Source organism: Pseudomonas sp. TE50-2, from assembly GCF_040813665.1.
Taxonomy (GTDB): Bacteria; Pseudomonadota; Gammaproteobacteria; order Pseudomonadales; family Pseudomonadaceae; genus Aquipseudomonas; species Aquipseudomonas soli.
Window position 1 is genome coordinate 287548 of record NZ_JBFNXN010000001.1, and the last position, 56534, is coordinate 344081.

Genomic DNA, 56534 nt, shown 5'->3' on the forward strand with positions numbered 1-56534 from the left:
GCGCTTCGCCGCCAGCCACTCGACCATCCTGATCACCGGCGAGAGCGGCACCGGCAAGGAACTGCTGGCCCAGGGCATCCATAATGCAAGCCCGCGCCGGCAAGGCCCTTTCGTCGCCATCAACTGCGCGGCATTTCCCGAAACACTGCTGGAGAGTGAACTGTTCGGCTACGAGGAAGGCGCCTTCAGCGGTTCGCGCAAGGGCGGCAAGCCCGGGCTGTTCGAGGCCGCGCACCGCGGCACGCTGTTCCTCGATGAGATCGGTGACATGCCGGTGTCGTTGCAGACCCGCCTGCTGCGGGTGCTGCAGGAGCGCGAAGTGCTGCGCCTGGGCAGCACCGAACCGATCGCCATCGACGTGCGGATCATCGCCGCGACCCACCAGGACCTGGGCACGGCCATCGACCAGGGCAGGTTCCGCACCGACTTGTACTACCGGCTGAACATCCTGCGGCTGCAAACCACGCCCCTGCGCGAACGCCCCGAGGACATCGCCCTGATCTGCCGGAGCATCGGCCAGCGCCTGCTGGTCCAGGGGCAGCCACCAGGCGCCGCACAGGTGGTGACGACGCTACTGCCCTACCTGGTGCGCCATGCCTGGCCGGGTAATGTCCGCGAACTGGAGAACGTGATCGAGCGGGCGATGCTGTCGGCCCGCGAACTGCTGCGCGACGAGGGGCTGGACGAGCAGTACCTGGCGCGGGTGCTGCCCGAGCTGTGCCAGGGCCAGTTGCCATCCCGGCGCGCCAAGGCGCCGCAAGCGTCCGACCTGCAAACGGTGGGCAAGGCCGCGCAACTGCGCCATGTGCGGGAAACCCTGGACAGTTGCCAGGGCAACCTCGACGAAGCCGCGCGCCGCCTCGGCATCAGCCGCACCACCTTGTGGCGACGCCTGCGGGCTGCGCGTTGAGCCTCGCCATCCGCCAACGGCCAGCGCTGGCCGGGGCGGATGAGGGACAGATCAGAAATCGCGCTTGTAGAAGATATCCAGCGAGCTGGCCAGGCCGCTGGCGGCTTCCAGGTAGACCTTCTTGCTGAGCTTGTAGCGCAAGGCGATGGTGTTGGCCGGCTCGAACACGCCCACGCCGTAGCGCAGGCTCAGGCGCTCGGTGAGATTGCCGCTGGCCACCACGCTGGTCTTGTTGCCCGTACCCTGGGTGTCGAGCTGGAAGTCGTCGATACCCAGGTTCGAAGCCAGGCCGCCAGTCAGGCCGGCGCTACCCATCAACCCCAGCCCCAGCGCCGCCTCGGCAAGCATGTTGTTGTCCTCGCCGGAGCTGTTCAGCGGCCGGCCCAGCACCAGGTAGGACAACGCCTGCTCCTGGCTCATCGCCGGCTCCGAGAACACCTTGGTGGTCGGCTGCTCGGCGCTGCCGCTCAGGCGAATGCCGGCGATCACGTCGTCGACCTTGCGGATCGCCTCGATGTCCAGGTACGGCTGGTCGATGGGCCCGGCGAACAGCAGCCGCGCGCGGCGAATGGTCAGACTCTGCCCATACTGCCGATAGCGTCCGTCGGCCAGGCTCAGTTCGCCACGGGTGTCAAGGTTGTCGCCGATATGCACGTGCCCCAGCAGGTTGGCGGTCAGGCCGAAGCCCTTGAACGACAGTTTTTCGCTGCCGACATCGACATCGATATCCATCGCCACCGCAATCGGCGGCTTGCCCTGCTCGGTCTGGTGGCCGACGATCACCGTGTCGTCCGAGACCTTGACCGTCGACGGCGGCAGCTCGCGCACGGTGATCTTGCCCTTGGGCACCTGCACCTTGCCGGTCACCGCCAGTTTGTCGTCCACCAGGCGAATGCTCAGGTCGGGCGCCACTTCCAGCGCCGCGTAGGGCTCGACGCTGACCGGCAGTTGCTGGCCTTGCAGGCGCAGGTCCATGCCCAGCGCCTGGCCCCAGGTCATATGCCCGGTCAGTTGCCCACGCCCTGCCGCGCCACTGCGCCAGTTGCCGTTCAGTTGCACCTGTTCACCGGCGATCAGCGCCTGCAGCGACAGGTCCTCCAGGCTCACCGGCAACTCCGCGCCGCTGACCTCGCCACCACTCAAGGCCAGGCTGCCATTGACCTGGGGCGCAATCAGGCTGCCGGACAGACGCCCGCTGCCGTTGAGCTGGCCAGCCAGGCGCTCGACCATCGGCAGGAACGGCCGGATGACCGACAGCTCAAGCCCGGCCAGGCGGAAATCACCGGACAAGGGCTTGTTGCGGCCCAGCGGATCAAGGCGGGTGTTCACATTCAACTCGCCCAGGCGCTCGCCCCGGAAGTCCAGGCGGGTGTCGACCCGGCGTGGCGCCAGGGTGCTGTCCAGGCGCAGCACCTGATAGGGGAAGTCGACCCAGCGGTCCTTGTCGCGTACCCGCAAGGTGCCGCCGCCGGCATCGACGCGGATGCTGCCCTTGGGGCCACTGGCCGGGATGTCGAGGTTGATGTCGGCGTTGAGCAGGCCCTGCCAGGCGAAGTCCTTGGGCAGCCACTGCGCCAGGCTGTCCAGCGGGAACTGCTTGAGGTTGTAGCGCAGGCGCGGCTCCGGCGCCAGGCGCTGGTCCTCGCCGCACAGGCTGGCCTGGCCGGAACGCCAGCAATGGGCGCCGAAATCGAGCTGACCGCTGGCCAGGCGCTGCAGGCGCGCCGGGGCCTGCAACTGCCAGTCCTGGCCGCCGGCCTGGATGCGCCCGCTGGCCAGACGACCGCGCCAGTCGCCCTTGGCCAGGGCGCCATCCAGCGCCAGGTCGAGCTTGAGTTGCGGGCCATCGAGGGCCAGGGTGGCGGCCTGCTGGCGAAGATCACCCTTGCCTTGCACATCAAGGCTGCCCAGGGCGGTATCACCCACCCGGATACCGCCGGCCTTGAGCGTCACCTGGCCGCGCTGGGCATTGTCCAGCCGGGCATCCAGGTCCAGCCGCTGCACGCGGTTGTCGGCCTGGCCCAGCTGTTGCCCCTGCAGGGTCAGGGTGCCTTGCGGCGCGGCCAGGGTGCCGGCCAGGTCCAGACGGCCCTTGGCCTGCCCTTGCAGCTGCGGCCAGAGCTGGCCCAGGCGCGGCAGGTCGAGGTCGACACGCCCGGCCAGGCGCTGCTGTACGCTGGCGCTGCCATTGATGCGGTTGTCGCCCAGCTGCACCGCCAGGCTGCCCAGGGTCCAACGCTCGCCCGCGCCTTCGGCGTCGACCTTGACCAGCGCCGGCTGGCCGCGCAGGCGCCCTTTGAGGTCCAGCTGAGCCTTGAGCGTCAGTTGCTCGTGCTTCAATTCGCCCTGGCTGCGCAGCGGGCCGGCCAGGGTGCCGGGCAGCTCCGCCAGCCAGTAGGCCGGGTCCAGGGCCGACAGTTGCAGGTCGACATCCCAGGCCAGGGTGTCGGCAAACCGCAGGGCGACACTGCCGGCGGCCTTGCCCTGCCCGGCGCTGAGCAGCAACTGCGGCAGGCGTACCTGGCCGAGGTCGCCGTCGAACGGGCTGGCCAGGCTGAAGGCGCCGGCCGGGCCATCCAGGTCGCCGTTGAACACCCCCTTGTAGCTGCCGTCGCGGTACTGCACCTGGGCGTTGAAGCGCTTGAGCGTGACCTGCGGCGCCGTCTCCAGCGGGTACAGGCGCAACCAGGGGAAGTCCAGCCAGTCGAGACTGGCATCAGCGCTCAGGCCCTGCTGCCAGTCGGCGCTGGCCTGCAGCTTGAGGCGCTGCTGGTCGCTGGCGTTCAGGTCCAGGGCGTCGAGCCGGGCGCCCTTGGCATCGACCTTGCCGGCCAGCACCAGGCCGATCGGCCCTTGCTCGGCGGGCAGCGTGGCCGAGCCGGACAGTCGATAACCCTTGAGCAAGTCACCCTGGGCATCGAGCCGCAGCTGGTCGAGTTGCAGGGTGTCGGGCAGCTCGGCGGCCGGTTTGAAGCTGTCCGCGCGAATGCTCAGGTGGGCCGGCAGGTGCTCGGCCAGAGCCTGCAGCTCGCCGCTCAGGCGTGCGTCCAGGTAGCCACTGCTGGTGGCGTCGATGGCAAGGGACTTCTGCAACTCGCCCTTGGCGCTCAAGGCCAGTTGCCAGGGCTTGCCATCGACCGCCGGCAGTTGCAGCGTGCCTTGCAGCTGCAGCGGCCAGTCGCCCTGGGGTACCAGGTCGCCCTGAACGTCCAGGCGCAGGTCGTCGCGGCGCAGTTGTAAACTGTCCACGCGCAGGCCGCTCGCGGTCCAGTGCGCGGCCAGGCTAAGGTCGCCCAGCAGGTCGCTGCCATCCAGGCGCAGCTGGCCCAGCTTGACCTCGCCCAGCTCGATGGCCAACGGCAGATTCAGCGCCGGCAGTTGCAGCGGGCCGCTATCGGGCTTGTCCTCGCCCGGGGCGAAGGCCATGTCGATACGCTCGGCCTGCAGGCGCTCGACGCACAAGGTGGCGCGCAGCAGGCAGGTTGGCGACCAGTCCAGTTGCGGGGCCTGCACCTCGACACGGTCTTCGCCCGCCGTCCAGCGCAGTTGGCTGGCCTGCCAACTGCCGCCGAGGCGTCCGGAGAAATCGCTGACTTGCAGCCCCGGCACCAGGCCCAGTACCCAGCGGCTGCCGCCCTGGGTACCCAGCACCAGACCCAGCGCCAGGACGATCAGCAACAGCAGGCCCAGCAGTGCCAGCAGGATGGGTTTGACTACACGCGTCACAGCTCAGGCCCCATGGAGAAGTGCAAACGAAAACCACCGTCGTCATCCAGGGCGCGGGCCAGGTCCAGGCGCAGCGGCCCCACCGGCGACACCCAGCGCACGCCGATACCGACGCCGGTCTTGAGGCTGGGCAGTTCCAGCGAGTTGAACGAATTGCCCTGGTCGATGAAGGTCGCCAGCCGCCATTTCTCGGCAATCGAGTACTGGTACTCGGCGCTGCCGGCCACCAGGTAGCGCCCACCGATGCGGTCGCCCTGGTTGTTCTTCGGCGACAGCGACTGGTAGTCGTAACCGCGCACGCTCTGGTCGCCACCGGCGAAGAAGCGCAGTGACGGCGGGATATTCTGCTGGTAGCCATTGGTGGCACTGCCGCCGAACTGCACACGACCAAGGAAGCGATGGTTCTGGCCCAGGGTGGTCAGGCCCTTGAGCAGCACGTTGCCGTGGATCAGGTTGGTGTCCGAGCCCAAGCCTTCCTTGGCCGCCTGCAGGTCGAACTGCAGGCGGTAGCCATTGTGCGGGTCGATGCGGTTGTCGCTGCGCAGGTAGGAGAAGCTGACGCCCGGCATCAGCAGGTTGCTCAGCCCCGAGTCGTCGCCCAGGCGATACTCCTCGCGCTGGTACTTGAGCGAGATCACCCGCTGCCAGCCGCTGGGCAGCTTGCTGTGCCACTCCGGGCCGACCGTCAGCAGCTTGCTCAGGGTGTCGGTACCGGCGATCTCCTCGTTCTGGTAGCCGCCGGCGAAGCGCAGCTTGTCGGTGAGCGGCGGATCCAGCGGGATGTCGTACCACAAACCGACGTTCTGCCGTGGCGCCGACAGCTCGGTTTCCCAGCCATAGCTGTGCCCTTGCGGGTTGACCCAGTGGCGGGTCCAGTTGGCCTTGCCGCGCGGGCCGACGTCGGTGGAGAAACCCAGGCCCAGGCCAAGGGTGCGTGGCTTGCGGGTGTCGAGGTGGACGTCCACCGGGATGTCCTCGCCCACTGCGGCGGTGGGCGCGGCGTCCACGCGCACGCTGTCGAAGTAGCCGCTGGACTGCAGGTCGTTGTTGAGTTCGGCGATCAGTTCCGAGTCGTACGGGGTGCCGGGCTTGAACCCCACCATGCGCTGCAGCAGGTCGTTGTCCAACGGCGCGTCGCCACCGAAGCTCACCGCGCCAAGGCGGTAGCGCGGGCCGCTCTGGTAGACCAGCTCGATGTCGGCCACACCAGCCTGCGGATCGACCGCCAGGCGCTGGCGCTCGAAGCGCCCGGCGAAGAAGCCGTAGCGCGAGGCTTGGTTCTGGATCAGCCGCTTGGCGTCCTCGTAGGTGCCATGGTTGAGCTGCTCGCCCGGGCGCAGCGCCTTGCTGTCGGGAATGCGGAACACCCTGAGCTCGCGGGCCGGCCCTTCGATACGCACGGTCACGTTGCGCAGGCGAATCGGTTCGCCGGGCTCGACCTGGATGATCAGTTGCGGTGGTTTGTCTTTTTCGGCCGGCGCCTTGACCTCGGTCTCGACCCGCGCCTGGTAATAGCCCAGGGCCTGGGCCGCCTTGCGCGCCTGCTCCTCGGCGCCCCGGCTGAAGCGCAGCAAGGCCTCTTCGTCGCGATCGCCCAGGCTGCCGATATACCCTTCGATATTGGACTTGAGCGCCTTGTTGGCGGGTTTGACCCGCACCAGCAATTCGCTCTGCGCCCATGCCATGGAGCTGGCGGCCAGCAACAGCAGGCCCCAGCCAAGTCTTCCTGAATACGTCATGCGCGGCATGCTACCAGAGCGCAACGGCCAAGGGGCTTTCAGAAAACGCCTGTCACAGGTTCGCTACCCTCGACGAGCGCGGGTTGGGGTGGAAGAACACCCGCTCACGGATCGGCCCTACGGCGATCTCGCCGATCTCTTCATAACCCTGGCGCTGGTAGAACGCCAGGTAGTGCGCATTGCCGGTGTCCAGCACCACGCCGTCGGTACCTGCGTCCTCGGCGCACCAGTCGTGCACGGCCTGCAGCAGTTGCTCGCCGTAGTGCTTGCCCTGGAACTGCGGGTGCACGCCTAACAGCGGCAGCACATGCACTTTGTCCCCCGGCAGACACCCAGCCAGCGCGGCCTGGTAATCCAGGTAGCGGCGGGTGCAGCGCAGGCCAGTGCCGAGGATCATGCGCAGGCGCCAGGCCCAGCTGTCGGCCACGCCAAGCCGGCGCAACGGCGGCACGATCAGCGCCAGGCCGATCAGGCGATCCTCCAGCAACAGGCCGATTGCCGGCAATTGCAGATAAAAGTGCTGGCGCACCCACTCGCGCACCATCACCCGCAGGCGGCGCTCGTACCCGGGGCGCTGGGCCTCGAACAGCCAGGCGAAGGTCGGTTCGTGGCGGTAGGCATGGTAGAGCAGCGAACGCGCCTCGCGGGCGTAGCCGGCGTCGAGCAGGCAGATCCGGGCCGGGGCGGCGATGTCGTCGGGCATTGCGGGCAGTCCTCCTGGAATGGGTGTACAGGGCCTTGGAACCAGATTCCGGCGCTGGGTTCACCTCCTCCAGCACGTTAGCAGCGCCCGTCGCGCGGCGCCATGCTGGCCGTAGCCGGCGATGTCGGCTAGCATCCGTGGCTTTTACCAGGATCGTCTTTCCATGAAGATCGTCTCGTTCAACATCAACGGCCTGCGCGCCCGCCCGCACCAGCTGGCGGCGCTGATCGACAAACACCAGCCGGACGTGATCGGCCTGCAGGAAACCAAGGTCAGCGACGATCAGTTCCCGTTGGCCGACGTCGAGGCACTCGGCTACCACGTGCACTACCACGGCCAGAAGGGCCACTATGGCGTCGCCCTGCTCTCGCGGGAAAAACCGCTGTCGCTGTCCAAGGGCTTCGCCAGTGACGAGGAGGACGCCCAGCGCCGCTTCATCTGGGGCACCTTCGCCGATGCCGACGGCACGCCGATCACCATCATGAACGGCTACTTCCCCCAAGGTGAAAGCCGCGACCACCCCACCAAGTTCCCGGCCAAGCAGCGCTTCTACAGCGACCTGCAGGCCCTGCTCGAAGGGCAGTTCAAGAACGACCAGCCTGTGGTGGTGATGGGCGACCTGAACATCTCGCCCCAGGACTGCGATATCGGCATCGGCCCGGACAACGCCAAGCGCTGGCTGAAGACCGGCAAGTGCAGCTTCCTGCCCGAAGAGCGCGAATGGATGGAGCGTCTCAAGGGCTGGGGCCTGGTCGACAGCTTCCGCCACCTGTACCCGGACGTGGCCGACCGCTTCAGCTGGTTCGACTACCGCAGCCGTGGTTTCGAGGACGAGCCCAAGCGCGGCCTGCGCATCGACCTGATCATGGCCTCCCATGGGCTGCTGCCGCGGGTCAGGGCCGCCGGGGTCGACTATGAACTGCGCGGGATGGAAAAGCCTTCGGATCATGCGCCGATCTGGCTTGAACTGAGTTGATTGCGTACGGGCTGCGCGCTCACAGGCGCAGCCCTACCACACCTGGATACAAATCCCCCTTAAACATCGCCTCGTTCAGTTCGTCCAACAGCACGAACTCTCGCTGTCTGCCCAGCAACCCTGAACAAGGCTTTCCCATGACCGCACCCCTGAACCGCCTCACCCTGGCCGCCCTGCTGGTCGCCTGCAGCCTGCCGGCCCTGGCCGCGGCGCCCGCGCACAAACCTGGCAGCGTGTTCCGCGACTGCGCCAAGACCTGCCCGGAAATGGTGGTGCTGCCCGCCGGCAGCTTCATGATGGGCACCCCGGATGACGAAAAGGGCCGCCAGGACGACGAAGGCCCGCTGCACGAGGTAACGTTCAAGAAAGCCTTTGCCGTCAGCCAGTACCAGATCACCAACGGGGAGTGGAAGGCCTACCTCAAGGCCACCGGCTACAAGGTCCCCAACGGCGATACCCGCCCAGGCCGCGAGTGCATCGCCGGCGTGCCGCGCTACCAGCAAGGCGACCGCCAGCCCGCCGTGTGCCTGAACTTCCACGAAGCCGAGGCCTATGCCGGCTGGCTGTCGAAGAAGACCGGCAAGGTCTACAAGGTGCTCAGCGAATCCCAGCGCGAGTACGCCGTGCGTGGCGGCAGCACCGGGCCGTTCCCCTTCCCGCTCGATGACAACGACGAGCAGAAGTACCAGATCTCCAAGCACGCCAATACCTACGGCCCTACCGACGGTTTCTCCTTCACCTCGCCGGTCGGCAGCTTCCCGCCCAACGCTTTCGGCGTCTACGACGGCCACGGCAACGTCTACGAGTGGACCCGCGACTGCTACGTCGACAGCTACGCCAGCGCCCCCACCGACGGCAGCCCGCAGACAAACAGCAGCGAATGCGAGGATCGCCGGGTGATCCGCGGCAACGATTACACCGAGGCGCCGATCTTCTCGCGCTCGGGCAACCGCAACGAGCGCAGCTCCACCCTGCGCGGCGACTGGATCGGTTTCCGCGTCGCCCGCGAACTGTAAGCCCTGCCCCGCCCCGGCGCCCTCGGCGCCGGGCGACTAAATCCGCGCAAAACCCTCTCGTCTACCAAGATCAGGACCTGCTCCTGCCCGGCGCCAACGAATACTCACGAGATGCCCCCATGACGCTCAAGACACCCAGCCTCGCCCAGGAAACCCTGCGCATACTCAAGCCGTTCTGGATGCTGGTCGCGCTTTCGGCGGCCCTTGGCGTGGTCAGCGGCCTGAGCGTCACCGCCCTGCTGGCCACCATCAACAGCGCGATGAATGCCGCCGGCGGGCCGGACACCCATACCGCCCTGCTGTTCGGCGGCCTGTGCGTGCTGACCCTGGCCTGCTCCACCGGCTCGAATTTGCTGACCAACTACGTGGGCCAGAAGGTGGTGGCGCGGCTGCGCCGCGAATTGTCCGCCAAGGTGCTGGTGGCGCCGATCGCGCAACTGGAGCGCTACCGTGCCCACCGCCTGATCCCGGTGCTGCTCAACGATGTCAGCACCATCAGCGCCTTCGCCCTGTCCGTGGCACCGATGGTCATCGCCTTCACCGTCACCTTGGGCTGCCTCGCCTACCTGGCGCTGCTGTCCTGGCAGATCCTGCTGATCACCGCCCTGACCGTGGTGATCGGCACTGGCGCGCAGTTCCTCGCCCACCGCTTCGGCATGAAGAACATCCTCACCGCCCGCAACGGCGAGGACGAGCTGCAGAAGCACTACCAGGCCCTCTCCGGCGGCGCCAAGGAGCTGCGTATCCAGCGCAAGCGCCGCCAGCACATGCATGACCAGCTGATCCACGGCGCCACCGAGCGCATCTGCAAGGCCAACATCCGCGCGGCGAACATCTTCGTCAGCGCCGAGACCTTCGGTTCGATGCTGTTCTTCGCCGTCATCGGCGTGGCCATCGCCTTCCAGGCGCTGTGGCCAAGCACCGACCGCACCGTGCTTGGTGGTTTCGTGCTGGTGATGCTGTACATGAAGGGGCCGCTGGAGCAGTTGATCACCAACCTGCCGAGCATCAGCCGCGCGCAGATCGCCCTGCGCCGCATCGCCGAGCTGTCGGCGCGCTTCTCGTCGCCCGAGCCGCACCTGCTGGTGAGCGACCGCGCCCCGGCCGTGTCCAGCGTCGAGTCCATCGAGCTGCGCCAGCTGCGCTATGACTACCCGCAGGTCGAGGGCAGCCAGCCGTTCCACCTGGGGCCGGTGAACCTGAGCATCCGCCAGGGCGACATCGTCTTCATCGTCGGCGAGAACGGCTGCGGCAAGACCACCCTGATCAAGCTGCTGCTGGGCCTGTACAGCCCGCAACAGGGCGAAGTGCGGCTCAATGGCGAAACGGTCACCCCGCAGCGCCTGGACGACTACCGCCAGCTGTTCACCACCATCTTCGCCGACTACTACCTGTTCGACGAGCCGCTGCCCGGCCAGGCCGAACTGCCGCCCGAGGCCGGAAAGTACCTCGAACGCCTGGATATCGCCCACAAGGTGAGCATCCGCGACGGCAGCTTCACCACCACCGACCTGTCCACCGGCCAGCGCAAGCGCCTGGCGCTGATCAATGCCTGGCTCGACCAGCGCCCGGTGCTGGTGTTCGACGAATGGGCCGCCGACCAGGACCCGGCCTTCCGCCGCGTGTTCTACACCGAGCTGCTGCCGGAGCTGAAACAGCAGGGCAAGACCATCATCGTCATCTCCCACGACGACCGCTACTTCCCGGTGGCCGACCAACTGGTGCGCATGCACGGCGGCCAGATCGTCGTCGAGCGCAACCAGGAACCCGCCCTGCCCGCCTGACCCCGCCTCACGGGCGGTGGCTCCTCGCCACCGCCCGCACTTTGTAAATTCCCCGCCGCATCGCTCGTTCCCCTATTGCCGCACGCTGAATCAACCCTGCCCACAGGGAAGTCGCAGGTCAGGCCTCTGCCAACCGAAAATATTTTTCCGGTTTTGGCATGCGCATGCGTCCTACTCGCAACGGAATAATTTTCATTTACTTTGCGTACCTTGAGCCAGAGCATAAAAATGCCAATACCAGCCAACACACTGACCCCTTTGAGCAAGGCGCTGATGCTGCGCCGGATGCTGCGTTCCTCGCCGGCCATGGCCACCCTCGGCCTCGCCCTGTCCCTGCCGCTCGCAGCGCAAGTGCAGGCCCAGGAGCAAGACTTCGACATCCCGGCACAATCGCTGAGCAGCGCGCTGCAAGAGCTGGGTCGCCAGGGCAACCTGCAGGTGCTGTTCAGCCCCGAGACCGTACAGGGCCTGCGCAGCAGCCCGGTCAAGGGTCGCTTCTCGCCAACCCAGGCAGCTGGGGAGCTGCTGAAGAACAGCGGGATTCGCTACAGCGTGCAGGACAACACCCTGATCATCAGCGGCGCGGCTGAATCCGGTTCGGCCATGACCCTCGACGCCACCACCATCAATGGCCAGGTGCTGGGTGCCACCACCGAGGGCAGCAACTCCTACACCACTGGCGCGGTGACCATCGGCAAGACCGCGCAATCGCTGCGTGAGACCCCACAGTCGGTCACCGTGGTCACCCGCAAGCTGATGGACGACAAGAACCTGGTCTCGCTGGACCAGGTGATGGCCCAGACCACCGGTATCACCCGCGCCAACCGCGGCTACGGCAACCACCACTTCAGCTCCCGTGGCTTCGACCTCACCGATGAAAGCTACATGGTCGACGGCGTGCCCGGTCAAGCCTACGCCTACACCGGCTGGATGACCCCGGACATGGCGATCTTCGACCGCGTCGAAGTGCTGCGCGGCGCCTCCGGCCTGCTGGTGGGCGCGGGCAACCCGGGCGGCGCGGTGAACCTGGTGCGCAAGCGCCCGACCGCCGACCCGCGTTTCTCCGTCATCACCCGCGCCGGCTCCTGGGACAACTACCGCCTGGACCTGGATGCCAGCGGTCGCCTCAACCCCCAGGGCACCCTGCGCGGGCGCATGGTCGCCTCCTATGAGGACCGTGGCTACTTCACCGATGTCACCAAGTCCAAGCGACCGCTGCTGTACGGCATCGTCGAGGCCGACCTCAACGATGCCACCACCGTCGCCCTCGGCCTGCGCCGCCAGACCTCGCGCATCGATGGCTACAGTGTGCTGGGTATCCCCAACAACCCCGACGGCAGCAACCCGCACCTGAAGCGCTCGACCTACCTCGGGCAGGACTGGACCAAGTTGCAGACCAACATGGACGAGGTGTTCGCCGACCTCACCCATCGATTCAACGACAACTGGACCGGCAAGCTGGCGCTGTCTCACTCCGAAGGCGGCTACAACCGTAGCGCCATCGAGTGGGGCGTGGATTTCAGAAATAATCCCACGCTGGAATACGGCGCCCCAGGTGGCCCCAGAGTCAACACTGTCAGCTATCACAAGTTTGACGTTACCTCCGACGCCGTCGACGGCCACTTGGACGGCACCTTCGAGGCATTCGGCCTGACCCATCAGGTCACGCTCGGTGCCAACTGGTCCAAGCGCAAAATGAACGACAAGGACAACACCATAGATCTACCTAAATCTATTCCGCTTAATGTATTTGATCCCAACCATAGCAATATCCCTGAGTTGCAGCGTGACGGCTGGAAGTCGATGGATGACACCATCGACACCCGATATGGCACCTACGTGAGCACACGTCTGCACGCAACCGAAGACCTGAGCTTCGTCCTCGGTGGTCGCCTGAGCTGGTACAAGAACGAAGCCTGGAACGGCCCGAAGGTGACGACCAGCCGGCAGGACGAGGAATTCACACCCTTCGTCGGTGCGATCTACGACCTGAACGACCAGTGGTCCTGGTACGCCAGCTATGCCGACATCTTCCTACCGCAGTCCAACTACCGCACCGTCAGCGGCAGCGTGCTGGATCCATCAGTCGGTTCGAACTACGAAACCGGTATAAAGGGTGAGCTTTTCGACAAACGTCTAAACGTGTCCTTCGCAGTGTTCTACATCGAGCAGGAGGACGTAGCCAAGCAAGATCCTGATCCCGCAAACCGTGGCAAGTGCCCAACGGACTCTGCCGGCCGCTGCTGGGTCAACGGCGACGGCATCAACCGCAGCAAGGGCTTCGAAGCCGAGGCCACCGGCGAACTGCTGCCGGGCCTGCAAGTGGCGGCTGGCTACACCTACAACACCACAAGCTCCTCCGAAGGTGGCCCGATCTCGGCGCAGACCCCGAAACACATGGTGCGCGTGAACACCAACTACACCTTCCCGGGCGAGTGGAACCGTCTGAGCGTCGGTGGTGGCGTTTCGGCGCAGAACTCCTACGTCGATGCCTACAACGAGGCGTACAACAGCGGCCGGGCGATCTTCGACGCGCGTGCCGCCTACAAGCTCGACGAGCACTGGACCGTGGGCGTGGACGTCGAGAACCTGTTCGACCGCAAGTACTTCGACTCGATGGGCTACTGGACCCGCGGCACCACCTACGGTACTCCGCGTAGCTACATGTTCACCCTGCGCGGCGACTTCTAAACCCCGCACGGCATCAACCGGCGCCCCCTCTCGAGGGGGCGCTGTGTTTTCAGCGACATCCAACGCCCTGTTGTCTTTCCCCCCGCCCCACCGCACACTCGACCCCGCCAGCCAGGAAGCGGAGTCCGCAGTGCCCACGCCACGCCAATTCAGCAAGAAGACCAGCACCAGCAACATGCTGCGGCTCAAGTCCGGCGACGCCGGCAACCAGCGCCCCTATCGCGTCGACTTCGTCCTGCTCGAGCACTTCTCCATGGCCAGCTTCACCGTGGCGATGGACGTGCTGGTCACCGCCAACCTGCTGCGCGCCGATAGCTTCACCTCCACCCCGCTGTCACTGGGCGGCGATCGGGTGCTCAGCGACCTGGGCCTGGAACTGATCGCCAGCCCGCTTGATCCCCGCAGCCTGCACGACCTCGACCTGCTGGTGGTGTGCGGCGGCCTGCGCACGCCATTGAAATACCCCGACCTCGACCGCCTGCTGGGCGACTGCGCCAGCCACGGCATGACCCTCGGCGGGCTGTGGAACGGCGCCTGGTTCCTCGGCCGCGCCGGGGTGCTCGACGACTACGGCTGCAGCGTGCACCCCGAGCAGCGCGCCAGCCTGGCCGAGATCAGCCCACAGACGCGCATCACCCCGGCCAGCTTCACCCTGGACCGCGACCGCCTGAGCGCCGCCAGCCCCAATGGCGCCATGGAGCTGATGCTCGGCCTGGTACGGCGCCTGTACGGCGATGCCCTGGCCGAAGGCGTGGAAGAGATCCTGTCGTTCTCCGGCGCACGCTATCGCCAGGTCGGGCCCGGGGCGAAGAAGTCCATGAGCCTGCACCTGCGTACCATCGTCGAGCTGATGGAAAACAACCTCGAGGAAACCCTGAGCCTCGACCAGCTGGCCGCCTACTCCGGGCGCTCGCGCCGGCAGATCGACCGCTTGTTCCAGGCCCAGCTGGGCACTTCGCCCAGGCGCTACTACATGGAGCTGCGCATCACCAAGAGCCGGCGGCTATTGCAGTATTCGGACCTGTCGGTGATGGAAGTGGCGGTGGCCTGCGGCTTCGTTTCGGTATCGCATTTCAGCAAGTGCTATGCGGCATACTTCGGCTATCCGCCGTCGCGGGAGCAGCGGCTCGGCGAATGATGCTGCCTGGGCTTGCCCCGCGATAGGGCCGGAGCGGTCAACGGATCAGCCCTGCTCATCGAGCAATGCCTGGATCACCCGCTCCTGCCCCGCATAATCGCCTTCGCCAAAGTGCACATGGCGCACCTGGCCCTTGCGGTCGACGAAGTAGTGCGCCGGCCAGAACTGGTTGCCCCAGGCGTTCCAGATCCGGTAGCCGTTATCGACCGCCACCGGATAGGCAATGCCCAACTGCTGCACCTGCGCCCGCACACTGCCGATGTCATGCTCGTAGTCGTACTCCGGCGTATGCACCCCGACCACCACCAACCCCTGCTCGCCGTAGCGCCGTGCCCAGTCGTTGACATGCGGCAGGCTGCGCCGGCAGTTGATGCAGTCGTAGGTCCAGAAATCCACCAGCACCACCTTGCCCTTGAGGGCCGGGCCGTCCAGCGGCGGCGAGTTGAGCCACTGCGCGGCGCCGGCCAGCGAAGGCATGGGGCCATAGCTGTCGCGAGCCAGCAGGTGGCCGGCCAAGCCCAGCCCGAGCAGGGCCAGGGCCACGCCGCCGGCCTTGAGCAGGCGGCGCTTGCCGCGCGCCTCAGTTGTCATGGCAGCCACTGGTGGCGTAGGAACGGTACTCGACGCTCTGCGGCTTGCCGTGGGAGTCGAGGTAGTCCATGCGGGTGTTGACCACACCGCAGGTGTCACTGCGGTCATCCTTCACCGACAGCACCTTCTTCACATCCAGCTTGTCGCCGTAGCGGTACTGCATCACGCTGGCCTCATTGAGCGAGGTGCTGCTGGCCTGGGCGGTGATGGCGCCGAGGCCGAGGACGGCAAACAGGGCGGCGCTGGCGAGGGTCTTGATAGTCATGGTGGTTCTCCTGATGCGAGGTCTTGGCATTGGGGAGGCGTCGCTCCCCGGTAGAGCCATTTCACTCCCGCCAGGTATCCCACTTGTGTCCGCCCAGGCTGTGACGTGCTTCCTCCTGTATCCATGGCAGTGCCAGATACACTGCAATACAAAGCGTGGCAGGCAAGCCCGGATTCGCTCGGTACACTGCGCCCAACCCTCACTCACAAGGACACCCCGATGGAGCATGTCGATCACATCCTGGTCGTCGACGACGACCGCGAAATCCGCGAACTGGTCGGCAACTACCTGAAGAAGAACGGCCTGCGCACCAGCATCGTCGCCGATGGCCGGCAGATGCGCGCCTTCCTGGAAAACAACACGGTCGACCTGATCGTCCTCGACATCATGATGCCCGGCGACGACGGCCTGCTGCTGTGCCGCGAACTGCGCGCCGGCAAGCACCGCAACACGCCGGTGCTGATGCTGACCGCGCGCAACGACGAGACCGACCGCATCATCGGCCTGGAAATGGGCGCCGACGACTACCTGACCAAGCCGTTCTCCGCCCGCGAGTTGCTGGCGCGGATCAACGCCGTACTGCGCCGCACGCGCATGCTGCCGCCCAACCTGACCATCAGCGAAAGCGGGCGCCTGATCGCCTTCGGCCCCTGGCGCCTGGACACCACCGCGCGCCACCTGCTCGACAGCGAAGGCACCCTGGTGGCGCTGTCCGGTGCCGAGTACCGCCTGCTGCGGGTATTCCTCGACCACCCGCAGCGGGTGCTCAGCCGTGAACAGCTGCTCAACCTCACCCAGGGCCGCGAGGCGGACATCTTCGACCGCTCCATCGACCTGTTGGTCAGCCGCCTGCGCCAGCGCCTGGGCGACGACGCCCGCGAACCCACCTGCATCAAGACCGTGCGCAGCGAAGGCTATGTGTTCTCGCTGCCGGTGCAATTGCTGGAGTCCCCGGCATGAAGTGGCCGCGCACCCTGGCCTCGCGCCTGGCACTGATCTTCTTCACAGGATTGGTGCTGGCCTACGGCCTGTCGTTCAGCCTGCAGGCGTACGAGCGCTATGTCAGCAGTCGCTCGATGATGCTCAGCAACCTGGAGCTGGACGTGTCGACCTCTGTCGCCATCCTCGACCGCCTGCCCGCCGCCGAGCGCCCGGCCTGGCTGTCGCGCCTGGAGCGGCGCACCTATCGCTACCGACTAGACGAGGGGCTGTCCGGCGAAGCCATGCCCAGCGAGAACCCGCCGATGGCCGCCGACTCGATCGTCAAGGCCATCGGCGACCGCTACCGCCTGACCTTCCAGGAAATCCCCGGCCCCAATGCGCATTTCCAGGCCCACCTGCGCCTGGCCGACGGCGCGCCGCTGACCATCGACGTCACCCCGGCGCCAGTACCGGTGGCCACCTGGCTGCCGGTGGTGCTGCTGATCCAGCTGGCGGTGCTGCTGGCCTGCACCTGGCTCGCCGTGCGCCTGGCCATCGGCCCGCTGACCCGGCTGGTCCAGGCCGTGGACGACCTTGACCCGAACAGCCCCGGCGCGCTGCTAGACGAGAGCGGCCCGCGCGAGGTGCGCTACGCCGCCGTGGCCTTCAATGCGTTGCAGGCGCGCATCGCTGCCTACCTCAAGGAACGCATGCAATTGCTGGCCGCCATCTCCCACGACCTGCAGACACCGATCACGCGCATGAAGCTGCGCGTCGAGCAGATGGACGACGGGCTGGAGAAGGACAAGCTGTGGCACGACCTCGACGCCATGGAGCACCTGGTGCGCGAGGGCGTGGCCTATGCCCGCAGCATGGACAGTGGCACCGAGGCGCCGTGCCGGGTAAACCTCGACGCCTTCCTCGACAGCCTGGTATTCGACTACCAGGACAGCGGCGCCCAGGTGAATCGCAGCGGCAGCGCCCAGGCCACCCTGGAAACCCGCCCCCACGCCTTGCGCCGGGTGCTGGTGAACCTGGTGGACAACGCGCTGAAGTTCTCCGGCGCCGCGCAGCTGGAAGTCGGTTGCGAGAACGGCGTGACGCTGATCCGCGTGCTCGATGATGGCCCCGGGATCCCCGAGGCGGAGCTCGACGACGTGCTCAAGCCGTTCTACCGGGTCGAAAGCTCGCGCAACCGCAGTACCGGCGGCACCGGGCTGGGGCTGGCCATCGCCCAGCAACTGACCCAGGCCATGGGCGGCAGCCTGACCTTGCGCAACCGCGCCGAAGGCGGACTGTGCGCGCAGGTCGAGTTGCGTTGAAGTAAAGGGCAAGCCCGCTGCTCAAGTCTGTAGCAGCAGGCTTGCCCTTTGACGCGGCCAGCAAAGGCGACAACAAAGCAAGATCGTTCAAGCCACCCTCAGACCTGTCTGGCATGCTTGTCTGCCCTGTCGATTCGTTGCCGCTTCCATGCCCAGCCCACCCCTCGCCCGCCAAGCGTTCCTCCACGGCGCCATCGCCATCCTGCCGTTGTCCGTGGCCGTTGCCCCCTGGGGCCTGCTCGCAGGCAGCATGGCCATCGAAGCCAACCTCAGCGCCTGGCAAGGCCAGGGCCTGTCGGCCATCGTCTTCGCCGGCGCCGCGCAACTGGTCGCCATCGGCATGCTCAAAAGTGGCGCCAACCTGTTCTCGATCCTGCTCACCACCCTGCTGCTGACCTCCCAGCACCTGCTCTACGGGCTGTCGATGCGCCCGGTGCTGTCGGGGCTGCCGACCCGCTGGCGGTTGGGCCTGGGCTTCCTGCTCACCGATGAGTTCTTCGCCCTCACCAGCCACCACGACCAGCAGCAGTTCAACCGCTGGTACGCCCTAGGCGTGGGCCTGACCTTCTACGTGGCGTGGAACCTGTTCACTCTGGTCGGCATCGTCCTCGGCCAGAACATCCCGCACCTGGACCAGCTGGGCCTGGACTTCTCCATCGTCGCCACCTTCGTCGCACTGATCGCGCCGCTGGTACGCAACCTGCCGACCGTGGTGTGCGTGGCGGTGTCGCTGTTCTGCTCGGTGCTGTTCAGTTACTGGCACTGGGAGACTGCCCTGGTCGCCGCCGGCCTGCTGGGCATGGCCGCCGGTTTCATCTGCCAGAAGTTTTCCGGAGGCCGCCCATGATCTGGCTGCTGATCTTCGCCATGGGCGCGGTGGTGTTCCTCAACCGCTACGCCTTCCTCGAACCGCGCTTGCCCCTGCGCCTGAGCTCCAATGCGCGGCAGTTCCTCGGTTTTGCCGTGCCCGGCATGCTCACCGCGATCTGCGGGCCGATCATCTTCCTGCCCGAGCACCAGCTCGACCTGAGCCCGCTGAACCCCTACCTGCTCGGTTCGCTGGTGGCCATCGCCCTGGTGCTGTTGACCCGCAGCGTATTGCTGAGCATGCTGGCGAGCATGTTGATCTTCTTCCTCCTGCGCAGCTGGCTGGCATGAGCACGCCCCTGCGCGAACAGGCCCACCTGTGGCAGGCGCCCGCCCTGGGCGATGTCGAGATGCTGCACGCCCGCTATATCCAGCAGCGCTTCGCCCCGCATGTGCACGAAGGCTATGTGTTCACCGTGATCGAGTCCGGCGCCCAGCGCTTCTGGCACCGAGGCAGCGAGCACCTGGCGCCGGTGGGCAGCATGGTGCTGATCAACCCCGACGAGCTGCACACCGGCGCCACCGCCCATGAGGCCGGCTGGCGCTACCGTGGCTTCTACCCCGAGCACGAACGGGTCACCGGCGTGCTCGACGAACTGGAGCTGGGCCGCCATGGCCTGCCCCGGTTCAAGGACAGCGTGATCCAGGACCCGGCCCTGGCCGCCACGTTCAGCCACCTGCACCGGCTTTCGGAATCCTGCGCCAGCGCCCTTGAGCAACAGACCGCCTGGCGCCAGGCGGTGCTGGCCCTGGTGCAGCGCCATGGCCATTGTGCCGAGCCCGTCGCCCCCGGCAACGAACCGCTGGCCGTGGCCCGCGCCCGCGAGCTGCTGGAGAGCCAGCTGGCCGATCCGCCGTCGCTGGAAGCCTTGGCGGCCGCGGTGAACCTATCGCCGTTCCACTTCGCCCGGGTATTCCGCCAGGCCACCGGCCTGCCGCCCCATGCCTGGCTCAAGCAGCGCCGCCTGGCCCGCGCCCGGGAACTGCTCAAACGCGGTCAATCCGTCCTCGAAGTCGCCTTTACCCTGGGTTTTGCCGACCAGAGCCATCTGAGCCGGCAGTTCAAGCAGGCCTATGGCGTGCCGCCGGGCGCCTATCGCCAGGCCTGTCTCAACCTGGCGTAGCGGCACGACTCCAGGCGCCCGGCGTCAGTCCGGTCATGCCGCGGAAAAACGCGATGAAGGCGCTATCGCTGGCGAAGCCCAGCTCATCGGCGATCTCCCCCAGCGGCACGTTCAGTGCCAGGCGCTCGACCGCCCGCAGCAACCGCCACTGCTGGCGCCATTGCTGGTAACTCATCCCGGTGTCGCGACGCAGCAGGCGGCCAATGGTCTTTTCACTGGCCCCGGCTTGCCGCGCCAACTCGCCCAGCGCCGGCGGCAAGCGATCGAGGCCGTCCACCAGGCGCGCCAGACGTCGGTCGCGCGGCAGCGGCAGCAGCATGGGCTGGCGCTGCGCGCTCTGCAGTTCGGCACGACACAAGCCCAGCAGATGATGATTGGCCCCATGCCGCCAGTCGCTGTCGAAGGGTGCCTGGGCAATCCGCTCGAGCAGCTCGCGCAGTAATGGATTGACGTCGAGGATGGTCACCTGCTCCGGTAGCCCCTGCGCCGCCGTCGTATCCAGGTACACCGAGCGGTAATCCACCGTCTCGCGCATCCGCGCACGGTGCGCCAGGCCACCCGGTATCCACGCCGCGCGGCTCGGCGGCAACAGGCACAGCAGCCCCGGCGAGTCGATACGCACGCAGCCCTGGCGGGTGAACAGCACCTGGCCTCGGACATGCCAGTGGTTGCCCGAGTCATGGTCGCCCAGGGCCGAGCAGATGCCGATCACCGGTGCTGGGTGTGCGTCCGGGTCAAAGGTGCTATCGGGTGCGAGCCATGCCATTGCAGCTTGTCCTGTTTCATTGATTTTATGGCCTGATCACGATAATGGATCACCACTTGCCAACCCTACCATGGGCCTCCGATCAACTGCAGAGGACAAGCCCATGCAAAATCGTTATTGGCTGGCTTTCGCCACTGCCATGCTCATGTTCCCGCAAATAGCCGAGACCCTGTACAGCCCGGCTTTGGTATCGCTGGCCGAAGGCTTCGCGGTTTCCGCTGCGCACGCCTCGTTGACCCTGTCGTTGTACTTCGTCGCCTTCGCGGTCGGCGTGCTGTTCTGGGGTCGGTTGTGCGATATCAAAGGCCGGCGGCCGACCATGCTCGCGGGCCTTGCCCTGTACGCCCTGGCGGCGCTGGCGGCACTGCTGGCCAGCGATTTCAGCCAGTTGCTGGCGGCGCGGATGGTCGCCGCTTTCGCCGCCGCGGTCGGTTCGGTGGTGACCCAGACCGCATTGCGCGACCGCTACAACGGCGCGGAACTGGCCCGGGTGTTCTCGCTGATCGGCGCATGCCTGGCCATCAGCCCCGCACTGGGCCTGCTCGGTGGCGGCTGGCTGGACCAGGCGTTCGGCTATCGCGGCGTGCTGGCCGCGCAATTGATCCTGGCATCGGCACTGCTGGCCTGGGGCTGGCAGGCGATGCCCGAGACCCAGGCCGCCGCGCCCACGCTGACACCGTTGCGCCAGGTGCTGATGCGCCTGCTGGCGGACCGCCGGGTACTGCTGGCCAGTGCGCTGGTGGCCTTGTTCAATATCGCCGTGTTCGCCTGGTACAGCCTGGCGCCGTTCGTCTTCGAACGCCTGGGGCAGGCACAGTGGATGGGCTATTCGGGCGTGGCCCTGGCCCTCGGCTCGCTGGCTGGCGCCAGGCTCAATGCCCTGCTGCTGGGGCGCGCAGTCGCGGCCGCCACCCTGATGAAGGGTGCCGCGCTGCTGCTCGTGCTCGGCGCGCTGGGCATGACGGCAATCGGTGAATCACCGTGGATCGTCGCGCCAATGGCCCTGGTGATGGTCGCGTTCGCCATGGCCATCCCCTTGCTGCTCGGCTCGGCACTGGTGGCCTACGCCGATTGCCGGGGTACGGCGGCAGCCTTGTTCGGCCTGCTGTATTACCTGCAGATCGGCGCGGGGCTGATGGTAGTCGGCATGCTGCAGATGCTGGCGCCTGGGTTGCTGCTGATCACGCTCGCCATCTGCGCGCTGAGCCTGGGCTATTTGCGCTATCTGCGCGGCTGACACCGTCGGCTGCAGCCGCTGCTACACTCACAAGGCTGAACGGAGGAACCCGCCATGTCCGAACGAGAAATCACCACGCTCCTGTCGCTGATGAGCCAGCGTCAGGCCTGCCTGAGCAGCGCCTGCAAGGAGATCGCCGACTGGATCGACCGCCAGGGCGACGTGCCCGCCGCCGGCAAGATCCGCGCCAGCCTCAAGGCACTCGAGGCCGAAGACGCCCAGGTGCGCAAGACGCTGACCTCGCTGAACATCGAACGGCCGCTGCCACGTTTTCGTAGCTGACCGCTGAAAACCATCGCGGGGGAGCAGGCTCGTCGGAGCGCCGCATCGCCCGCGAAGGGGGCTGCATCAGTGGTTCATGTGCATATGGTCGTGGCCGGCGCCGGCCTCGGCGTTGAGCGCACGCACCGGTGCCTGCACCTGCAGGGTTTCCTTCGCGCCCTTGGCATCCTCGATGGTCAGGGTTAGCGGCACCTGCTCACCCTCCTTCACCTGTTGGTTCAGGCCCATCAGCATCACGTGGAAGCCGTTCGGGTCCAGCTTCACCGCCTTGCCGGCCGGCAACTCGACCGCCTTCACTTCACGCATGCCCATCACGTCGCCGTTCATGGTCATCTCGTGCACCTGCACGGTCTTGGCCACGGGCGAGGCGACACTGACCAGCTTGCTGTCGCTGCTCGCGGTCAGGGTCATGAAGGCCCCGGTGGCGTGCTGGTGCGGCACGCTGGCGCGTACCCAGGCGTCGCTCACGGTGGTCTGGGCCAAGGCCGGCAGGGCCAGGCTCATCAGTGCCAGGGCGGCCAGGCCGCGCTTGATCGGTTGCATCGACATTCAGCAGATCTCCATCAGGGTGACCAGGTCTTCGGCGCATTCCTGGGCGTTCAGGGAATGGCCCAGGCTCAGGCGCAGGGTGCCACGGGTATCGTAGACGTAGCTGGTGGACGAGTGAGAGATGGTGTAGGTATCGCCGGCCGGGACCTTCTCGTAGAACACCTTGAATTCACGGGCCACCGCGTCGATTTCCTCGGGGGTGCCGGTCAGGGCGACGATCGACGGGTCGAAGGCCTTGACGTAGGCATCGAGCACCTCGGGGGTATCGCGCTCCGGGTCCAGGGTGATGAACACCGGCTGGAACAGGTCGCGGTCGCGGCCACGCAGGATCTTGCGGATCTGCGCCACACGCGCCATGGCGGTCGGGCAGACGGCCGGGCACTGGGTGAAGCCGAAGAAGATCATCGGCATCGAGCCGTAGAAGCTCGACAAGGTGCGCTCGTTGCCTTGCGGGTCCTTGAGCTTGAACTTACGCCCGAGGATCTCGTTGCTCATGTTCTTGCCGTACTTGAAGTCCAGGCCCCGGGCCGGGCTGCAGCCCGCCAGCAGGCCAAGCCCCAGTACGCCCATCCCGGCGACAACCGCGCGCCGGGTCAACAGATCATTCATGGAACCATCCTTTACAGGGAAGGTGCCGACCCCTGGGATGGGCCGGCCAGAAAACCGGGGCATTCTGTCACGCCACCCCCGCACCATCTACCCGACATCCGGCTGATCGGGCTGCAGCCCTTTGTTTACGGGGCGCGACCGGTTGTCGCAGGGGTTGAATTGGTAACAGTTTATTGCTACATGCCGATTCAGTTCTGCAACCGGTCCATGCGCCTGGCAATCGTGGGGCAGCCGTTGATGTCGACGGCCTTCTGCCAGAACTCCCGACGCAACGGGCTGCGGCGATTAGCGGCAAAGCCGAGCAGCCGGTAGAGTTCGGCCTGGTAGGACGGCGCGTCACCCCATTGCAACTGGATATCTTTTGGGTCCTGCTTGGCACACTCCAGGGTCACCGACGGCTGCGGATAGTAGCCAGTGAACTGTGAAAAATCGGCAAGCGCCTTGCTCAACGCTGGCGCGTAGGCAGGCCCATCGACATAGCCAATGCATTGGTTGGCGATACGCAAAGCGGCTGGCGCGAAGCCTTGCTCCAGGCTCTTGACCAAAAGCGTGCATTGGTCAGGGTCGTCGAGCACAGGCGCATCCGGCTGATAGGCGAACCGGTAGAGCGCCATTCGATACTGGGCCACGGCATGGCCTGCATCGACTGCGCGCTGCAACTGTTGCAGCGCCGGGCTCCATTCACCGCGCAATTGGCTCAGGCGGGGCTCCAGGTCCTGGGCGGCGGTGCCTTCGGCCAACTGTTGGATCATCCGCATCAGCTGTGGCTCGACCGCATCGAGACTGGCCACGGCCTGGCGGTAGTCGGCCTCGCTGTTGCCTGGGGGCTGGTAGGCCCCCAGGACGTGGGTCGAGAGCATCAGGGCAAACAGCGTGATACAGGAGCGGTTCATACCGAGCGTCCTTGTTCAGTCGAATGAAAGTAACCCAACGCATCGCGGGGCAAGCCCGCTCCCACATCTGGGCAGCAGCTGCATCCAGGCGTGGGAGCGGGCTTGCCCCGCGATGGCGTCACCACTGCGATCAGTAGTACGCGTTTTCCTTCTGGCTGTGGTCGGTCACGTCACGCACGCCCTTGAGCTCGGGAATACGCTCGAGCAGGGTGCGCTCGATGCCTTCCTTCAGGGTCACATCGGCCTGGCCGCAGCCCTGGCAGCCGCCGCCGAACTGCAGCACGGCGATGCCGTCGTCGACCACGTCCACCAGGCTCACGGCGCCGCCGTGGCTGGCCAGGCCCGGGTTGATCTCGGTCTGCAGGTAGTAGTTGATGCGCTCGTTGATCGGGCTGTCTTCGTTGACCATCGGCACCTTGGCGTTCGGCGCCTTGATGGTCAGCTGGCCGCCCATGCGGTCGGTGGCGTAGTCGACCAGCGCGTCCTCCAGGAACGGCACGCTGACCGCATCGAGGTAGGCGGTGAAGCTCTTCAGGCCCACCGGCTGGTCGTCGGGCTTTTCCTCGCCGGGCTTGCAGTAGGCAATGCAGGTCTCGGCGTAGGTAGTGCCCGGCTGGGTGATGAAAATACGGATGCCGATGCCAGGCGTGTTCTGCTTGGAGAGCAGATCGGCCAGGTAATCATGGGCGGCGTCGGTAATGGTTATAGCGCTCATGGAAGTTCCTCACAGACTTGCCGGCAGTGTACGCCAACCCGGCCGGGTAACAAAGTCCTAGCATTTGACTCGGGATAGCGCCAATGCAGGTTCCCGCGCCGCACCGGCGGCTAACCAGCCCTTGAGCCGCCAATACAGGCCACGTTCCAGCCATTGGTAGCTTAGCCACGACATTAGTCCGATTGACGGCACGCACAAGGCAAACACCAGGTAAGGGTTCAGGCGCAACCGCTCGCTGATGAACAGGCCGGCGTACAGCACCAGCACATGCACCAGGTACACCGAATAGGAACAGTCGCCGAGGGCCTTGAGCACCTGGTTGCCCTTGAAGTACGGCTCCAGGGCAATGAACGCCAGCACCACCAGCGCGCTCGGCAGGCCCCAGTGCAGCAGGCGCTGCGAAGCGTCGAGGTGATAGAGCGCGAACCCTGCCAGGCCGAGCAGCCCCAGCGGCAACCACAGGCCTTCGCGGATCAGCCCGCGGCGATAGAGCACGCCCAGGCCGATGCCCAGCAGGAACTCGTAGACGATGTCGTTGTTGTAGAAGCGGCTGAGCACACCCAGGCGCCCCAGCACTTCGCTCACCAGCAGCAATGCCGCCGTCACCAGCAACAGGTGATGACGCTGGCGTACCAGGAAGGCCAGGCCGAACAGCAGGTAGAAGAACATCTCGAAGTTCAGCGTCCAGCCGACGTTGAGCGTTGGATACAGCCCATAGCCACCGGGGTTTTCCGCTGGGATGAACAACAGCGACAGCAGCAGGTGCTGCCATTCGAACACCTGGTGCGGCATCCAGCGGCTGGCCGCCAGCATCAGCACGGCCATCAGCAGGGTGTAGAACCAATAGGCGGGCACGATGCGCAAGGCACGGTTGAGCAGGAACTGCCCGGGGGCGATGACCTTGTCGCGGGTCGACAGGTAGATCACCAGGCCACTGATGACGAAGAAGATGTCCACCCCCACCGCGCCGCGATCAGCGAGCAGTTGGCCGATGGGGCCGGTGGCGTGGAAGTCGAAGAAGATCTGCCGGAAGTGGTGGCAGACCACCAGCCAGGCGGCGAATGCCCGGAGAGCCTGAAGCGAATACAGCATGAAATACCCTGTGATCGGCGGTGCATTGAGGCCCGGCGAGCCGGCTCCCACAGGGTTCGCGCACTTCTGTGGGAGCCGGCTTGCCGGCGATGGGCTGCAGAGCAGCCCAGGGCCTACCTACCGATTCCGACCGCAGGATGCCGGGAAAGTCCCGGCCAACCGATCAGAGGTTCTCGTAGCGGTTCATGTCCAGCACCCCGGCCTCCACCGGCTGGGTCTCCTTGATGTAGCTGTTCAGGTCATGGAAGTAGCGCCAGAACTCAGGATGGCTGCGGCGCACGCCCCAGCGCATGACGATGCGCTCGAACTTGTCGGTGTCGTCACGCGCCGCCTCCATGTCCTCGACGAACTCCGGCACATCGGCCGTCGGGATGTTGAAGATGAAGTTGGGGTAGCTGCTGAGCACGCCCGGATACAAGGTCAGGGTGTCCAGCCCCGGCTGGTAGCGGTAGGCCTCGCCAAGCAGGAACGCCACGTTGCTGTGCGCGCGGTTGCGCAGCAGGCTGTAGACCTGGCGCTGGCCGCCCTGCCCTTCGATGCGCAGCATGCTCGCCTCGGGCAGTTGGCCGATCACCTTGAGCCCCGCCGCCGGGCGCGACACCAGGCGGCTCAGCGATTGCTCGGCGTCACGGAACTCCACGGACAGGCCGGGCCGCGAGCAATAGGCGCCCTGGCAGCGGTTGATCGGGTCCGGCGCCGCGTTCAGGCTGCCGGTGCGTTGCAGCAGCTTGAGGCCGAAGTCGCGCTTGGGATCGTGCTTGTCCAGTTTCAGCGCGCTCGGAGTGCTGGTGTCGATGTCCTCGTAGTCCATCCACATCTTCACCTTGCCGCTGTTCTGGTACCAGTCGCCAAGGATCTCGCCGCGCTTGCCCGCAGGCATCAGGCGCAGGAAGTTGACCTCGGCGCCGTTGCGGATCAGGTCGAAGTACAGCCGCGTCTGCAACTGGTGCGAGACGTTGCCGAACACGTCGAAGTTCACCGCCAGCTGGTAGTAGGTGCGCTCGAACAGCGGATAGTCGAACAGCCACATGGTCAGCGGCACGTCACCGATCAGGCCTTTGGTCACCGAGGCGCTGTCAAAGTGGCGGAAGATGCTCAGCAACGCGTTGTCGTTGCCCGCCCACAGCGTCGACCAGCTTGGCGCCGGCTGTTCGGCATAGGCCTCACGGCGCAGGGCTTCGTACTCGTTGCGCTTGTCACGGTAGGCGTGCCACAGGCTCAGCACGCTGCCCACGTCGTCGATCTGCCCCGGCATGGCCAACAGCGGCGTGGCCTCGCTCCGGTACTGGGCATCGGTGATATACAGGTCGTGGGCCGGCTCCTGGAACAGCGCCCAGAAGTTGTCGCGGATCACGTCGGTGGCGATCTGCCCGCGACACACCGGGCCACGGATGAAGGTACGGACGAAGTACTCGGCGTTGTCCAGCATGAACTGGTAACGGGCCACCGCCGGGATCGCCTCGAAGGTCTCGAACGGGTTGGACCGGTGCCGCGGCCCATAGCCAGGCAGTGCGCTGGCGTGCCAGTCGCCGCTGTAGAACAGCTGCTTGACCCGCTTGAGCTTCTGCGGCCCCATCGGATAGGTGATGTGGGTCTTGTGCACGATCACGCCCTGCACCGGGATCAACCGATAGTAGAAGTCGGTGCCCGGCGGATCGTTGGGGCGGCGGGTGGCGATCAGGTCCACCGGCTGGCCGCTCGGGGTGCGCGAGCGCACCCACTGGAAGAAGTGGCCCTGCTCGCCACCGACGAAATGGATGTGCGCCAGGAACAGGTGCTCGTACAGCCAACGGCCGACCAGCGCCTCGGTCGAGCCGGGGCGATTGAGCAGTTCTTCCCAATCGGCGATCTGCTTCGCCTCTGCCGCGCTGGGCTGGATCGGGGTCTTTTCCACCGGCGCGCCAGCGGCCAGCCAGCGCTGCAGGGTCTGGTACTCCTGGTCGGTCAGCCCGGTGACCGCCAGCGGCATGCCCTCCTTGGGATGGGCGCCGGCATAGGCGTCGAATTCATGCGGCAACGGGCACATGTTGTTGCGGTTGAGCCCCAGCACGATCTCTTCGGGCAGCTTGGCGTTGGGCGTAAGCGGGGTCTTGTGGCCCAGTTCGAGCATGCGCGCCATCAGCGCCGCCTGGCTGCCCTGCTTGTCCAGCACCGAATAGAAGCCCTGCTTGCGCCAGCCCGCTTCGTCGCGGGCATCGTAGAACAGCCGCGTGGTGGGCACCGCCTGGCTGCGCTCGCCCTGGTAGACCGGTACCTTCGAGGCACCCCGCTCGGCGCCCTCGGCGCTGCCCAGGTTGAGCTGGCAGGCAGCGTCGTTGCAGGCGTGGCAGGCCACGCACTTCTCGGTGAAGATCGGTTGGATATCCCGAGTGTATGAGATCGTCGGGCTCGATTGGGGGGCCTGCCCGAACGCCGCGCCACTGATGAGCAAGGCGAAGGCGCTGGCAAGTATGCGATACAGCATGTGCCGAATGTCCTGGTTCTTGAAAGCCATCACGATGTGCCTGGCGGGTCCTGAGGTGTTGGGGGCGTCGCGCTAACATGAGGGAAATTCATGCGAATGGGCGATACGCCTAAAATCCGTGCAGCTTTGTTATTATTCGGCACCTTCTGTTATTTGCCCGACCAGGTAGTCCTATGTCCGACCGCAGCGCTCGTTTACAAGCACTCCAGAACGCACTCAAAGAGCGCATCCTGATCCTCGACGGCGGCATGGGTACTATGATCCAGAGTTACCGCCTCGAGGAACACGACTATCGTGGCACGCGCTTTGCCGATTGGCCAAGCGATGTCAAAGGCAACAACGATCTTTTGCTGCTCAGCCGCCCCGATGTGATCGCCGCGATCGAGAAAGCCTACCTGGACGCCGGCGCCGACATCCTCGAGACCAACACCTTCAACGCCACGCAGATTTCCCAGGCCGACTACGGCATGGAGGCACTGGTCTACGAGCTCAACGTCGAAGGCGCGCGCATCGCCCGCCAGGTGGCCGACGCCAAGACCCTGGAGACCCCGGACAAGCCGCGCTTCGTCGCCGGCGTGCTCGGCCCTACCAGTCGCACCTGCTCGATCTCCCCGGACGTCAACGACCCTGGCTACCGTAACGTCACCTTCGACGAACTGGTGGTGAACTACATCGAGGCCACCCGCGGCCTGATCGAGGGCGGCGCCGACCTGATCCTGATCGAGACCATCTTCGACACCCTCAACGCCAAGGCGGCGATCTTCGCCGTGCAGCAGGTGTTCGAGGACGACGGTATCGAACTGCCGATCATGATCTCCGGCACCATCACCGACGCCTCCGGCCGCACCCTGTCGGGCCAGACCACCGAAGCGTTCTGGAACTCGGTTCGCCACGCCAACCCGATTTCCGTGGGCCTGAACTGCGCCCTCGGCGCCAAGGACCTGCGTCCGTACCTGGAAGAACTGTCTACCAAGGCCGGCACCCACGTCTCCGCGCACCCCAACGCCGGCCTGCCCAACGCCTTCGGCGAATACGACGAGACCCCGGCCGAGATGGCCGCGGTGGTCGAGGAATTTGCCGCCAGCGGTTTCCTCAACATCATCGGCGGCTGCTGCGGCACCACCCCGCCGCACATCCAGGCCATCGCCGAGGCCGTGGCCAAGTACCAGCCTCGGGCGATCCCGGACATCCCCAAGGCCTGCCGCCTGTCGGGCCTCGAGCCGTTCACCATCGATCGCCAGTCGCTGTTCGTCAACGTCGGCGAGCGTACCAACATCACCGGTTCCGCCAAGTTCGCCCGGCTGATCCGCGAGGAAAACTACACCGAGGCGCTGGAAGTCGCCCTGCAGCAGGTCGAGGCCGGCGCCCAGGTGATCGACATCAACATGGACGAAGGGATGCTCGACTCCCAGGCCGCCATGGTCCGCTTCCTCAACCTGATCGCCGGCGAGCCGGACATCTCCCGGGTGCCGATCATGATCGACTCCTCCAAGTGGGAGGTGATCGAGGCGGGCCTGAAGTGCATCCAGGGCAAGGGCATCGTCAACTCGATCTCGATGAAGGAAGGCGTCGAGCAGTTCAAGCACCACGCCCGCCTGTGCAAGCGCTACGGCGCCGCCGTGGTGGTGATGGCCTTCGACGAGGTCGGACAGGCCGACACCGCCGCGCGCAAGCGCGAGATCTGCCAGCGCAGCTACGACATCCTGGTCAACGAAGTCGGCTTCCCGCCGGAAGACATCATCTTCGACCCGAACATCTTCGCCGTCGCCACCGGCATCGAGGAGCACAACAACTACGCCGTCGACTTCATCGAGGCCTGCGCCTACATCCGCGACCACCTGCCCTATGCCCTGACCTCGGGCGGGGTGTCCAACGTGTCGTTCTCGTTCCGCGGCAACAACCCGGTACGCGAGGCGATCCACTCGGTGTTCCTCTACCACGCGATCAAGAATGGCCTGACCATGGGTATCGTCAACGCCGGCCAGCTGGAGATCTACGACGAGATCCCCGCCGCCCTGCGCGAAAAGGTCGAGGACGTGGTGCTCAACCGTACCGCGCATGGCACCGACGCCCTGCTGGCCATCGCCGATGACTACAAGGGTGGCGGCGCCACCAAGGAAGTCGAGAACGAAGAATGGCGCTCGATGCCGGTCGACAAGCGCCTTGAGCATGCGCTGGTCAAGGGCATCACCGCCTACATCGTCGAAGACACCGAAGAGTGCCGCCAGCAGTCGGCGCGCCCCATCGAAGTCATCGAAGGCCCGCTGATGAGCGGCATGAACGTGGTCGGCGACCTGTTCGGCGCCGGCAAGATGTTCCTGCCCCAGGTGGTGAAGTCCGCCCGCGTGATGAAACAGGCCGTGGCCCACCTGATCCCGTTCATCGAAGCCGAGAAAGGCGACAAGCCCGAGGCCAAGGGCAAGATCCTCATGGCCACGGTCAAGGGCGACGTGCACGACATCGGCAAGAACATCGTCGGCGTGGTGCTCGGTTGCAACGGCTATGACATCGTCGACATGGGCGTGATGGTCCCGGCCGAGAAGATCCTGCAGACCGCCCGCGAGCAGAAGTGCGACATCATCGGCCTGTCCGGGCTGATCACCCCGTCGCTGGACGAGATGGTCCATGTCGCCCGCGAGATGCAGCGCCAGGACTTCCACCTGCCGCTGATGATCGGCGGCGCGACCACCTCCAAGGCGCACACGGCGGTGAAGATCGAACCCAAGTACTCCAACGATGCGGTGATCTACGTCACCGACGCCTCGCGCGCGGTGGGCGTGGCCACGCAGCTGCTGTCCAAGGAACTCAAGAGCGGTTTCGTCGAGAAGACCCGCCAGGAATACGTCGAGGTGCGTGAGCGCACCGCCAACCGCAGCGCCCGCACCGAGCGCCTGAGCTACGCCCAGGCCATCGCCGCCAAGCCGCAGTACGACTGGGCCGCCTACCAGGCCGCGGTGCCCGCCTTCACCGGCGTCAAGGTGCTGGAGAACATCGACCTGCGCACCCTGGCCGAGTACATCGACTGGACGCCGTTCTTCATCTCCTGGGACCTGGCCGGCAAGTTCCCGCGCATCCTCACCGACGAAGTGGTCGGCGAGGCCGCCACGGCGCTGTACAAGGACGCCCGCGAGATGCTCGACAAGCTGATCGACGAGCAACTGATCAGCGCCCGCGCGGTGTTCGGCTTCTGGCCGGCCAACCAGGTGGCCGATGACGATATCGAGGTGTATGGCGACGCCGGCCAGACCCTGGCCACCCTGCACCACCTGCGCCAGCAGACCATCAAGCCCGACGGCAAGCCGAACTGGTCGCTGGCCGACTTCGTCGCGCCCAAGGCCAGCGGCGTGACCGACTATGTCGGCGGCTTCATCACCACCGCCGGCATCGGCGCCGAGGAAGTGGCCAAGGCCTACCAGGACAAGGGCGACGACTACAGCTCGATCATGGTCAAGGCCCTGGCCGACCGCCTGGCCGAGGCCTGCGCCGAGTGGCTGCACGAACAGGTGCGCAAGGAGCACTGGGGCTATGCCAAGGACGAGCACCTGGACAACGAGGCGCTGATCAAGGAGCAGTACAGCGGCATCCGCCCGGCGCCTGGCTACCCGGCGTGCCCGGACCACACCGAGAAGGAAACCCTGTTCCGCCTGCTCGACGGCACCGCGATCGGCGAGACCGGCCCCAGCGGCGTGTTCCTCACCGAACACTTCGCCATGTTCCCGGCGGCGGCGGTCAGCGGTTGGTACTTCGCCCACCCGCAGGCGCAGTACTTCGCCGTGGGCAAGGTCGACAAGGACCAGATCGAGCAGTACAGCGCGCGCAAGGGCCAGGACATTGCCGTGAGCGAGCGCTGGCTGGCGCCGAACCTCGGCTACGACGCCTGACCCCACCGGGGCTGCCTTGCGGCCCCGCGTTCCCCCGACACATGCACAAGGACCCCAGCATGTCTCCCCGAATCCTGGTGATCGGCGCCTACGGCAACTTCGGCCGTATCATCTGCCGCCACCTGAACCAGATGCCCGCCGTGCAACTGGTGATCGCCGGCCGCAATGCCGACAGCCTCTCGCAACTGGCCGCACGGTTGAACGGCAGCGAAAGCTGGTGCGGCGATGCGATGGCCCCCGGCTTTGCCGATGCCCTGCGCGCGCTGCGCATCGACTGGGTGATCCACACCGGCGGCCCGTTCCAGGGCCAGCCCTACCGCGTGGCCGAGGCCTGCATCGAAGCCGGCGCGCACTACTGCGACCTGTCCGACTGCCGGCTGTTCGTCAATGGCATCGCCCAACTGGACGAACGTGCCCGCCGGGCCCAGGTCACCCTGCTCAGTGGCTGCAGTTCGGTGCCGAGCCTGTCGTCGGCGATTCTCGACGAGCAGCGCCATCACTTCAGCCGTATCGACCGCATCGAGCACGGCATTTCTTCCTCGGCGAAGATGCCCGGCCTGTCCACCATCGAAGGCGTGCTGGCCTATGCCGGCAGGCCGATCCGCCAGTGGCGCGACGGCCGCCCGTACAGCGTGGACGGCTGGCTCGGCCTGCAGCTGCGCCATCTGCCCGGGCTGGGCTGGCGCCTGCTGAACAACGTCGACGTGCCGGACATGGACATCTTCGCCGCACGCTACGGCGCCCGTGACCTGGCGTTCAAGGCCGGCTCCGGGCTGATGCTCGGCGGTCTGGCCAATGCCGCGCTGGCGTTGCTGGTCAAGTACGGCCTGGTACGCGACCCGCTGCCCTGGGCGCGGCGCCTGCATCGGCTGGGCAGCCGTTTCGAACACTGGGGCGATGGCAAGAGCGCGATGTACCTCGACGTTCGCGGCCTGGACCTGCAAGGCCAGCCACTGCGCCTGCAGGCTCAGGTCAGCGCCAGCGACGACAAGGGCCCGGAGATCCCCAGCTGCGCGGCAGTGGCGCTGATGGCCAGGGTCGTCGAAGGCTACCAGCCTGAACCGGGCGCCCGCCCCTGCGTCGGCGAGATCAGCGTCGAACAGTACCTGGCGGCCATCGGCGAGCCGGACAAGGTGCGCTACAGCGTCAGTTTCCAGCACGGACGAGGCTGAGATGAGCTACCTGCTGCTCAAGTACCTGCACATCATCGCCGCAGTGTTTCTCTTCGGCTTCGGCATGGGCTCGTACCTGTACCTGATCGCCGCGAACCGCAGCCGCGACCCGCGGGTGATTGCGGCGGTGGCACGGATGGTGGTGCGCTTCGACGCCTGGATCACCACCCCGGCGGGCGTGCTGCAGCTGCTGACCGGCTACGCCCTGGTCAGCATGGGCGGCATGCCGTGGTCCGCCGACTGGCTACGGGCCGCGCTGCTGATCTTCTTCGCGGTCGGCGCCCTATGGCTGCCTGTGCTGCTGTTGCAGACGCGCATGCAGCGCCTCGCCGCCCAGGCAGCCGACAACGGCACGGCGCTGGGCGAGGCCTACCAACAGCTGTACCGTCCCTGGCTGTGGATGGGGGTGGCAGGGTTTGCCGGTATGTTCCTGATCGTGCTGGTGATGGTCACCAAACAGGCGCCGTGGCAGTGGCTTTGATACACAAAGAAAATATTTCTACAGATACGCAACCAACGAGTAGAAGTTTTTTTCTGGAAACCCCACATGTTGGCAAAATTGGAAAACATTCATATCGCCATTTCCCTAGCATGAGTCCATGGATGCCGACAGGCGGCGTCCACGCACGGACCCGCCCTTGATCATGCCCAGCACCCCGCTCTACTTCGATTACGCCGCCACCACGCCGGTCGATGACCAGGTCATCGCCGCCATGCTCACCTGCCTGGGCCGTGAGGCGAACTTCGGCAACCCCGCCTCCAGCGGCCATTTCCACGGCCAGGCGGCCCGCGAAGCCGTCGAGCATGCCCGCCACCAGGTGGCCGAGCAGGTCGGCGCGCAGCCCGACGAGCTGGTCTGGACCTCCGGCGCCACCGAATCCAACAACCTCGCGCTCAAGGGCATCGCCCAAGGCTGCGCGCAGCCGGGGCATGTGATCACCAGCCAGATCGAGCACAAGGCCATCCTCGACACCGCCGCCGAGCTGGAGCGCCTGGGCTGGGCGGTGACCCGCCTGGCCCCGGATGCCCGAGGGTTGATCCAGCCGGAAGCGGTCCAGGCCGCGCTGCGCCCGGACACCCGCCTGGTGTCGCTGATGGCGGTGAACAACGAACTGGGCACGGTGACCGACTTTGCCGCTATCGGTGCAATCGTCCGCGAGCACGGTGCGCTTTTGCACGTGGACGCGGCGCAGGCAGTGGGCAAGGTTCGGATCGACCTGGCGCAGCAGGCGGTCGACCTGATGTCGTTCTCGGCGCACAAGGTCTACGGCCCCAAGGGCATCGGTGCCCTTTACGTCGGCCCTCGCGCCCGCCCGGCGATGCGTGCGCAGATGCACGGCGGCGGCCATGAGCGCGGCCTGCGCTCTGGCACCCTGGCCACCCACCAGATCGTCGGCATGGGCAGCGCCTTCGCCCTGGCCGGCCAGCCCGGCGCGGCGGAGTACCAGTGCCTGGAGCAACTCGCCCGGCGCTTGCGCGACGGCCTGCTGGCAATGCCGGGGGTGACGCTCAATGGCTGCGCAGAGCAACGCATTCCCCACACCCTCAACCTGTGCATCGATGCCAAGGGCTTCAACAGCCTGGCCCTGGCGGGCGAGCTGGCGCTGTCGAGCACTTCGGCGTGCAACTCAGCGAGCAATGCGGCGTCCCACGTGCTGCTGGCCCTCGGCCTCGACGAGCGCCAGGCGCGCAACAGCGTGCGCCTGAGCGTCGGGCGCTACACCAGCGAAGCGGACGTGGATACGGCGCTGGCGGTGTTTGGCCGGGTGATCGGCGCGGCGGCAGTAGCGCTCTGGTAAGGCACGCCGCCGGCACAGGCTTCAAAAATCCAGGGTCCCCGAGAACTTCACCAGCCGCGGGTCGCCCTGGGTCAAATACCCCCCATTGGCCGAGGCCCAGTAGTTCTTGTCGGTCAGGTTCTCCACGTTGACCCGCAGGGTCACGGCCTTTTCCTGCACCTTGAAGCGATAGCGCGCGCCGACGTCGAAACGGTTCCAGGTCGGCAGGCTCAGGGTGTTGGCCGGGTTGGCGTACTGCCCGCCGGTGCGCAGCATGCGCGCATTGAGCGCCACGCCTTCCAGCCCCGGCACATCCCAATCGACACTGGCATTGAGCTGGAAGGTCGGCACGCCGACCGCGTGGTTGCCATCGGCCGTGCCGCCCTGGGTGTTCTTCAGCTCGGTATCCATGCGCGTGCCACCGGCCATCAACCGCAGCCCCGGCAGCGGCTCACCGAACACACTGAGCTCAAGCCCCTTGTTGACCTGCTCGCCATCCTGGACGAACACATTGCCGTCGACGAAGCCATCGGTAGGCCGCTCGATGCGGAACACCGCCAGGTTGGCGCCGAAGGTCTGGTAATCGAGCTTGACCCCCGCCTCCACCTGCTTGGTCTTGGCCGGCGGGAACACCTCGCCGACGTTGATCACCTGCCCCGATGCCGTGGCGCCCTGGGCCAGGCCCTCGATGCGGTTGGCATACAGCGAGACCGATGGGTTGAGCTTGTAGACGATACCGTACACCGGCGTGGTGACCGCCTCGTCATAGAAGGCGTTGCGCCCCAGGTCCGGGCCCGGCCCGTCGTAGGCGTAGCCCTCCACGCGCAATTGCTGGCGCCGCACGCCCACGGTGAGCAGCAGGGTGTCATCGAACAGGCCCACGGTGTCGGACAGCGCGATGCTGCGGTTGCGGGTCTTGCCGGTCACGCCGGGGTCGTCCAGCTTGCCGCCGACGAAGGTCGGCGTGGTCGGCTTGGGCAACGGGTCGGTGCGGTAGATATTGGTGGCCTGCGAGTTGTAGAAGACGAAGGCGTTCTCCTGCTGGGTCCAGATGCTCGCCGCGCCGATGTTCAGCTGATGGCTGACCGGCCCTGTCTGGAAGCGGCCATTGATGCCGCCCATGAAGGTGGTGTTGTCCTCGTTGTGGGGGATCTTCGAGCCGCCGATGGTGGCATCGCCGCTGGCCGCATCGGTGAGGATCGGCGTGCCGTAGAAGCCGTTCTCGTGGGTGTGCTTGATGCCCCCGGCCAGGTAGCCGCTCCAGTTGTCGTTGAAGTCGTAGTCGCCGCGGAGCATGCCGAAGGTGTCCTCGGTCTCGGTCCAGGCCCAGTCCTGGCCGTAGTTGTGATCGGCGTCCGGCGCATGGGGGATATCGGTCAGGCCGGCGCCCAGGCGCACTGAGTTGCGCATATGGTTGACCCGCTGCTTCTGGTAGCCGAAATCACCCGACACCCGGAAGTTGTCGCCACGGTAATCGAGCCCGGCGACGAACAGCTTGCTGCGCTGGTCCTGGTCGTCGACCGCCGTCTCGCCCTCGCGCTGCGAGAGGTTCAGGCGCACGCCAAAGCGATTGTCCGCGCCGAAGCGCTGGCCAATGTCCAGATGCTCGCCGATGCGCCCGTCACTGCTGATGTCCTGGGTGTAGCGGCGGGTCGGCGTATCGCCGGCGCGCTTGGGTTGCAGGTTGACGTTGCCGCCCAGGCCCGTGCCGGTCGGGCTGGCGCCGTTGAGAAAGGCATTGGGCCCCTTGAACACCTCGACCCGCTCCACCGCATCGGTGGAAATCATCTGCCGCGGCAACACGCCGTACAGGCCGTTGAACGCCACGTCGTCGCCATTGAGCGGCAGGCCACGGATGACGAAGACCTGGGACTGGTTGCCAAAGCCGAACGACTGGCGCACCGACGGGTCGTTGAGCAGCACGTCGCCGATGTCCTCGGCCTGCTGCTCCTCGATCAGCTGCGCGGTGTAGCTGGTCATGGTGAACGGCACGTCCATCATGTCCTGGTTGCCCAGCACGCCCATCTGCCCGCCACGGGCCACCTGGCCGCCGGCATAGGGTTCGGGCAGTTCGCCGGCAGGCGCCTTGAGCGCCTCGGCGTTGATGGCGGTGGCATCCAGCTCGATGGCGCCATCTGCGCCATGGGCGCTGACGGCAACGGAACAGCACAGCGCAAGGAGGGTCGATTGATACGGGCAGGCACGTGTCATGGAGGGCTCCCGGGGAGGATCAGGGCCGTCCTGGCGGATGAGAAACTTGAAGTGACTGAGTAGTGTTTCTAGCCGATAGTGCGAATTATTACCAAACAACCGCACTTTTTTGCCGACCAGCGGTCTACCCCCTCTTTTGCCGACTGCAAGCGATTGCCAAGGCTTGGTTTTCATAGCGCACAGGGCCGGGCCAAAAGCCTTGCGCTTGTGTAGGATGGGCAGCGCAGATCCAGACGCTGCCAGTTACAGGGAGATCCACATGCGCGTCCCATCCGTTGCCTGCCTCGGCCTGACGCTGGGCCTGCTTGCCGCCACCGGCAGCCAGGCGCATGCCGGCGAAGAAGCGCAACTGATCGATACGATCAACGTCTACCGCAGCCAGGCCCAGCGCTGTGGCGGCGAGGCTTCGCTGGAGCTGCCGCCGCTCAACAGCGACACCCGCCTGGCGCTGTCGCCGGAGGGCACCCGCGACCTGCAGCAGGCCATGACCCGCGCCGCCTACCCGATGGTCAACGTGCAGGCCATCAGCCTGTCCGGCCCACGGGATGCCAAGGCGGCGATGAAAGCCATCGAGGAGAGCTTCTGCCAGGTGGTGCTCGACCCGCAGTTCGTCGATATCGGTGTCAGCCAAGAGGATCGCGACTGGCGCATCGTCCTGGCCCGCCCGCTGCTCAGCGGGCGTCTGGGCGACTGGCAGGCCGAAGGGCAGAAGCTGCTGCAGGAGATCAACGCCGCGCGCAACCTGCCGCGCCAGTGCGGCGGCCAGCCCTACCCCGCTGCCCCGGCGCTGGCCTGGAGCGCGACCCTGGCCGGCGTCGCCGCCAACCACACCCGGGCCATGGCCAACCAGAACTTCTTCGACCATATCGACCGCGATGGCCGCACCCCGGGCGACCGCGCGGAACTGGCCGGCTACCTGTACCGGCAGATCGGCGAGAACATCGCCGCCGGGCGCGATACCGCGCGCAAGGTGGTCGACGGCTGGCTGGCCAGCCCCGGGCACTGCGCCACGCTGATGAACGCGGACTTCCGTGAACTGGGGGCGGCGTATGCGGTGGACCCGAAGAGCGACGCCGGGATCTACTGGACGGGGTTGTTCGGTACGCCACAGTAGAGCGCTTCAGGCGGGCTATTGCCCTGCAGGAACAACTTACTTGTATTGGGGCCGCGCTGCGGCCCATCGCTGGCAAGCCAGCTCCCACAGAAACAGCGCAAGGCTTGAGGTCTGCGCGGCCCCGCGATCTCATGACCTGCGCAGCGCCAGCGCCGTACAACCGAAGCGCCGCCGTACCCACTTGCCCAGGTAACTGGCATCGCCCATGCCCACCTCATCGGCGATCTGCGCCAGGCTGTGGCTGGAGTTGAGCAACCGCCAGCGCGCCTGCTGCAGGCGCAGCTCCTGCCACCAGGCCTTGGCGCTCATGCCATGGCAGGCCTGGAACTGGCGGTCGAGCTGGCGCCGGCTGATCCCCAGCTCCGCCGCCAGCGCCTCCACCGGCAGCCGCGCCGCCAGGTGATGGCGCATCAGCGCCGTGGCCCGTTGCACCTGGCGCCCCTCCCCGGCGCCGGCCTCCAGCGAGCGCAAGGCGTGGCGACTGTCGCGGCTTTCATCCACCAGCATGTCGGCCAGGCCCTTGAGCGCCCGGGCGCGGCCGCTGGCGCGGGCGATCAGCTCCACCGCCAGGTCGATGGCCGCCGTGCCACCGGCGCAGGTGATACGGCTGCCGTCGAAGCAATACAACTGCCCGGTCAGCAGCCGCACACGGGGAAACGCCACGCGAAACTCGGCCTCATGACGCCAGTGCACCACCACCTGATGACCGTCCAACAGGCCACAGGCCGCCAGCAGGAAGGCCGCATTGTCGACGCAGACCAGTTTCAGCCCCGCCTTGGCCGCCTGTTTCAGCAAGGCCCGGTAGCGCGGCGCCAGGGCTGCCGTGGCGCTGGCATTGCGCCCACCGAACAGCACCAGATGGTCGTAGGCGCTCCAGTCGACCTGGGCGGGCGTCGCCTCCACCTGCACCATGGCCCCGCTGCTGGACGGCACAGGCGCCAGGTCGAGGCCGATCACCGTCCAGCGGCAGTAGCGCTGGCGGCTGTAGTCCTCGTCGTCGGCGGAAAAGCGCAGCTTGTCGAGGAAGGCGCCAAAGGGCAGCAAGGCGAATTCCGGCAGCGGCAGGATCAGCAGGCGCAGGTCGGGTGTCATGGTAATGTCCGAATATGACCTTCATTTGTCCGAATACTACCCTGTATTCCCGCAACCCTGCCCTACACTGGCGCCCTCACCACCGACAAGGCATACCCATGGCACTCGACACCTGGCTCATCTACCTGCTCGCCAGCATCGGCCTATCACTGACTCCAGGCCCCAACAGCCTGCTGGCCCTGACCCATGGCGCGCTGTACGGCGCCCGGCGCACACTGTTCACCATCTGCGGCGGGGTGTTCGGTTTCAGCGCCCTGATCGCCCTGACCATGTTCGGCCTGAGCGCCCTGCTGCAGGCCTCGGCCTCGGTGCTGACGGTGCTCAAGTGGGTGGGCGGGGCCTATCTGGTGTGGCTGGGGATCCAGCTGTGGCGCACCCCGGCGCTGCATCTCGAGTTGCCCCGCGGCAGTACCGCGCTGAGCAACGCCGGGCTGTTCCGCCAGGGCTGCCTGTCGGCGCTGGCCAACCCCAAGGTGCTGCTGTTCTATGGCGCGTTCCTGCCGCAATTCATCGACCCGCAGCGCGGCCTGCTGCTGCAGTTCGTGGTGATGGCAGCGACCTTCGCCAGTGTCGAGTGCCTGGTGGAGTACCTGCTGGCGCGCCTGGCATTTCGCATCCGGCCATGGCTGGCCAAGGGTGGCCGGGGGTTCAACCGCGCATGTGGCGGCCTGTTTGCGCTGATCGGCGTGGCCCTGCCGCTGGGACGATAAACACCCGGGATCAGCGCCGGGAAACGATCAGGAACACCACCAGCGCCACCGCCGGCAATCCCGCCCCCAACAGCGCCACCCCATGCCAGCCGAACTGCGCATACACCCCGCTGGCCAGCGCCGAGCCCACGGCGCCGCCGAGGAAGATGCTGGTCATGTACAGCGCATTCAAGCGGCCACGGCTGGCCGGATCCAGCGCGTACACCTCGCGCTGGCCGATGACCAGGTTCATCTGCACGGCAAAATCCAGCAGCACCCCGGTCAGCCCCAGGCCGATCACGCTCATGCCCGCGGCACTCAGGCCGCCGAGCAAGGCCAGCGGCGCCAGGCTCATCGCCAGCAACGAAGCGCGCCGTCCATGTCCGGCATCGGCCAACCGCCCGGCCAAGGGCGCCGCCACCGCGCCCACCGCCCCGACCAGGGCGAACAGCGCGATCTGACTCTGCGACAGGCCATGTTCAGCGGCCAGCGCCAGCGGCACCGCCGTCCAGTACAGGCTGAACGCCGCGAACATCAGCGCCTGGTACAACGCCCGCTGGCGCAACGCCGGATAACGGCGCAACAGCACCAGCAAAGAGGCCATCAACCCGGCATAGTTGGCCTTGTGCTCCGGCACCCGGCGCGGCAGTGTCGACGCCAGCAGCAGGATGATCGCCAGCATCAACCCCGCGGCACCGACGAACACCGCACGCCAGCCGAAATGATCCGCCACCAGGCTTGCCAGTGGACGCGCCAGGAGGATCCCCAGCAGCAACCCACCCATGATGTTGCCGACCACCCTGCCACGCTCGCGCTCCGGCGCCAGATGCGCCGCCAGCGGTATCAGCATCTGCACCGCCACCGAACTGAAGCCGATCAGCAGTGCGTACAGCAGGAACACCTCGCCCTGCCCATGGCCGCTGGTGCCGGCCAGCAACAGGCTGCCGGCGGCCAGCACCGCCGTGGCGACCATCAGCCGGCGGTTCTCCAGCAGGTCGGCCAGCGGCACCAGGAACAACAGGCCCAGGGCGTAGCCGATCTGGGTCAGGGAAACAATCAGGCCGGCCCGCTCGGTGGACAGGCCAACGTCCGGGGCGATCAGGCCGACGATGGGTTGGGCGTAGTAGATGTTGGCGACGATGGCGCCGCAGCAGAAAGCCAGCAACGTCACCAGGGCCCGGCTCAGGCCTGGGACCGCTGGCTGGGCAACGGCGAGGGAGGGATTCATTCGAGGGTACCTCGGCTTGCGAAAGGATGTGCGCGAAGGTTGACGGACATTCGCCCCGGCGAGAATCCATCGCCCGCGCAACAGGCCTTTGCGCGGCACGCAACGCCTCAGTCCGTCAGCAGCCCCTCACAGAAGGCAACGAACGCCATCACCCGTCGCGAACCACGGTGATTGGGCAAGTACAAGGCGTTGATGCTGGCGCTGGCATTGCCCGGACTCACCGTCCAGTCGGCGAACAGCCGTTGCAGGCGCCCGGCCTCGACATCCTCGCGCACCAGCCAGTCGGCCAGCAGCGCCACCCCGCTGCCAGCGATCGCCGCCTCGCGCAGCAGGTCGGCGTTGGCGCTGCGCAGCGGGCCGCTGATATCCAGTTCCAGGCATTGCTCGCCCTGGCTCAGGCGCCAGGGCCGCGCCGACTGGCCGTAACGAAAGCGCAGGCAGGCGTGATCGGCCAGTTGTCGCGGTTCGCCGAGCGGCGGGTGCTGGCGCAGGTACGCCGGGCTTGCCACCAGCCAACGCTCGAAGCGGCCCAGCGGCCGGCACACCAGTTCATCGCCGGGGGCCGGTTCGCCCAGGCGGATGGTCAGGTCGTAGCGCCCGTCGAGCAGGTCGTCGAAGCGGTCGCTGAGGTCGATGTCCAGCTCCAGGGCCGGGTGACGGGCGAGAAACGCCCCCAGGTGCGGGGCAATCACCCGCCGGCCGAACTCCACCGGCAGACACAGGCGCAGCACCCCCACCGGCTCCTCGCCACGGTCGGCGACGCTGGCGTCGGCTTCGGCCAACGCCTCGAGGATCTCGCGGGCGCGCTGGTAGTAGCTGGCACCGGCCTCGGTCAGACTGACCTGGCGGGTGGAGCGGTTGAGCAGGCTGGCCCCGAGCGCCTGTTCGAGGGCATCGACCTGGCGGGTCACCGAAGACGTCGCCACCCCCAGTCGGCGCGCGGCGGCGGAAAAGCCCCCGGTCTCGGCGGTGGCCATGAACACCTTGATCGCCAGCAGCTTGTCCATCGTGGTTTTCCGTGGGGCAAAAGCCGAAACCTTCCTACAATTGCCCCTCTGCAATCAACCTCCCGCGAGCCGTCCCATGCCAGACAACCTGTTCACCGCCCTGCCGCCGCTGGCCCCCGAGGCCGATGAGCAATTCACCGACCTGCTGCGCCGCCCGGGCCTGCGCATCGAACGCATCGTCTCCAGCGGCCAGGCCAGCCCTGAGGGGTTCTGGTACGACCAGGCCGAAGGCGAATGGGTGGTGGTGCTCAGCGGCAGCGCCGGGCTGCGCCTGGAAAACGAGGCGCACACCCGCGTGCTGCGTGCAGGCGACCACCTGGACATCCCGCCCCGCTGCCGCCACCGCGTGGAGTGGACCGAGCCCGGCGTGGCCACGGTGTGGCTGGCCGTGTTCTATCAGGGCTGAACCAGCGCCGCGGTGAGCGGCCTTGCCTGCAGGCGATAGAAACGCCACGGCAGCAGCACCGCCGACACGGCCAGGCCACAGGCGAAGCCCACCCACACACCCACCGGGCCCAGCGCGGAATGGAAGGCCAGCCAGTAGCTCATCGGCAGCGCCAGCAACCAGTAGCTGACCAAGGTCACCCCCACCGGCCAGCGGTAGTCCTGCAGGCCACGCAAGGCGCCCAGCGCGGTGGATTGCAGGCCGTCGGCCACCTGCATCGCCGCGACCACCACGAACATCGGCACGGCGATGGCGATTACCTGCGGGTCGTCGCTCATGGCTTCGGCGATGCGCCGCCCGAACAGCGCCAGCAGCACGGTGGCCACCAGCATCCAGGCGGTGACGCTGGCGAAGGTGGCGCTGCCGATGGCGCGGATGCGCGCCGTCTCACCGCGGCCCTGGGCCTGGCTGATGCGAATGCTCACCGCTGCGGCCATGCCCAGCGGCAGCATGTACAGCAGCGCGCCGATCGACTGCACCACCTGGTTGGCGGCCAGTGCGGCATTACCCAGCCAACCGAGCATCCACGCCGCGATCACCACCGCGCCAGCCTCGGCCAGATAGCCCAGCCCCAGTGGCCAGCCCTCGCCAAGCAGCGTGCGCCAGGACAAGCGCGGCCCCTGTGGCGTCTGGCGATAGCGCGCCAACGACGGCGCCATCCGCCAATAGGCCAGGGCCAGCACCACCGCCAGCGACTCGGCGATCACCCCGGCGATGCCCGCACCCAGCAACCCCAGCGCCGGCAAGCCGAAATGCCCATGGATCAGGCCATAGCTCAGCGGCAGGTTGAACAGCACCGCGCTCATCACCAGCAGTACGGCCACCCAAGGCCGGCCGATGGCCTCCAGCACGTCTTTGAACACCACCGCCAGGCAGTACGGAATCAGGAACACCGCCATGGCCTGCCAGTACGGCGTCAGCAGGGCCACGTCCGGCAGCGGCACGCCCAGCCATTGCACCAGCGGCAACGTGGCCAGCATGGCCAGGCAGCCGAGGATGCCGACCAACAGCCCATAGCCGAGGCCGCCACGCAGCGTGCGCGCCACTTCGCCCGGATCATCGGCGCCGAAGGCGTGGCCGACGCGCACGCTGAGGGTGGCGAGCATGCCGTACAGCCCGGCATGGAAAATCAGCCCGGCACTGCTGGTCAGCGCGACACAGGCCAGCACCAGCGTGCCCAGCGAAGCCAGCAGCACGGTGTCGGTCAGGCTGATCAGCTCGGCCGCCGACAGGCCCAGCACCAGCGGCAGCGCCAGGCGCAGCAGGCCCGGCAGCTCGCCCAGCCAGGCAGTGGGTTTACGCGAAACGAGGGCAGACACGGTGACAATCTCCAATTGACATACGCCGCGTATGCTAATGCCATTTATTGACATACGCAACGTATGCTAATTTGCGCGCATCGCCTTTTTTCATCGGAGCCTCAATGCCCACCCCTCGCCGCAGCCGAGCCGCCATGAGTGCGGACACCACCGAACGGCTGATCGCCGTTGCCCGCCGCCAGTTCGCCGAAAAAGGCTTTGCCGCCGTGGTGATGGACGAGCTGTGCGCTGAAGCCGACCTCACCCGAGGCGCCCTGCACCACCACTTCGGCGGCAAGGCCGGGCTGTTCACCGCCGTGGTGCAACACCTGCTCGACGAGATCAACCAGGCCATCGATGCCCGCTACGCCACCCACGCCGATCCGTGGGAGGGCTATATCGACACCTGCCTGTACTACTACGACCTGCTGCATGAACCAGCACTGCGGCGCATCCTGTTGCAGGATGCCCCCGGCGTGCTCGGCCCGCGCCTGCGCGCGATGGAAGAAGCCAGCTACATCGGCCCCATGGCCCAGGGCCTGGTCGAGCTGCAGCAGGCCGGCAGGTTGCGCGCGTTCGATGCCGTGGCCATGGCCCACCTGCTCAACGGCGCCATGGGCGACAGCGGTATCTGGGTGATTGCCCAGGACGATCCGCAGGCGGCCGCCGAGCGCGTGAAAGGGGCGTTGCGCTGCCTGATGGAAGGGTTGCAGGCCTGAGTTCATTTTGGCGCGTGCCTGCGTGGGAACGGGTGATGAATCGGCTGCTCGACCTGCGACAATCGGTCCCGATTTAAAATGTACTAACTTGTTAATTAGCTTGCTAAGGGATTAAACTGCCGGTATTCCACCTGCGAGATCCCTGGCATGAAAGACTCACCCCGCGCCACTGGCGCCTCAACCTTCATCCTGATCGGCCTGGGCGTTGTCATCGCCCTGCTCGGCCTGCTCCTGGCCGCCGGCGGCGTCAAGCTGGCCGGCCTGGGCGGTTCCTGGTACTTCCTGACCGGCGGCCTGGCCATGGCCCTCGCCGGCCTGCTCATCGCCCGACGCAAGCCCGCTGGCGCCTGGCTGTACGCCTTGTTCCTCGCCGGCACCGCGATCTGGGCAGTGGCCGACAGCGGCCTGGTGTTCTGGCCGCTGTTCTCGCGCCTGTTCATGTTCGCCGCCATCGGCCTGGTGGTCGCGCTGGTTTACCCGCAACTGGTGCGCCGCAAGGCGCGCGGTGCCTATGGCATCGCCGGCGTGCTGGCCGTGGCCCTGGCCATCGCCGCCGGCAACATGTTCGTTGCCCACCCCAGCGTCGCCCCCACCGGCAACGGCCCGGGCCTGACCCCGGTAGAGCCCGGCCAACAGCAGAAGGACTGGGCCCACTACGGCAACACTGAAGGCGGCAGCCGTTTCGCCGCCCTGGACCAGATCAACCGTGGCAACGTCGACAAGCTCAAGGTCGCCTGGACCTACCACACCGGCGACGTCGCCCTCAGCGACGGCAATGGCGCCGAAGACCAGCTCACCCCGCTGCAGGTCGGCGACAAGGTGTTCATCTGCACCCCGCACAACAACCTGATCGCGCTGGACGCCGACACCGGCAAGCAGCTGTGGAAGAACGCCATCAACGCCCAGTCCAAGGTCTGGCAGCGTTGCCGTGGCATGGCCTACTTCGACGCCACCACGCCGATCGCCCAACCGAGCCAGCCGAACAGTTCACCGATCACCCTGGCCAGCGTGCCGGCCGGCGCCAACTGCCAGCGCCGCCTGCTGACCAACACCATCGATGGCCGCCTGATCGCCGTCGACGCCGACACCGGCGCGTTCTGCCAGGGCTTCGGCGACAACGGCCAGGTCGACCTCAAGGCCGGCCTGGGCGATGTCCCGGATTCCTACTACCAGCTGTCCTCGGCACCGCTGATGGCCGGTACCACCGTGGTGGTCGGCGGGCGCGTGGCCGACAACGTGCAGACCGACATGCCCGGCGGCGTCATCCGTGGCTTCGACGTGATCAGCGGGGCCCAGCGCTGGGCCTTCGACCCTGGCAACCCGCAAGACCGCGCCGCCCCCCAGGGCGACGGCACCTACGTGCGCAGCACCCCGAACAGCTGGGCACCGATGTCGTACGATCCGGCGATGAACACCGTGTTCCTGCCGATGGGCTCCTCGTCCACCGATATCTACGGCGTGGAGCGCAACAGGCTCGACCACACCTACGGCGCCTCGGTGCTGGCCCTGGACGCCACTACCGGCAACCAGAAGTGGGTCTACCAGACCGTGCACAACGACCTCTGGGACTTCGACCTGCCGATGCAGCCGAGCCTGATCGATTTCACCAAGGATGACGGCAGCAGCGTGCCAGCCGTGGTGATCGGCACCAAGGCCGGGCAGATCTACGTGCTCGACCGCGCCACCGGCAAGCCACTCACGCAAGTCGATGAAGTGCCGGTCAAGCCAAGCAACATCCCCAACGAGCCGTACTCGCCGACCCAGCCGAAGTCGGTAGGCATGCCGCAGATCGGCGCGCAGACCCTGACCGAGTCGGACATGTGGGGCGCCACGCCCTATGACCAGCTGCTGTGCCGCATCGATTTCAAGAAGATGCGCTACGACGGCCTCTACACCGCGCCCGGCACCGACCTGTCGCTGAGCTTCCCGGGCTCGCTGGGCGGGATGAACTGGGGCAGCATTTCCACCGACCCGGTGCATGGTTTCATCTTCGTCAACGACATGCGCCTGGGCCTGTGGATCCAGATGATCCCGTCGCAGAACAAGGGTGATGCCGCCGCCGGTGGCGAAGCACTGAACACCGGCATGGGCGCGGTGCCGCTCAAGGGCACCCCGTATGCGGTGAACAAGAACCGCTTCCTGTCGGTGGCCGGCATCCCGTGCCAGGCGCCGCCGTTCGGCACCCTGACCGCCATCGACATGAAGACCCGCCAGGTCGCCTGGCAGGTGCCGGTCGGCACCGTCGAGGACACCGGCCCCCTGGGCATCCGCATGCACCTGCCGATCAAGATCGGCCTGCCGACCCTCGGCGGCACCCTGTCCACCCAGGGCGGCCTGGTGTTCATCGCCGGCACCCAGGACTTCTACCTGCGCGCCTACGACAGCAGCAACGGCAGCGAGATCTGGAAAGCCCGCCTGCCGGTCGGCAGCCAGGGCGGCCCGATGACCTATGTGTCGCCCAGGACCGGCAAGCAGTACGTGGTGATCACCGCCGGCGGTGCGCGCCAGTCGACCGACCGCGGTGACTATGTGATGGCGTACGCACTGCCATAAATCGCGTCGCCTGTATCGCCGGCAAGCCGGCTCCCACAGGGTCCGCGCACTCACTGTGGGAGCCGGCTTGCCGGCGATGAGGCCCTTTCAGACCACCCCGAGACTTTGCAATGTCATCCGTTTCACGCCTCACCCCCACCCTGCTTCTTGCCCTTGCCAGCACCACTGCATTCGCCGCCGACAACACCCTGACCGGTGACTGGGGCGGCCTGCGCCGGCAACTCGCGGCAGACGGCATCACCTTCACCGGCGACTACAGCGGCGAGACCGCCTACAACGCCCACGGCGGCCTGCACCGTTCGGCCCGCTATTCGCAGAACCTCAAGCTGGGCGCGCAGTTCGACCTGTCGAAACTGTACGGCCTGGATAACGGCGGCAAGGTCCAGCTGACCATCAACGACCGTCGCGGCAACAGCGCCTCGGAGGACCTGGTGGGCAACCGCCTGCCGATCCAGGAAAACTACGGCGGCCTCTACACCCGCCTCACCGAACTGAGCTACGAGCGCAACCTGTCGCCTGCGCTGAACCTCAAGCTCGGCTACATGGCCATGGGCAACGACCTCGGCGGGCTGGACAGCGGCATCCTGTGCAACTTCATGAACGCCGGCTTCTGCGGCCACCCGCTGAACATGTCCGGCGGCAGCGGCTGGACCAACTACCCCAACGCCCACCTAGGTGCGCGGCTCAAGTACGACCTGGCGCCGGACTGGCAACTGCGCGTGGCGGCGTTCAACGTCGACCCCGAGAGCAACGGCAATTCCAGCCGTGCCTGGCACCTGGGGCCCAAGCACAGTACCGGCACCGTGCTCCCGCTGGAACTGGTGTACAAGCTGCGTGGCGAGCTGCCGGGCGAGTACAAGGTCGGTTACTACTACGACAGCTCAAACGTGCAACGGATCGGCAGCAGCGAGGAAGTCGCCGGTCGCGGTGGCCATTACCTGCTGGTCGACCAGGCCGTGTGGAACGACCCGGCATTACCAGGGCGCAGCCTGCACGCCTTCGGCCAGTACTCGGCCTCGAGCAAGGCCGCCTCGCCATTCACCAAGTGGTACGGTGCCGGCGTGGTGCTGTACCAGCCGTTCGCGGGCCGGCCTCGGGATACCGTGGCGCTGGGTTACGGGCGCGCAGTGCCGAACCCGCGCAGCCGCGACGTACTCGAGGACGCCGCATTCAATGCCGGCCAGCCATTCCCCGATATCGACAGCGCCGAGCAACTGATCGAGCTGAGCTACGGCTACCAGGCCACGCCGTGGCTGAACCTGCGCCCGGACGTGCAGTACATCGTCGAGCCGGGAGCGTTTTCCGGGAAGGACATCGACAACGCGCTGGTGCTCGGCTTGCAGGTCAAGGCGACATTCTGAGCAGCGGGGCCGCCCTGCGGCCCTTTCGCCGGCAAGCCGGCTCCCACACCGACCGCGCAAACCTCAAGCATGAGGGCTGCGCAGCAGGCCCCTACCTGCCCAGCTTTTTCCTCTGCACCAACCACATATTTACTAATTTCCCCGCTGCGTACCCTGTCCCAGTATCTGCGCACTAAAACAACAAAGAGCGGGGAACTGTCATGAGTGCAAGTGCGTCCGTGCTTGCCAGCGTGCAGCACGATCAAGCCGGCTTTCGCCGGGTCCTGGGGCTGGGATCGCTGCTGGCGGTGGCGGTCGGCCTGGTGGTGTCGCAAGGGGTGATGGTGATGATGCTGCAGGGGGTCGGCGCCGCCGGCCTGGGCTTCATCGTGCCCCTGGGGCTGGCCTACCTGCTGGCCCTGAGCTATGCGTTCTCGTTCTCGGAGCTGGCCCTGCTGGTGCCGCGCGCCGGCAGCCTGTCGAGCTACACCGAGGTGGCGCTGGGGCACTTCCCGGCCATCCTCGCGACCTTCTCCGGCTATGTAGTGGTGGCCATGTTCGCGCTGTCGGCCGAGTTGCTGCTGCTCGACCTGATCGTCGGCAAGGTCTACCCCGGGGTGTTCCCGCAGTATTCGGTGGCCTTCGGCGTACTTGCCCTGTTTACCGGCCTCAACCTCATGGGCATCGACATCTTCGCCAAGCTGCAGAGCGCCATGGCCGTGGTCATGGTCATCGTGCTGCTGATCCTCGGGGTTGCCGCGATCAGCGAAGGACATGCCGAGGGTGTCACCACCACCCTGCTGCAGGGCGACTGGAACCCCATGGGCGCCGGGGTGCTGGCCCTGACCGCCATGGCCGTGTGGGGCTTCGTCGGCGCCGAGTTCGTCTGCTCGCTGGTGGAAGAAACCCGCAAGCCCGAGCGCAACATCCCGCGTTCGATGATCATCGGCCTGACCGTGATCTTCGCCACCATCGGCCTGTACGGTCTGGGCGCGCTGTTTTTGGTACCGCGCGAGGCGCTGGGCAGCGATGCCCTGCCCCATTACCTGTTCGCCACCACGGTGTTCGGCAAGACCGGCGAAGTGTTCCTGGTGATCGCCGCGGTCACCGCCACCTGCAGCACCCTCAACACCTCGCTGGCGGCCATCCCGCGCATGCTCTACGGCATGGCCTGCAATGGCCAGGCGTTCCCCCAGTTCAAGCAGCTCAGCCCGCGCGCCCGCACACCGTGGGTCGCGGTGCTGTTCGTGGCGGCGATCACCGGGCTGCCGATCCTGCTGATGGGCCAGGACGCGGCGGCGATCAACCTGTTGCTGCTGGCCGCCGCGCTGGCCTGGCTGCTGGCCTACATCATCGTGCACCTGGACGTGATCGCCCTGCGCCGTCGCTACCCGCACCTGGCGCGACCGTTCCGCACACCGTTCTATCCGTTGCCGCAGCTGTTCGGCATCGGCGGCATGCTGTATGCGATCTGGAACGCATCGCCCAGCCCCGAGATGAGCCTGAAGATCTACGGCACCGCCGGGCTGGTGCTGGCGGTGGTTTCACTGATCGCAATCGTGTGGATCAAAGCGGTGATGAAGAAGCCGTTGTTCAGGCCCGAGCCCTTGCGGCACTGACCGACCATCAAGCCGATGCGCCGCGCCTGGCCCGGTAACTGCCCGGGCTCTGCCCGGTCCACTTCTTGAATGCCCGGTGAAACGCGCTGGGCTCCTGGAAGCCGGTGTGCTCGGCGATCTCGGCGATGCTCAGGTGGCCTTCGCGCAACAGCTCGAAGGCCATTGCCCGGCGTACCTCGTCCTTGATCTGCTGGTAGGAGCGCCCTTCGCGCTCCAGCTGGCGGCGAAAGCTGCTGGCGCTGAGCTTCTGCCGTGCGGCCATGGCATCGAGCGTCGGCCACTGCCCGTAATGCAGGGCGCGCAAATGCCGATAGACCTCCGCCACCCGGCCATTCTGGTTGCGAAAGCGGATCACCAGCCCCTGCGGCGCGCTGCGCAGGAAGCCCTTCAGCGCCGCCAGGTCCTGGACCACCGGCAGGCGCAGCCAGGCGCTGTCGAACTCCACCTCGGTGCGCCCGCTGCCCAGGCGCAGGTCCGGCCCCCAGAGCAACGCGTCATCCTCCTGCGCCGGGCGCGCCAGGGCCAGCTCGGTACGGTCGATGGCGATGCGCCGGCCGGCCAGCCAGCACAGCAGGCCGATCACCAGCACCAGGTAGGTTTCCTCGGCGTAGACCCGGGTCAGCGGGTCGGCGATGGTCGACTGCACGCTGATCACGGTGCGCGCGCCACGCACCGTGACAGTGCCGTTCAAATCGCGCAGGAACAGGGCGAAACTGCCCAGGCACTGGCGCAGCGCCTTGCCCAGGGTCGGTTCCTGGATCAACCCGCGGCAGATCAGGGCGAAGCTGCCCAGGGGCATGCCGTGGCTGTCGAGCTGGAAGAACTCATCGTGCAGCTCGTCGATCAGCGCCAGCCACAGCTGGGCGAAGGCCTTGGCCGGCACCCGCGCCAGCGGCTGGGCCAGTACCTGTGGGTCGATGCCCACCGCCCGCAGATGGGCGTCGCGCGCCTGGGGCCGGTCGCGCAGGGCGTGGACCATGGCATTGAGGAAGTACACCGCGACCGTGTCGCTATCGCGCATGGCAGAAGTCCGCTGTCTATGCTGAGTGGCAAAAAATGCCAGGTTGTCTGAACAGATCCGGCATAGGCCGCCCGCAGGCCTTTGCCTAGACTCGATCCACCCCCGCAGGGTGTGGGCGCCATTCTCGCAGAGCCTCCCGCGCCCCGCCACGCCTTCGAATACGGAGCCCCCATGAGCAGCACAGAAATCTTCGTCGTCAGTGCGGTACGTTCGGCCATCGGCAGCTTCGGCGGTTCGCTCAAGGACCTGCCGCTGGCCGACCTCGCCACCCAGGTCACCCGCGCCGCCATCGAGCGCTCGGGCGTCGCCGCCGAGCAGATCGGCCACGTGGTGATGGGCAACGTGATCCCCACCGAACCACGCGATGCCTACCTGGGCCGGGTCGCGGCAATGAACGCCGGCATCCCCAAGGAAACCCCGGCGTTCAGCGTCAACCGCCTGTGTGGCTCGGGTCTGCAGGCCATCGTCTCGGCCGCCCAGGGCCTGCTGCTGGGTGACAGCGACATCGCCCTGGCCGCCGGCGCCGAAGCCATGAGCCGCGGCCCCTACCTGCTGCCGCAAGCACGCTGGGGCGCACGCATGGGCGACCTGCAGGGCATCGACTACATGGTCGGCATTCTTCAGGACCCGTTCGAGCACTTCCACATGGGCATCACCGCCGAGAACGTCGCGGCAGCCCATGGCATCAGCCGCGAGATGCAGGATGAGGTCGCCCTGACCAGCCAGCATCGCGCCGCCCGCGCCATCGCCGAAGGCCGCTTCGACGGCCAGATCGTGCCGATCGAGATCAAGACCCGCAAAGGCAGCGTACAGTTCGCCGTGGACGAGAACGTGCGCACCGATGCCAGCGCCGAACAGCTGGCCGGCATGAAGCCGGTGTTCAAGAAGGACGGCACGGTCACCGCCGGCAACGCCAGCAGCATCAACGACGGCGCCGCCGGCCTGGTCCTGGCCACCGGCGACGCCGTGCGCCGCCAGGGCCTCAAGCCGCTGGCGCGGATCGTCGCCTACGCCCACGCCGGCGTGGAGCCGGCGCTGATGGGCCTGGGCCCGATCCCGGCGACGCAGAAGGTGCTGGAGAAAGCCGGGCTGAAGGTCAGCGACCTGGACGTGATCGAGTCCAACGAAGCCTTCGCCTCCCAGGCCTGCGCCGTGGCCCGCGCCCTGGGCTTCGACCCGGAAAAGGTCAACCCCAACGGCTCGGGCATTTCCCTCGGCCACCCGGTCGGCGCCACCGGCGCGATCATCGCCACCAAGGCCATCCATGAACTGCACCGCGTCCAGGGTCGCTACGCCCTGGCCACCATGTGCATCGGTGGCGGTCAAGGCATCGCCATCGTCTTCGAACGCGTTTGACAGGAGTCAGCAGCATGAACATCGAACAGATCGCCGTGATCGGCGCCGGCACCATGGGCAACGGTATTGCCCAGGTGTGCGCGCTGGCCGGCTACCAGGTCCTGCTGGTGGACGTTTCCGACGCCGCGCTGGAGCGTGGCGTGGCGACCCTGGGCAAGAACCTCGAGCGCCAGGTCGGCAAGGGCACCATCGACGCCGACAAGGCCAGCGCGGCCAAGGCGCGCATTCGCACCAGCACCGATTACGCCCAGCTGGCCAGCGCGCAACTGGTGATCGAGGCGGCCACCGAAAACCTGGCCCTCAAGCAGCGCATCCTGCAGCAGGTGGCGGCCAACGTCGGCGCCGAGTGCCTGATCGCCACCAACACCTCGTCGCTGTCGGTGACCCAACTGGCGGCCAGCATCGAGCAGCCGCAGCGCTTCATCGGCGTGCACTTCTTCAACCCGGTGCCGATGATGGCGCTGGTCGAGATCATCCGTGGCCTGCAGACCAGCGACGCGACCTATGCCCAGGCATTGCTGGTCACCGAACGGCTCGGCAAGACCCCGATCACCGCCGGCAACCGCCCGGGCTTCGTGGTCAACCGCATCCTGGTGCCGATGATCAACGAAGCGATCTTCGTGTTCCAGGAAGGCCTGGCCAGCGCCGAAGACATCGACACCGGCATGCGCCTGGGCTGCAACCAGCCGATCGGCCCGCTGGCCCTGGCCGACCTGGTGGGCCTGGACACGCTGCTGGCGATCATGGAGGCCTTCCACGAAGGCTTCAACGACAGCAAGTACCGCCCCGCGCCGCTGCTCAAGGAGATGGTTGCGGCCGGCTACCTGGGGCGCAAGAGCGGCCGCGGCTTCTTCACCTACTAGAGGAACCGCGCCATGGCCCCGGTCACTGCGGCGCTGCGCTGCGCCAATTTCGAGGAGCGGCGCGACCGGGCCATGGCCCTGTTCGCCGAAAAAGGCTTCGGCCAGGTCAGCATGCGTGAGCTGGCGGCGCACGTGGGCTTGACCGCAGGCTCGCTGTACCACCACTTCCCCAGCAAGCAGGACCTTTTGTACGACCTTATCGAGGAGTTGTACGAGGAGCTGCAGGCCACGCTCGACCAGGGCCGCCGGGCGCGGGCCCAGGGCAAGCCGGTGCTGGCCTGCCTGATCGCCGCGCACTGGCAGTTGCACGGCGAGCGGCCGTTGCAGTTTCGCCTGGCCGAGCGCGACTTCTGCTGCCTGAGCGAGGACCAGCAGGCACGCCTTGCGGGTTTGCGCGAACGCTACGAAACCGGGCTGCTGCGCCTGATTGCGCCGCAGGCGCGGTTGGCCGGGGAAACCCTGGCAGCCACCGGGCATGTGCTGGCGACGCTACTTAACCAGTTGCCCGGGATGTTGCGCGGCAAGGGCCTGGGTGAAGCCGAGGGGGTTGGGTTGATGGAGGGTCTGGTGGTGGGCGCCATGGAAAGGACGCTTGGATAGTGTTGTGATCACCCAGGCGACCGCTGCCCAAGCCGCCTACAGACTGACCCCCAACGCCCGGCGCAGCTGCTCGCCACGGGTATCGTCCGCCGCGCTGACCAGGGCAAAGTTGTAATCGCCATGGGACCAGTAGCGAGCCTCCAGCTGGCCATCAGTGCGCTGGCCGGTAGGCATGCGCTCGAAATGCTCGCCGGGAGAACGCAGGAACAGGCTGATGCGCTGCCCCTGGCGATCCTCGAACACCAGCAACGCCGCGGGCCCCGCCTCGTTGCTCAACAGGCGCGCCCCCACTGGCTGGAAACCATAGCCCGCCAGGTCCGGCAGGCGGCCGACGCGGTTGAAGTGCGTGCCCAGCCAGGCCTGCAGGCGTGCCGGGTCGCGAGCCTCGATGTCCAGCGCGCTGGCCTCGGCGAACAGCCTGTGCGCCTGCACCGCGTCGGCCATGGGCAGCATGCCGGCGAACAGCGTCGCCTCGCGCGCCTGCCAGCCGCCAAGCCCGCCCAGGCCTACCGCCAGCATCAGCACCGCCGCAGCTGCCAGGCGGCGCTGCCGGCGTTGGCGCAGGCGGCGACGCAGCGGCGCCAGGTCAAGGTGCGGGTCGCTCGGCCGCTCGCCAAAGCCGGCCAGGGCCGCCCGCAGGCGCCGGGCATCGGCACGCCAGGCCTCGATGCGCACGGCCTCCTGCGGATTGGCGGCCAGCCAGGCCTCCACCTCGGCCCGGCGCGCCGGCTCCAGGCGCTCGTCGACATAGGCGTGCAACTCGTGCTCGGTGGGGATCAGGCGTGTCATTTGAGTCTCCGCAGGGCCGGGGGCGCAGGGTTGCCCTCGGTCAGTTCACGCAGGGCGGCACGGGCACGCGACAGGCGCGACATCACTGTGCCGATGGGGATGCCAAGCGTCTCGGCCGCCTCCTTGTAGCTCAAGCCCTCGACACTGACCAGCAACAGCAATGCCCGCTGCTCGGGCGACAAGCGGGCGAACGCCTGCAGGTCGGCCTGGGCCAGCACGATGCTCTCGATCTCGCCGCCCGCCGGCTCCTCGGCCTGGCCCCGGCCGAACCAGGCCAGCCAGCGCGCATGCAGGCGCTCGCGGCGCTTGCCGTCGAGGAACAGCCGGTAAAGGATGGTGAACAGCCAAGGGCGCAGGCTGTCGGCATCACGCTGCTGGCCACGACGGCTCAAGGCGCGCTCGACCGTGGCCTGGACCAGGTCGTCGGCGGTGCCGGGCTCACGGGTCAGCCACAGGGCGAAGCGGCGCAGGCGCTGCAGCAGCTCACGCCATTGTTGGTCGTCCAGGTCATGCATGGTCGGGTTCCGGGGCCCTGCGGGCTGTCAGTGTACAAGGCAGACGCGCGGGCACGGAATCTATTCCCCCGCCGGGAATAAATCGTTAGCCCCTGCGTCGTACCGGCTCATTCCACCTGACCGGACCGTTCCCATGACTACTCCCCTGCACGGCCCCGCCAAGGCCCTGCGCCTGGCCGCCATCGCTGCCACGCTGGCCGCCCTGGGCGCAGGCTTCGCCTACACCGCCGGCTGGATCGGCGCGCCAAGGCTGACGCCGCAGCGCATCATCGACACCTTCGAAGCCCAGGCCGGCCACCACCCCGGCTACCGGAAGAACCATGCCAAGGGCCTGTGTGTCAGCGGTTACTTCCAGGCCAGCGGCCAGGCCGCCTCGCTGTCCAGCGCCCGGGTGTTCAGCCAGCAGAAAGTGCCGGTGATCGGCCGCTTCGCCATCGGCGGCGCCAATCCGTTCGCGCCGGACACCGCCATACCGGTGCGCAGCCTGGCGCTGCAGTTGACCAGCGACGACGGCCAGGTCTGGCGCACCGGCATGAACAACCCGCCGGTGCTGGCCGTAAGCACGGTCGAAGGCTTCTATGAACAGGTCCTGGCCGGCGCCCCCGACCCGGCCACCGGCAAACCCGACCCTGCCAGGCTGCAAGCCTTCTTCGCCGCCCACCCGGAGAGCGCGGCGTTTCGCCAATGGGCGGCCAGCTACAAGCCCAGCGACAGTTTCGCCAGCACCGCCTACAACAGCATCAACGCCTTCCGCCTGATCGATGCCAACGGCCAGGCGCACCCGGTGCGCTGGGCACTGGAGCCGCAGGCGCCCTACGCCGCCTTGCCTGCCCAGGTCGACGACAAGCAGTTCCTGCAACACGA

The 56534-nt window shown here is 66.9% G+C and carries 48 protein-coding genes (2 of these 48 only partly in view); 28 read left to right on the plus strand and 20 right to left on the minus strand.

Annotated elements, in window-relative coordinates; all coding sequences use genetic code 11:
- Positions 1-910, plus strand: the 3' end of a protein-coding gene (gene prpR / locus AAHK21_RS01220) for a propionate catabolism operon regulatory protein PrpR (RefSeq protein ID WP_367856102.1). The gene continues 1040 nt to the left of window position 1, outside the view; 910 of the gene's 1950 nt are visible here — the last part of the coding sequence; its start codon lies beyond the left edge, outside the window; the stop codon is at positions 908-910.
- Between the two features lie 51 nt (positions 911-961).
- On the opposite strand, the gene AAHK21_RS01225 is transcribed toward prpR, so the two are convergent.
- Genes AAHK21_RS01225 through AAHK21_RS01235 form a run of 3 tightly spaced genes read right to left on the minus strand, consistent with a single transcriptional unit; the run spans position 962 to position 7078 of the window.
- Positions 962-4636, minus strand: coding sequence for a translocation/assembly module TamB domain-containing protein (locus AAHK21_RS01225; RefSeq protein ID WP_367856103.1), 3675 nt, complete (start codon positions 4634-4636; stop codon positions 962-964).
- The gene (locus tag AAHK21_RS01230; RefSeq protein ID WP_367856104.1) at positions 4633-6375 is read right to left on the minus strand and encodes an autotransporter assembly complex family protein; all 1743 of its coding nucleotides are present in this window, start codon (positions 6373-6375) and stop codon (positions 4633-4635) included. Before AAHK21_RS01230 ends, AAHK21_RS01225 begins: the two co-directional genes overlap by 4 nt.
- Before the next feature lie 52 nt (positions 6376-6427).
- On the minus strand, positions 6428-7078 hold the full coding sequence (locus AAHK21_RS01235; protein WP_367856105.1) for a GNAT family N-acetyltransferase: 651 nt from the start codon (positions 7076-7078) through the stop codon (positions 6428-6430).
- Positions 7079-7241: 163 nt separating this feature from the next.
- Here AAHK21_RS01235 and xthA point away from each other — a divergent pair, with 163 nt between their 5' ends.
- From xthA to AAHK21_RS01260, 5 genes are all read left to right on the plus strand, one after another.
- Complete coding sequence (xthA, locus tag AAHK21_RS01240; protein WP_023631818.1) at positions 7242-8054, plus strand: exodeoxyribonuclease III; 813 nt, start codon at positions 7242-7244, stop codon at positions 8052-8054.
- A 137-nt stretch (positions 8055-8191) separates the two neighbouring features.
- Complete coding sequence (locus tag AAHK21_RS01245) at positions 8192-9070, plus strand: formylglycine-generating enzyme family protein (RefSeq protein ID WP_367856106.1); 879 nt, start codon at positions 8192-8194, stop codon at positions 9068-9070.
- A 119-nt stretch (positions 9071-9189) separates the two neighbouring features.
- The gene (locus AAHK21_RS01250) at positions 9190-10854 is read left to right on the plus strand and encodes a cyclic peptide export ABC transporter (RefSeq protein WP_102682353.1); all 1665 of its coding nucleotides are present in this window, start codon (positions 9190-9192) and stop codon (positions 10852-10854) included.
- Positions 10855-11082: 228 nt separating this feature from the next.
- On the plus strand, positions 11083-13545 hold the full coding sequence (locus AAHK21_RS01255) for a TonB-dependent siderophore receptor (RefSeq protein WP_263158321.1): 2463 nt from the start codon (positions 11083-11085) through the stop codon (positions 13543-13545).
- 130 nt (positions 13546-13675) lie between these two features.
- Complete coding sequence (locus AAHK21_RS01260) at positions 13676-14683, plus strand: GlxA family transcriptional regulator (protein WP_367856107.1); 1008 nt, start codon at positions 13676-13678, stop codon at positions 14681-14683.
- 45 nt (positions 14684-14728) lie between these two features.
- Here AAHK21_RS01260 and AAHK21_RS01265 read toward each other — a convergent pair whose 3' ends face one another.
- Both AAHK21_RS01265 and AAHK21_RS01270 read right to left on the minus strand, forming a co-directional pair.
- A complete protein-coding gene (locus AAHK21_RS01265; protein WP_263158323.1) occupies positions 14729-15274 on the minus strand; it encodes a thioredoxin family protein in 546 nt (181 codons plus the stop codon).
- Positions 15264-15539, minus strand: a complete 276-nt coding sequence (locus tag AAHK21_RS01270; RefSeq protein ID WP_367856108.1) for a DUF2790 domain-containing protein — start codon at positions 15537-15539, stop codon at positions 15264-15266. Before AAHK21_RS01270 ends, AAHK21_RS01265 begins: the two co-directional genes overlap by 11 nt.
- A gap of 219 nt (positions 15540-15758) precedes the next feature.
- Here AAHK21_RS01270 and AAHK21_RS01275 point away from each other — a divergent pair, with 219 nt between their 5' ends.
- The 5 genes from AAHK21_RS01275 to AAHK21_RS01295 all read left to right on the plus strand — a co-directional run bounded on the left by AAHK21_RS01275 (position 15759) and on the right by AAHK21_RS01295 (position 19773).
- Positions 15759-16499, plus strand: a complete 741-nt coding sequence (locus tag AAHK21_RS01275; protein WP_046855862.1) for a response regulator — start codon at positions 15759-15761, stop codon at positions 16497-16499.
- Entirely contained in the window at positions 16496-17782 is a 1287-nt protein-coding gene (locus tag AAHK21_RS01280; RefSeq protein ID WP_367856109.1) for a sensor histidine kinase, read from the plus strand. Before AAHK21_RS01275 ends, AAHK21_RS01280 begins: the two co-directional genes overlap by 4 nt.
- Before the next feature lie 148 nt (positions 17783-17930).
- Positions 17931-18629: an AzlC family ABC transporter permease gene (locus AAHK21_RS01285; protein WP_367856110.1), complete on the plus strand. Its 699-nt coding sequence runs from the start codon at positions 17931-17933 to the stop codon at positions 18627-18629.
- The gene (locus AAHK21_RS01290) at positions 18626-18940 is read left to right on the plus strand and encodes an AzlD domain-containing protein (RefSeq protein WP_023632701.1); all 315 of its coding nucleotides are present in this window, start codon (positions 18626-18628) and stop codon (positions 18938-18940) included. The genes AAHK21_RS01285 and AAHK21_RS01290 overlap by 4 nt, the downstream gene beginning before the upstream one ends.
- Positions 18937-19773, plus strand: a complete 837-nt coding sequence (locus tag AAHK21_RS01295) for an AraC family ligand binding domain-containing protein (RefSeq protein WP_367856111.1) — start codon at positions 18937-18939, stop codon at positions 19771-19773. Before AAHK21_RS01290 ends, AAHK21_RS01295 begins: the two co-directional genes overlap by 4 nt.
- Here AAHK21_RS01295 and AAHK21_RS01300 read toward each other — a convergent pair.
- Entirely contained in the window at positions 19760-20539 is a 780-nt protein-coding gene (locus AAHK21_RS01300) for a helix-turn-helix transcriptional regulator (RefSeq protein WP_367856112.1), read from the minus strand. The two genes, AAHK21_RS01295 and AAHK21_RS01300, sit on opposite strands and share 14 nt — an antisense overlap.
- A 103-nt stretch (positions 20540-20642) precedes the next feature.
- Between AAHK21_RS01300 and AAHK21_RS01305 the strand changes: the two genes are divergently transcribed.
- Entirely contained in the window at positions 20643-21776 is a 1134-nt protein-coding gene (locus AAHK21_RS01305) for an MFS transporter (protein WP_367856113.1), read from the plus strand.
- A 54-nt stretch (positions 21777-21830) separates the two neighbouring features.
- Positions 21831-22058: a hypothetical protein gene (locus AAHK21_RS01310; protein ID WP_023630605.1), complete on the plus strand. Its 228-nt coding sequence runs from the start codon at positions 21831-21833 to the stop codon at positions 22056-22058.
- Positions 22059-22124: 66 nt separating this feature from the next.
- Here the strand turns inward: AAHK21_RS01310 and AAHK21_RS01315 are convergent, their stop codons facing one another.
- From AAHK21_RS01315 to AAHK21_RS01340, 6 genes are all read right to left on the minus strand, one after another.
- A complete protein-coding gene (locus AAHK21_RS01315) occupies positions 22125-22607 on the minus strand; it encodes a copper chaperone PCu(A)C (RefSeq protein ID WP_038705971.1) in 483 nt (160 codons plus the stop codon).
- Complete coding sequence (locus tag AAHK21_RS01320) at positions 22608-23216, minus strand: SCO family protein (RefSeq protein ID WP_031315095.1); 609 nt, start codon at positions 23214-23216, stop codon at positions 22608-22610.
- Between the two features lie 188 nt (positions 23217-23404).
- Positions 23405-24109 (minus strand): hypothetical protein, encoded by a 705-nt coding sequence (locus AAHK21_RS01325; protein ID WP_023630603.1) that lies wholly within the window; start codon positions 24107-24109, stop codon positions 23405-23407.
- A 130-nt stretch (positions 24110-24239) separates the two neighbouring features.
- Positions 24240-24824: a Fe-S biogenesis protein NfuA gene (gene nfuA / locus AAHK21_RS01330; protein ID WP_023630602.1), complete on the minus strand. Its 585-nt coding sequence runs from the start codon at positions 24822-24824 to the stop codon at positions 24240-24242.
- A 57-nt stretch (positions 24825-24881) separates the two neighbouring features.
- Positions 24882-25916: an acyltransferase family protein gene (locus AAHK21_RS01335; protein WP_367856114.1), complete on the minus strand. Its 1035-nt coding sequence runs from the start codon at positions 25914-25916 to the stop codon at positions 24882-24884.
- Between the two features lie 163 nt (positions 25917-26079).
- Positions 26080-28380, minus strand: coding sequence for a fatty acid cis/trans isomerase (locus AAHK21_RS01340; RefSeq protein WP_367858928.1), 2301 nt, complete (start codon positions 28378-28380; stop codon positions 26080-26082).
- A gap of 173 nt (positions 28381-28553) precedes the next feature.
- On the opposite strand from AAHK21_RS01340, the gene metH reads away from it, so the two are divergent.
- From metH to AAHK21_RS01360, 4 genes are all read left to right on the plus strand, one after another.
- Entirely contained in the window at positions 28554-32261 is a 3708-nt protein-coding gene (gene metH, locus AAHK21_RS01345) for a methionine synthase (protein WP_367856115.1), read from the plus strand.
- 59 nt (positions 32262-32320) lie between these two features.
- Positions 32321-33433, plus strand: a complete 1113-nt coding sequence (locus AAHK21_RS01350; RefSeq protein ID WP_367856116.1) for a saccharopine dehydrogenase NADP-binding domain-containing protein — start codon at positions 32321-32323, stop codon at positions 33431-33433.
- A 1-nt stretch (position 33434) separates the two neighbouring features.
- Positions 33435-33914 carry a DUF2269 family protein gene (locus tag AAHK21_RS01355; RefSeq protein ID WP_367856117.1) on the plus strand — a complete coding sequence of 160 codons (480 nt, stop codon included), beginning with the start codon at positions 33435-33437 and terminating at the stop codon, positions 33912-33914.
- A 163-nt stretch (positions 33915-34077) separates the two neighbouring features.
- Positions 34078-35232 (plus strand): cysteine desulfurase family protein, encoded by a 1155-nt coding sequence (locus AAHK21_RS01360; RefSeq protein WP_367856118.1) that lies wholly within the window; start codon positions 34078-34080, stop codon positions 35230-35232.
- A 21-nt stretch (positions 35233-35253) separates the two neighbouring features.
- On the opposite strand, the gene AAHK21_RS01365 is transcribed toward AAHK21_RS01360, so the two are convergent.
- On the minus strand, positions 35254-37422 hold the full coding sequence (locus AAHK21_RS01365) for a TonB-dependent receptor (RefSeq protein WP_367856119.1): 2169 nt from the start codon (positions 37420-37422) through the stop codon (positions 35254-35256).
- Between the two features lie 259 nt (positions 37423-37681).
- Between AAHK21_RS01365 and AAHK21_RS01370 the strand changes: the two genes are divergently transcribed.
- Entirely contained in the window at positions 37682-38536 is an 855-nt protein-coding gene (locus tag AAHK21_RS01370) for a CAP domain-containing protein (RefSeq protein WP_046855871.1), read from the plus strand.
- Between the two features lie 129 nt (positions 38537-38665).
- Here the strand turns inward: AAHK21_RS01370 and AAHK21_RS01375 are convergent, their stop codons facing one another.
- On the minus strand, positions 38666-39628 hold the full coding sequence (locus AAHK21_RS01375) for a GlxA family transcriptional regulator (protein ID WP_367856120.1): 963 nt from the start codon (positions 39626-39628) through the stop codon (positions 38666-38668).
- A gap of 98 nt (positions 39629-39726) precedes the next feature.
- Between AAHK21_RS01375 and AAHK21_RS01380 the strand changes: the two genes are divergently transcribed.
- Positions 39727-40338, plus strand: a complete 612-nt coding sequence (locus AAHK21_RS01380; RefSeq protein ID WP_046855873.1) for a LysE family translocator — start codon at positions 39727-39729, stop codon at positions 40336-40338.
- 10 nt (positions 40339-40348) lie between these two features.
- Here the strand turns inward: AAHK21_RS01380 and AAHK21_RS01385 are convergent, their stop codons facing one another.
- Together AAHK21_RS01385 and AAHK21_RS01390 are read right to left on the minus strand one after the other, a co-directional pair.
- The gene (locus tag AAHK21_RS01385; protein ID WP_367856121.1) at positions 40349-41545 is read right to left on the minus strand and encodes an MFS transporter; all 1197 of its coding nucleotides are present in this window, start codon (positions 41543-41545) and stop codon (positions 40349-40351) included.
- A 107-nt stretch (positions 41546-41652) separates the two neighbouring features.
- Positions 41653-42552, minus strand: coding sequence for a LysR family transcriptional regulator (locus tag AAHK21_RS01390; RefSeq protein ID WP_367856122.1), 900 nt, complete (start codon positions 42550-42552; stop codon positions 41653-41655).
- A 76-nt stretch (positions 42553-42628) separates the two neighbouring features.
- On the opposite strand from AAHK21_RS01390, the gene AAHK21_RS01395 reads away from it, so the two are divergent.
- Positions 42629-42958, plus strand: a complete 330-nt coding sequence (locus AAHK21_RS01395; RefSeq protein ID WP_367856123.1) for a cupin domain-containing protein — start codon at positions 42629-42631, stop codon at positions 42956-42958.
- Here the strand turns inward: AAHK21_RS01395 and AAHK21_RS01400 are convergent.
- On the minus strand, positions 42949-44316 hold the full coding sequence (locus AAHK21_RS01400; protein ID WP_367856124.1) for an MATE family efflux transporter: 1368 nt from the start codon (positions 44314-44316) through the stop codon (positions 42949-42951). The genes AAHK21_RS01395 and AAHK21_RS01400 overlap by 10 nt on opposite strands.
- 104 nt (positions 44317-44420) lie before the next feature.
- Between AAHK21_RS01400 and AAHK21_RS01405 the strand changes: the two genes are divergently transcribed.
- The 4 genes from AAHK21_RS01405 (at position 44421) to AAHK21_RS01420 (ending at position 50526) form a co-directional block, all read left to right on the plus strand.
- Positions 44421-45014: a TetR/AcrR family transcriptional regulator gene (locus AAHK21_RS01405; RefSeq protein WP_367856125.1), complete on the plus strand. Its 594-nt coding sequence runs from the start codon at positions 44421-44423 to the stop codon at positions 45012-45014.
- A 147-nt stretch (positions 45015-45161) separates the two neighbouring features.
- Positions 45162-47567, plus strand: coding sequence for a glucose/quinate/shikimate family membrane-bound PQQ-dependent dehydrogenase (locus AAHK21_RS01410; RefSeq protein WP_367856126.1), 2406 nt, complete (start codon positions 45162-45164; stop codon positions 47565-47567).
- A 110-nt stretch (positions 47568-47677) separates the two neighbouring features.
- Complete coding sequence (locus AAHK21_RS01415; protein WP_367856127.1) at positions 47678-48928, plus strand: carbohydrate porin; 1251 nt, start codon at positions 47678-47680, stop codon at positions 48926-48928.
- Positions 48929-49128: 200 nt separating this feature from the next.
- Positions 49129-50526: an APC family permease gene (locus tag AAHK21_RS01420; RefSeq protein WP_367856128.1), complete on the plus strand. Its 1398-nt coding sequence runs from the start codon at positions 49129-49131 to the stop codon at positions 50524-50526.
- A gap of 7 nt (positions 50527-50533) precedes the next feature.
- On the opposite strand, the gene AAHK21_RS01425 is transcribed toward AAHK21_RS01420, so the two are convergent.
- Positions 50534-51547, minus strand: coding sequence for an AraC family transcriptional regulator ligand-binding domain-containing protein (locus AAHK21_RS01425; protein ID WP_367856129.1), 1014 nt, complete (start codon positions 51545-51547; stop codon positions 50534-50536).
- 171 nt (positions 51548-51718) lie between these two features.
- Here AAHK21_RS01425 and AAHK21_RS01430 point away from each other — a divergent pair, with 171 nt between their 5' ends.
- From AAHK21_RS01430 to AAHK21_RS01440, 3 genes are read left to right on the plus strand one after another with little or no spacing between them, the layout of a single operon-like run.
- Entirely contained in the window at positions 51719-52903 is a 1185-nt protein-coding gene (locus tag AAHK21_RS01430) for an acetyl-CoA C-acyltransferase family protein (RefSeq protein WP_046855883.1), read from the plus strand.
- 14 nt (positions 52904-52917) lie between these two features.
- Positions 52918-53766, plus strand: a complete 849-nt coding sequence (locus AAHK21_RS01435; RefSeq protein WP_046855884.1) for a 3-hydroxybutyryl-CoA dehydrogenase — start codon at positions 52918-52920, stop codon at positions 53764-53766.
- A 12-nt stretch (positions 53767-53778) separates the two neighbouring features.
- On the plus strand, positions 53779-54366 hold the full coding sequence (locus tag AAHK21_RS01440) for a TetR/AcrR family transcriptional regulator (protein WP_023632174.1): 588 nt from the start codon (positions 53779-53781) through the stop codon (positions 54364-54366).
- Between the two features lie 36 nt (positions 54367-54402).
- On the opposite strand, the gene AAHK21_RS01445 is transcribed toward AAHK21_RS01440, so the two are convergent.
- Both AAHK21_RS01445 and AAHK21_RS01450 read right to left on the minus strand, forming a co-directional pair.
- Positions 54403-55155 (minus strand): anti-sigma factor, encoded by a 753-nt coding sequence (locus AAHK21_RS01445; protein WP_367856131.1) that lies wholly within the window; start codon positions 55153-55155, stop codon positions 54403-54405.
- A complete protein-coding gene (locus tag AAHK21_RS01450) occupies positions 55152-55670 on the minus strand; it encodes a sigma-70 family RNA polymerase sigma factor (protein ID WP_038705954.1) in 519 nt (172 codons plus the stop codon). Before AAHK21_RS01450 ends, AAHK21_RS01445 begins: the two co-directional genes overlap by 4 nt.
- A gap of 133 nt (positions 55671-55803) precedes the next feature.
- Here AAHK21_RS01450 and AAHK21_RS01455 point away from each other — a divergent pair, with 133 nt between their 5' ends.
- A protein-coding gene (locus tag AAHK21_RS01455) for a catalase family peroxidase (protein ID WP_367856132.1) crosses the window boundary here: on the plus strand, positions 55804-56534 show its 5' portion. It continues 316 nt past the right edge of the window; only the first 731 of its 1047 coding nucleotides appear in the window; the start codon lies at positions 55804-55806; its stop codon lies off the right edge, out of view.

Excerpts from the sequence above, each read along its gene's own strand:
- AAHK21_RS01230 (WP_367856104.1), bottom strand. The coding sequence starts at position 6,375 with ATGACGTATTCAGGAAGACTTGGCTGGGGCCTGCTGTTGCTGGCCGCC.
- AAHK21_RS01235 (WP_367856105.1), bottom strand. The coding sequence starts at position 7,078 with ATGCCCGACGACATCGCCGCCCCGGCCCGGATCTGCCTGCTCGACGCC.
- xthA (WP_023631818.1), top strand. The coding sequence starts at position 7,242 with ATGAAGATCGTCTCGTTCAACATCAACGGCCTGCGCGCCCGCCCGCAC.
- AAHK21_RS01245 (WP_367856106.1), top strand. The coding sequence starts at position 8,192 with ATGACCGCACCCCTGAACCGCCTCACCCTGGCCGCCCTGCTGGTCGCC.
- AAHK21_RS01250 (WP_102682353.1), top strand. The coding sequence starts at position 9,190 with ATGACGCTCAAGACACCCAGCCTCGCCCAGGAAACCCTGCGCATACTC.
- AAHK21_RS01255 (WP_263158321.1), top strand. The coding sequence starts at position 11,083 with ATGCCAATACCAGCCAACACACTGACCCCTTTGAGCAAGGCGCTGATG.
- AAHK21_RS01265 (WP_263158323.1), bottom strand. The coding sequence starts at position 15,274 with ATGACAACTGAGGCGCGCGGCAAGCGCCGCCTGCTCAAGGCCGGCGGC.
- AAHK21_RS01270 (WP_367856108.1), bottom strand. The coding sequence starts at position 15,539 with ATGACTATCAAGACCCTCGCCAGCGCCGCCCTGTTTGCCGTCCTCGGC.
- AAHK21_RS01275 (WP_046855862.1), top strand. The coding sequence starts at position 15,759 with ATGGAGCATGTCGATCACATCCTGGTCGTCGACGACGACCGCGAAATC.
- AAHK21_RS01280 (WP_367856109.1), top strand. The coding sequence starts at position 16,496 with ATGAAGTGGCCGCGCACCCTGGCCTCGCGCCTGGCACTGATCTTCTTC.
- AAHK21_RS01285 (WP_367856110.1), top strand. The coding sequence starts at position 17,931 with ATGCCCAGCCCACCCCTCGCCCGCCAAGCGTTCCTCCACGGCGCCATC.
- AAHK21_RS01290 (WP_023632701.1), top strand. The coding sequence starts at position 18,626 with ATGATCTGGCTGCTGATCTTCGCCATGGGCGCGGTGGTGTTCCTCAAC.
- AAHK21_RS01295 (WP_367856111.1), top strand. The coding sequence starts at position 18,937 with ATGAGCACGCCCCTGCGCGAACAGGCCCACCTGTGGCAGGCGCCCGCC.
- AAHK21_RS01300 (WP_367856112.1), bottom strand. The coding sequence starts at position 20,539 with ATGGCATGGCTCGCACCCGATAGCACCTTTGACCCGGACGCACACCCA.
- AAHK21_RS01305 (WP_367856113.1), top strand. The coding sequence starts at position 20,643 with ATGCAAAATCGTTATTGGCTGGCTTTCGCCACTGCCATGCTCATGTTC.
- AAHK21_RS01310 (WP_023630605.1), top strand. The coding sequence starts at position 21,831 with ATGTCCGAACGAGAAATCACCACGCTCCTGTCGCTGATGAGCCAGCGT.
- AAHK21_RS01315 (WP_038705971.1), bottom strand. The coding sequence starts at position 22,607 with ATGTCGATGCAACCGATCAAGCGCGGCCTGGCCGCCCTGGCACTGATG.
- AAHK21_RS01320 (WP_031315095.1), bottom strand. The coding sequence starts at position 23,216 with ATGAATGATCTGTTGACCCGGCGCGCGGTTGTCGCCGGGATGGGCGTA.
- AAHK21_RS01325 (WP_023630603.1), bottom strand. The coding sequence starts at position 24,109 with ATGAACCGCTCCTGTATCACGCTGTTTGCCCTGATGCTCTCGACCCAC.
- nfuA (WP_023630602.1), bottom strand. The coding sequence starts at position 24,824 with ATGAGCGCTATAACCATTACCGACGCCGCCCATGATTACCTGGCCGAT.
- AAHK21_RS01335 (WP_367856114.1), bottom strand. The coding sequence starts at position 25,916 with ATGCTGTATTCGCTTCAGGCTCTCCGGGCATTCGCCGCCTGGCTGGTG.
- AAHK21_RS01340 (WP_367858928.1), bottom strand. The coding sequence starts at position 28,380 with ATGCTGTATCGCATACTTGCCAGCGCCTTCGCCTTGCTCATCAGTGGC.
- metH (WP_367856115.1), top strand. The coding sequence starts at position 28,554 with ATGTCCGACCGCAGCGCTCGTTTACAAGCACTCCAGAACGCACTCAAA.
- AAHK21_RS01350 (WP_367856116.1), top strand. The coding sequence starts at position 32,321 with ATGTCTCCCCGAATCCTGGTGATCGGCGCCTACGGCAACTTCGGCCGT.
- AAHK21_RS01355 (WP_367856117.1), top strand. The coding sequence starts at position 33,435 with ATGAGCTACCTGCTGCTCAAGTACCTGCACATCATCGCCGCAGTGTTT.
- AAHK21_RS01360 (WP_367856118.1), top strand. The coding sequence starts at position 34,078 with ATGCCCAGCACCCCGCTCTACTTCGATTACGCCGCCACCACGCCGGTC.
- AAHK21_RS01365 (WP_367856119.1), bottom strand. The coding sequence starts at position 37,422 with ATGACACGTGCCTGCCCGTATCAATCGACCCTCCTTGCGCTGTGCTGT.
- AAHK21_RS01370 (WP_046855871.1), top strand. The coding sequence starts at position 37,682 with ATGCGCGTCCCATCCGTTGCCTGCCTCGGCCTGACGCTGGGCCTGCTT.
- AAHK21_RS01375 (WP_367856120.1), bottom strand. The coding sequence starts at position 39,628 with ATGACACCCGACCTGCGCCTGCTGATCCTGCCGCTGCCGGAATTCGCC.
- AAHK21_RS01380 (WP_046855873.1), top strand. The coding sequence starts at position 39,727 with ATGGCACTCGACACCTGGCTCATCTACCTGCTCGCCAGCATCGGCCTA.
- AAHK21_RS01385 (WP_367856121.1), bottom strand. The coding sequence starts at position 41,545 with ATGAATCCCTCCCTCGCCGTTGCCCAGCCAGCGGTCCCAGGCCTGAGC.
- AAHK21_RS01390 (WP_367856122.1), bottom strand. The coding sequence starts at position 42,552 with ATGGACAAGCTGCTGGCGATCAAGGTGTTCATGGCCACCGCCGAGACC.
- AAHK21_RS01395 (WP_367856123.1), top strand. The coding sequence starts at position 42,629 with ATGCCAGACAACCTGTTCACCGCCCTGCCGCCGCTGGCCCCCGAGGCC.
- AAHK21_RS01405 (WP_367856125.1), top strand. The coding sequence starts at position 44,421 with ATGCCCACCCCTCGCCGCAGCCGAGCCGCCATGAGTGCGGACACCACC.
- AAHK21_RS01410 (WP_367856126.1), top strand. The coding sequence starts at position 45,162 with ATGAAAGACTCACCCCGCGCCACTGGCGCCTCAACCTTCATCCTGATC.
- AAHK21_RS01415 (WP_367856127.1), top strand. The coding sequence starts at position 47,678 with ATGTCATCCGTTTCACGCCTCACCCCCACCCTGCTTCTTGCCCTTGCC.
- AAHK21_RS01420 (WP_367856128.1), top strand. The coding sequence starts at position 49,129 with ATGAGTGCAAGTGCGTCCGTGCTTGCCAGCGTGCAGCACGATCAAGCC.
- AAHK21_RS01425 (WP_367856129.1), bottom strand. The coding sequence starts at position 51,547 with ATGCGCGATAGCGACACGGTCGCGGTGTACTTCCTCAATGCCATGGTC.
- AAHK21_RS01430 (WP_046855883.1), top strand. The coding sequence starts at position 51,719 with ATGAGCAGCACAGAAATCTTCGTCGTCAGTGCGGTACGTTCGGCCATC.
- AAHK21_RS01435 (WP_046855884.1), top strand. The coding sequence starts at position 52,918 with ATGAACATCGAACAGATCGCCGTGATCGGCGCCGGCACCATGGGCAAC.
- AAHK21_RS01440 (WP_023632174.1), top strand. The coding sequence starts at position 53,779 with ATGGCCCCGGTCACTGCGGCGCTGCGCTGCGCCAATTTCGAGGAGCGG.
- AAHK21_RS01445 (WP_367856131.1), bottom strand. The coding sequence starts at position 55,155 with ATGACACGCCTGATCCCCACCGAGCACGAGTTGCACGCCTATGTCGAC.
- AAHK21_RS01450 (WP_038705954.1), bottom strand. The coding sequence starts at position 55,670 with ATGCATGACCTGGACGACCAACAATGGCGTGAGCTGCTGCAGCGCCTG.